Here is a 57,097-nt window from a genome sequence, read left to right on the forward strand (position 1 = left end):
GCGTGCTGGCGGTGCAGCCGCGAGACCGACCAGACGTCTTTCGGGTTATAGCCCATCTCCAGCCACTTGCTGCCTTCGAACAGCTTGCGCGACCGCGCTTTCTTCGTGACCGCGTCGTAGGGGATGCGTACGGGATCGAGATCGAAGTAATAATCCTTCGATACCGCGAAATAGCCGATGTTATCGTGTACTGACGTAAATTTACGCGTCGTTCCGCCCATACTCGGCACGCGACGATCCCAGACGATCTCGTTGATCATCAGCAGGCGGCGCTTGAGGAACACGAACAGTTCCGGCGAATATTGCCAGGTGCAAAAGATATACAGCGAGCCGCTCGGCTTGAGCTTCGGAATGGCGAGATCGAGCCAGCCATACGTCCAGTCGAGGAAGGCCTCGCCCGAAAGCATGTCGGAGTCGTTTCCGTAATTCTTGCCCAGCCCATAAGGCGGATCGGCCACGATCAAATCGATCGAACCGTCCGGAATGGTCGCTGCATCGGCGAGAAAATCGCGGTTGCGCAAGTCGATACCGGGCCGCACAGCGGCCTCGGTCTCGGTCAGGATCAACTTGTCGAACGCGTCGCGCATCGTCCGCGGGCTCAGAACTGAATGCCCGATCGCTCGGCGACCGTATGCATGTCCTTGTCGCCGCGACCCGAGAGGTTCACGAGCAGCACCTTGTCTTTCGGCAGCGTCTGCGCGAGCTTCGCGCCGTACGCGAGCGCGTGACTCGATTCGAGCGCAGGAATGATCCCCTCGATCCGGCAGCAATCGTGGAACGCCTTGAGCGCTTCTTCGTCGGTGATACCGACATATTCCGCGCGGCCCGCGTCCTTGAGCCAGGCGTGCTCGGGACCGACGCCCGGATAATCGAGGCCCGCCGAAACCGAATGCGTCTCGATGATCTGCCCGTTCTCGTCCTGCAGCAGATACGTGCGGTTACCGTGCAGCACGCCCGGACTGCCGCCAATCAGCGAGGCCGCATGACGCCCGGTCTCGATGCCGTCACCCGCCGCTTCCACGCCGATCAGTCGGACCTCTTTATCTTCGATATACGGGTAAAAGATGCCCATCGCATTCGATCCGCCGCCAACGCACGCGATCACCGCATCGGGTTGACGCCCGGTCATTTCCGGCATCTGAACGCGGCATTCATCGCCGATCACGCGCTGAAAGTCGCGCACCATCATCGGGTAAGGATGCGGGCCGGCAACCGTGCCGATGATGTAGAACGTGTCTTCGACGTTCGTAACCCAGTCGCGCATCGCTTCATTCAACGCGTCTTTCAGCGTTTTCGAGCCGGATTCGACCGGCACGACCGTCGCGCCAAGTAACTTCATGCGATAAACGTTCGCCGCCTGACGACGCACGTCCTCGGAACCCATATAAACCACGCATTCCATGCCGAAACGCGCGGCGATTGTCGCCGTTGCCACGCCGTGCTGCCCGGCGCCGGTTTCCGCGATCACGCGCGGCTTGCCCATCTTGCGCGCAAGCAGCGCCTGGCCGATCACGTTGTTGACCTTGTGAGCACCGGTGTGATTCAGGTCTTCGCGCTTGAGATAAATCTGCGCGCCGCCGAGCATCTGGCTCCAGCGTTTAGCGTGATAAATCGGCGACGGCCGACCGACGTAATGTTTCAGTTCGTACCCGTATTCCGCGATGAACTCGGGATCCTGTCGCGCTACATCGTAGGCTTCGCGCAATTCGTCGAGCGCGTGGATCAGCGTTTCGGAGACGAACACGCCGCCAAATTGGCCGAAATGGCCTTTATCGTCTGGTAAGTTGTACATGTGTCACTCTCTCGGTGTCGCGGCAGCAGGCGCTGCCGCGTTCCATTCATCCAGCATCCGCTTCGCGCACCGCGCGCACGAACGCCGACATCCGGGCGTGATCTTTCACGCCCTTTGCACCCGCTACTTCGATGCCGCTAGAGACATCGACCGCGTAGGGGCGCACGCGATGGATTGCGTCAAGGACGTTTTGAGCGTTCAACCCACCACTCAAAACGGCCCGATGCCCGAGATCTGTTGGAATAAGTGACCAATCGAATACCTTCCCGCCGCCGCCGTAGCCGTCGACAAGTGCGTCGAGCAAGAGGCCATTGGCTGCCGAATAATTTAGAGATGATTCTACCAAATCGGCCGCTCGCGTATCAGCCCCCACGCGCAGCGCGCGCCAGTAAGGCACACGGGCCTCGGACGCGAGCGCCGCGCAATCGGCGGGCGATTCGTCGCCGTGGAACTGAAGCAGCGAGAGCCGCACGGCTGACGTGACTTCGCGAATCCATTCCGGTGTTGCGTTGACGAATAAACCGACCGCCGACACGAGCGGCGGCACATGACGCATCAATTCGACCGCTTGCTCGACGCTGACCGCACGCGGGCTCGGCGGATAGAACACAAAACCGACCGCGTCCGCGCCCAGTTCGACCGCGTGCTGCACGTCCTCGGGCCGCGAGAGCCCGCACAGCTTGATGCGCGTGCGGTGATTATTTGCCATGTCTTTGCGTCATTTCGAGTCTGCCCAGACCGCGCTCCACGGCGAACTGCCGAGCTGCGGCGCGGGAACCGCGAAGTTTTCAGGATAGCCGACATCGGCGAGATAAAGCCCGTCCGGCATGAATGTAGGTGCAGCGATCCGCCGATCCCGCGCGGCCAGCACGTCGGCCATCCACGACGAAGGATGGCGATGCCGCCCGATCGCGACGAAACATCCCATCAGATTGCGGACCATGTGGTGCAGAAACGCGTTGCCGCGAAACCTGAAGTGGACGAAATTGCCCTGCTCGCGCACATCGATCTGGTACAGATGTTTGATCGGCGTTTTGGACTGGCAACCGGCCGCGCGAAACGACGAAAAGTCGTGTTCTCCGATCAACACGCTAGTAGCGTCGCGCATCGCGTCGACATCGAGCGGCGTATGAACCCATCCGGCGCGGCCGGTGGTCATCGGCGAACGCACGGGATTGACGTAGAGCGCGTAGTGATAGGTGCGCTCGAACGCGCTGAAACGAGCGTGGAAATCGTCGGGCATCGGCTTCGCCCATTGCACCGAGATAGTCGCCGGCAGGAACGCGTTCGTGCCGCGAATCCACGAAAAATCGGTGCGATCGAGGTCGGTATCGAAATGGACGACCTGCCCGAGCGCATGCACGCCGGTGTCCGTGCGCCCGGCGACGACCGTCTGCAGGCGCGTCTGGCCGAATTCGGCCAGCGCGCGTTCCAGTTCGTCCTGCACCGTCTTGCCGTGCAACTGCGTTTGCCAGCCGCAAAACGCCGATCCGTCGTACTGAATGCCTAACGCGATCCGCATGTCAGGACAGCGGCGCGAGCGTCGAAAGCAACGCGGCGGCTTGCTGGCGCGTCGCGGTATCGTTCGAATCGATCACTTCCTGCAGCAGTGTGCGCGCGCCGAAGTGATCCCCGAGTTCGATGTATTCCGAGGCCAGTTCGAGCTTGTTCCGCGCGATGGTCGCGAGTTGCTCGGGCGTGAACGCGGGCAGAGGCTCGGATTGGCTCGGCAGGTTGAGATCGAAGTCGAGGCTCAGCGGGGCGAAACGCGATGCGCCCAAGCCCGCCACTGACGCCGGCCCGGCCGTTCCGTGCTCGATTTCACCGCCGACGCTTGTGGGTTCATCGGCGTGCTGCGGCTCGGACTGGCGCTTGAGCACGTCCATCTCCGCGACGGGCTGCGGCCTGACGGGTTCGGGCGCGAGGGGCAGCGGATCGTAGCTGGCGCGCACCTCGCCGTACTCGGCGGGCACCACACGCGAACCGGGATGATGCGTCGGGCCGTAGTCCGGTCCGCCATTCGACAAGCCGACCTGCGCTGGCGCGCCGATTCCGGTGTCGTCGTGACGCGGCGGCAAGCCGAGATTGAGCGTGCCAAGCGCGTCGATTGCGTCTTGCGGGAACGTGGGCTGCGGGAAATTCGGCGCGGGTGAAGGGCCGTCGCCGTGCGTGTCGTGGAATTCGTAGGATTGGAGATTTGGATCGGCGTAGACGGCGGTTCGGGATGCTGCTTCGCGTTCGGCTTGCTCCGCTGCGGCGCGTTCTGCTGCTTCGCGTTCGGCTTGTTCGGCTGCGGCGCGTTCTGCTGCTTCGCGTTCGGCTTGTTCGGCTGCGGCGCGTTCTGCTGCTTCGCGTTCGGCTTGTTCCGCTGCGGCGCGCTCTGCCGCTTCGCGTTCGGCTTGTTCGGCTGCGGCGCGTTCTGCTGCTTCGCGTTCGGCTTGTTCCGCTGCGGCGCGCTCTGCCGCTTCGCGTTCGGCTTGTTCGGCTGCGGCGCGTTCTGCTGCTTCGCGTTCGGCTTGTTCGGCTGCTTCGCGTTCGGCTTGTTCGGCTGCGGCGCGTTCTGCTGCTTCGCGTTCGGCTTGCTCCGCTGCGGCGCGCTCTGCCGCTTCGCGTTCGGCTTGTTCGGCTGCGGCGCGCTCTGCCGCTTCTCGTTCCGCTTGTTCCGCTGCCTCGCGTTCCGCAGCTTCCCGTGCCGCCTGCTCCGCCGCCTCGCGTTCCGCCGCTTCGCGTGCCTCGCGCTCCGCGCGCTCAGCCGCCTCCCGCGCCGCCTGCTCCGCGGCTTCACGTTCCGCCGTCTCTCTCGCCACGCGCTCGGCTTCCTCACGCGCGATACGCTCAGCCTCGTCCCGCGCCTCGCGCTCAGCCTTCTCCTGCGCCTCACGCGCGGCGGCTTCGCGCGCCGCCTGCTCGGCAGCGGCCCGTTCCGCCGCTTCCCGTGCCTCCCGCTCAGCCGCTTCACGCGCAGCGATCTCGCGAGCTTCCGCCTCGCGTTCCGCGGCCTCGCGCGCAGCGGCTTCGGCGGCCAGCGCGCTCGTCGGCGGCATGAAATTCAGATGGCGAGCCGCAGGCGCCTGCGGCTCGAACACCGGCGCACGCTTGCGCTCCGGTTCGCGCACACCAGCCGGCGCGACGGCTGCCGGTTCGGCCACCGTCGCTGTCGCGGTCGTCGTATCGTCGCGACCAAGCGGCGGCTCGAAATTGGGCTCAATACGCGCTTCGTCGATCGACCCGCGAGCACGGGCGGCTTCATCGGATTCGGGGAACGTTTCGTCGTCACTCGAGGACGCGAACGACTGCGCGGCGTCGTAGCTCTCGATACTCGCCGCCACCGCGTTCAACTCGCCCTGCTCGCGCCCGACCGACGCTGCGTCGAGATCGGCGGCGCCCGTCGCGCCCGCCGCCGGAGCCGCTGGCATGACGGGCATCTCGAACGGTCGCGTTTGCCGAGCAGCCGCAGCAACAGCAGCGGCCCGGCGATTCCGGCGAGCGCGCGCGACGAACAGCAGCAGCAGAACGACGATAGCGGCCAACACGGCCAGCAGCGCGAAGCGATCGACCGGAAACGCGCCCGGAACCGGCGTGCGGGCTGGTGCGGCGGCGCTTGCAGCCGGCGTCACCGGTGCGGGCGCCGCCGATGCCGCGACCGATGCGGGCTCGGATGCCGCCTGCGGCTGAACGGCGTCAGCCGCGCTGGATGCGGCGGCTGCCAGCGCGCCCGTCACGCTCGACGCAGCATTCGCACCCGCGCTCGCCGGCCCGCCAGGCGCTGACGCGGCGTTCGCCACAGGCGTCGCTGGATTCACAGGCGTCGCTGGATTAGCTGAATTAGCTGAACTCGCGATGGCGTTAGCACCGGCCGAAGCCGCAGGCGCAACCGCCGCAGGCTCGCTCGCCGCCGATGCCGCCGGACCCGCGCCGAAATCTACCGCCGGCACGTTCAGCACGGCGCCGAGTCGCATCTTGCTCGGATCGCCTTTCATGAACGCATTCGGATTGGCGTCGAACAGCGCGCGGGACATCTTTTCCCGCACGGCCCGGTCGCGCGACCCGGTAATGTCGATGGCGACGTCGCTCAGCGACTGGCCCGGCTTCACCGTGTATTGCGTGCCGCCCGCCACCGACGGCGTCGCAGCGGTCGCCGCCGCGTTGGTTTGTGCGCCGGCTTGAGCTTGGGCGTCGACCGCGTTCGCCCCGAAAGCAAGCCAGGCGACGCTCGCCGCGACCAGCGCCGCGCGCCGCAGACGGGCCGCGTTGCCTGACAGTTGAACGAGTGGCCGGCGGGATCGAACGGTCATTGAGGCTCCGGTGCGTCAGTAATTATGTCGTTGAGACTAGCAATTAAAACCAGCTTTTGCGGAATTTTGCTTCCGGCCGCGCAAACAAAAAAGCGCCGCGAAAAACGCGACGCTTCTTTTGACTCCGCGCGTCTTAGGCGCGTAGTTTACTTTACTTGTCCAACAGAATGCGAAGCATACGGCGCAACGGTTCCGCCGCGCCCCACAGCAGCTGGTCGCCGACCGTGAACGCCGACAGATATTCGCCGCCCATCGCGAGCTTGCGCAGACGGCCGACCGGCACCGTCAGCGTGCCCGTGACGACTGCCGGCGACAAATCGCGCATCGACGCTTCGCGCTCGTTCGGCACGACCTTCACCCAGTCGTTCGCCGAGGCGAGAATGCCGTGGACTTCGTCGAGCGGGACGTCGCGACGCAGCTTGATGGTCAGCGCCTGCGAGTGGCAGCGCATCGCGCCGATCCGCACGCAGAGGCCGTCCACCGGCACCGAGCCGGGTTCGCCCATCGCCGGTTTACCGAGAATCTTGTTGGTTTCGGCGCCGCCCTTCCACTCTTCCTTCGACATCCCGTTGCCGAGATCCTTGTCGATCCACGGAATCAGCGAGCCGGCGAGCGGCACGCCGAAGTTGGCGGTGGGCATTGCGTCGCTGTTCATCGTGGCGAGCACGCGGCGGTCGATATCGAGAATCGCCGACGACGGATTCGCGAGTTCGTCCTTCACTGCGCCGTGCAGCGCGCCCATCTGGTTCAGCAGTTCGCGCATGTTCTGCGCGCCCGCGCCCGATGCGGCCTGATAGGTCATGGCGGTTGTCCATTCGACGAGATCCTCGCGGAACAGGCCGCCCAGCGCCATCAGCATCAGGCTCACCGTGCAATTCCCGCCGATGAAGTTCTTGCCGCCCTTGACCAGCGAATCCTTGATGACGTTCAGGTTGACCGGATCGAGGATGATGACCGCGTCGTCCTTCATGCGCAGCGACGAAGCCGCGTCGATCCAGTAGCCGTTCCAGCCGGCCGCGCGCAGTTTCGGGTACACGTCGTTCGTGTAGTCGCCGCCCTGGCACGTGATGATGGCGTCGCACTTTTTCAGGTCGTCGATGCTTGTCGCATCTTTCAGCTTGGTCTCGTTTTTCGCGAACGACGGCGCATTGCCGCCCGCATTGCTGGTGCTGAAAAACACCGGTTCGATCAGGTCGAAATCGCCTTCCTGCTGCATGCGTTGCATCAGGACGCTGCCGACCATACCGCGCCAACCAACGAGACCTACGTTCATGACTAACCTTTGAAGTGGACGCTTCCCCGCATCTTTACCCGGCGTGGCCGCGCGGGGAAGATGGGCGGACACGACGGACGATCAGCGAATCGTGATCGTTTTGTGGGAGATTTTCGTAACGATTTCGGCAAAGCGCGCGGACACGCTAATGCTCGTGGCGAGACTCGTCGCGCGGGCCGTTTCGCCGCGTGAGATGGAGTCCAAAGAGATTTGAGAGATCTGCGCCATAACAATAGAGTCTACACGATAACCCGCTGTTTCCGCCGCGCCCGCGTCGCGTTTAAACCAATTTGACGCGGATCGTGCGCGATAAGCGAGGAAAAGAGATGAAACCGCGCGATCGACGATATCCTGAAAAAGACGCCAATCGCGCTTTACTGCTTAAAGCGCCGCTAGAACCGCTTCGCCCATTTCCTTCGTGCCGACGACCTTGCCATCCTGCGTCGCGATATCGCCCGTGCGATAACCCTGTTCGAGCACTTTCTTGACCGCCGTTTCGATACGGTCGGCCTGTTCCGCCTTGCCGAGCGAGTAGCGCAGCATCATCGCGGCGGAGAGGATGGTGGCGAGCGGGTTGGCGACGCCCTTGCCCGCGATATCCGGCGCCGAACCGTGCGACGGCTCGTACAGGCCCTTGTTGTTTTTGTCGAGCGATGCCGACGGAAGCATGCCGATGGAACCGGTCAGCATCGCGGCTTCGTCGGAGAGAATGTCGCCGAACATGTTGCCGGTCACCACCACGTCGAACGCTTTCGGCGCCTTCACCAACTGCATCGCCGCGTTATCGACGTACATGTGCGACAACTCGACGTCCGCATATTCCTTCGACACATCGATCATCACGTCGCGCCAGAACTGCGATGTTTCCAGCACGTTGGCTTTGTCGACGCTCGTCAGCTTCTTCTGGCGCTTTTGCGCCGCCTGGAACGCGACATGCGCGATCCGGCGCACTTCCGGCTCCGAATAACGCATGGTGTCGAAGCCTTCCTTCGCGCCCTCGAACAAGCCATCCGGCGACGAACGCACGCCGCGCGGCTGGCCGAAATAGATATCGCCGTTCAGTTCGCGCACGATCAGGATATCGAGACCCGACACGATTTCCGGCTTCAGCGACGACGCACCCGTCAATTGCGGATAGCAGATCGCCGGGCGGAAGTTCGCGAACAACTGCAAGTGCTTGCGCAGTCCCAGAATGGCCTGCTCCGGACGCAGCGCGCGTTCGAGCGAATCGTACTTCCAGTCGCCGACCGCGCCGAACAGGATCGCGTCAGATTCCTTCGCCAGCGCGAGCGTCGAATCCGGCAACGGATGACCTTTCGCCTCGTAACCCGCACCGCCAACCGGCGCTTCTTCCATCTCGAACTTTTCGCCGAGCGCGTTCAGCACCTTGACCGCTTCCTTGATGATTTCCGGGCCGATGCCGTCGCCGGGCAGCACTGCGATTTTCATGTTGTGTCCCAATTTCGAGTCAGTGAGATTTAGCCGACGAGGCGGTTGTTCAGCCACGGCTGTTTCGCGAGCCGCTCGGCTTCGAACTGGCGGATTTTATCGGCGTGACGCAGCGTGAGGCCGATGTCGTCGAAACCGTTCAGCAGGCAGAATTTGCGGAAGCCCGGCACGTCGAACGCGTATTCCGTGCCGTCGCCGGTGCGGACCACTTGCCGTTCGAGATCGACGGTCAGTTCGTAGCCGACGAACGCGTAGGTTTCGTTGAACAGCTTGTCGACGTCCTGCTCCGAGAGGGGAATCGGCAGCAGGCCGTTCTTGAAGCAGTTGTTGTAGAAAATATCCGCGAAACTCGGCGCGATGATCGCGCGAAAGCCGTATTGATCCAGCGCCCACGGCGCGTGCTCGCGCGAACTGCCGCAGCCGAAATTCTTGCGCGTGAGCAGGATGGACGCGCCCTGATAGCGCGCCTGGTTCAGCACGAAATCCGGATTCAGCGGGCGCTTCGAATTGTCTTCGCCGGGCTGGCCGACATCGAGATAACGCCACTCGTCGAACGCGTTCGGGCCGAAGCCGGTGCGTTTGATCGACTTGAGGAACTGCTTCGGAATGATCGCGTCGGTATCGACGTTTTCGCGATCGAGCGGCGCCACGAGCCCGCTATGAACAATGAATTTTTCCATGATGCCTGACCGATGTTTGAGCCGTTGTTGAGCCCTTTCGAGGGCTGCGAACTGACCTATTTCGCCGCTTTGTCGCTGATCGAGCCGCCGAGATGCTGGAGATCCTCGCCGAAGCCGTGGACCGTATTGCAGCCGGCGATCAGGAAGAGCGATGCGAAGAGAATTGCGATGCGCTTCATGTCGGAATAAGTTGGTTCGGAGTTAAGCGAGCTTGCGGATATCGACGAAGTGGCCTTCGATGGCCGCCGCCGCCGCCATCGCCGGGCTGACCAGATGCGTACGGCCGCCCGCGCCCTGCCGTCCTTCGAAGTTGCGGTTCGACGTGGATGCGCAACGCTCGCCCGGATCGAGCCGGTCGGCGTTCATCGCGAGGCACATCGAGCAACCCGGCTCGCGCCACTGGAAACCGGCGTCCGTGAACACTTTGTCGAGCCCTTCGCGTTCTGCCTGCGCCTTCACGAGGCCCGAACCCGGCACGACCATCGCGAGCCGGATGTTCGGCGCGACGCGGCGGCCGAGCGTCTTCACGACATAGGCAGCGGCGCGCAGGTCTTCGATTCGCGCGTTCGTACACGAGCCGATGAAAACCTTGTCCGGCTTGATGGATTCGATCGGCGTATTCGGCGTGAGCGCCATGTAGTGGAGCGCGCGCTCCATAGCATCGCGCTTGACCGGATCTTTCTCGCGTTCCGGGTCCGGCACGCGGCCGTCGATTGAGGTCACCATTTCCGGCGACGTGCCCCACGTCACCTGCGGCACGATTTCAGCCGCGTTCAACTCGACCACGCGATCGAACTGCGCGCCCGCGTCGGACGTGAACGTGCGCCAGTACTGCGCGGCCTGCTGAAATTCGACGCCTTGCGGCGAATACGGACGGTCTTTCAGATAATTGATGGTGGTGTCGTCCACCGCGACCATACCGGCGCGCGCGCCCGCTTCGATCGCCATGTTGCAGACCGTCATGCGGCCTTCCATCGACAACGCACGGATGGTCGAGCCGCCGAACTCGATGGCGTAGCCCGTGCCGCCCGCCGTGCCGATCTTGCCGATGATCGCGAGCACGATATCTTTCGCCGTGCAGCCGCGCGGCAATGCGCCTTCCACCTTCACCAGCATGTTCTTGCTCTTCTTCTGCAAGAGCGTTTGCGTTGCCAGCACGTGCTCCACTTCCGACGTGCCGATACCATGCGCCAGCGCGCCGAACGCGCCGTGCGTGGACGTGTGCGAGTCGCCGCAGACGATGGTCATGCCCGGCAGCGTCGCGCCCTGCTCCGGCCCGATGATATGCACGATGCCCTGACGCAGATCGTTCATCTTGAACTGCGTGATGCCGAACGCATCGCAGTTCGCGTCGAGCGTATCCACCTGCAGCTTCGAAACGGGGTCGGCGATGCCGTGCGAACGGTCGGTGGTCGGCACGTTATGGTCGGACACCGCCAGATTCGCGCTGATGCGCCACACCGGGCGCTGGCCGAGCTTCAGTCCTTCGAACGCCTGCGGACTGGTCACTTCGTGCAGCAAATGACGGTCGATATAGAGGATGGACGTGCCATCTTCTTCCGTGTGGACAACGTGCGAATTCCACAGTTTGTCGTAGAGAGTCTGTGACATGGTTTGCGGTGTAGTTGTGACTGCGGGGGCGGTACTGTGTGTCGGTCGATTATGACACGCCGCGTTCTCGTCTGCGTTCCGCTTCGGGATAAAAACCGATAAAAAACAGGGAGTTGGGTGGTAGTTACGCTACCTGTATCGGGGCTACCCGGATGGCGCCCAGGCGTGGCCGTGAAGAGCGTTCGCCCATGAAAAAACCCCGGCGATTACGCGCCGGGGTTTGGAGAAAATTGCGACTATTGGCGTTTTAACGCTGATCGATCGGCTTTGCCTTGCGCGGCGTATCGCCGACGAACAACTGACGCGGACGGCCGATCTTCTGTTCCGGATCCGCGATCATTTCGTTCCACTGCGCGATCCAGCCGACCGTACGCGCCATCGCGAAGATGCAGGTGAACATCGAGGTCGGGATGCCCAGCGCGCGCTGAACGATACCCGAGTAGAAATCGACGTTCGGGTAGAGCTTGCGCGACACGAAATATTCGTCTTCCAGCGCGATTTTTTCGAGTTCCATCGCGAGCTTAAAGAGCGGATCGTCGTGCAGACCGAGTTCTTCGAGCACTTCGTGGCACGTTTCGCGCATCAGCTTCGCACGCGGGTCGTAGTTCTTGTACACGCGGTGACCGAAGCCCATCAGCTTCACGCCCGAATTCTTGTCCTTCACCTGCTTGATGAATTCGCCGATGTTGTCGACCGAGCCGATCTCTTCCAGCATGTTCAGCGCCGCTTCGTTCGCGCCGCCGTGCGCCGGGCCCCACAGGCAGGCGATACCGGCCGCGATACACGCGAACGGGTTCGCGCCCGAGGAACCGGCGAGGCGCACGGTGGAGGTCGACGCGTTCTGCTCGTGATCGGCGTGCAGGATCAGGATGCGGTCGAGCGCGCGCACCAGCACGTCGTTGACCTTGTACTCTTCGCACGGGTTCGAGAACATCATGTGCATGAAGTTCGCGCTGTACGACAGGTCGTTCTTCGGATAAACGAACGGCTGGCCGATGCTGAACTTGTACGCCATTGCGACCAGCGTCGGCAGCTTCGCGATCATGCGAATAGCGGACACTTCGCGGTGACGCGGGTCGTTGATGTTCAGCGAGTCGTGATAGAACGCCGACAACGCGCCGACCGCTGCGACCAGCACCGCCATCGGATGCGCGTCGCGACGGAAGCCACGGAAGAAGAAGTGCATTTGCTCGTGCACCATCGTGTGCTTCGTCACCGTCTCGGCGAATTCGGTCTGTTGCGCGGCCGTGGGCAGTTCGCCCTTCAGCAGCAGGTAACAGGTTTCGAGGAAGTCGGCGTTCACCGCCAGATCTTCAATCGGGTAACCGCGGTACAGCAGCTCGCCCTTGTCGCCATCGATGTAGGTAATGGCGGAATTACACGCCGCCGTCGACATGAAGCCCGGGTCATACGTGAACTTGCCGGTCTGACCGTACAACTTGCGGATGTCGATTACGTCAGGACCCAGAGTGCCCTTGTAAATCGGCATTTCGACGCTCGGCGAGTTGTCGCTGAACGATAGCGTGGCTTTAACATCTGACGGGGTCATAGCACATCCTCAATCGAAGTTTGGAAAACAGGTTTTCGATAATTGCACGACGAGCGGATTTACGCTTAAACGGAGCGAAGCAGTTCCAGTACGCGGGTCATGTCCGGCGAGGCCAGATCGCCTTCCGGTTCCTTGCGCGCGAGCAGCAAGTCCATCAGGTCGTTATCGCTCAGCTCGAGCAGGCGGGTCAGTACTCCGACATCCGCGTCGCTGAGGTCATGCTCATATCGGCTGAAGAAACGCTCGAAGATCAGGTCGTTTTCCAGCAGGCCGCGCCGTGCTCGCCAGCGAAGGCGCGCACGGCGTAGAGGGTCGGACTGATGCGGTATGTCACCCATTGCACAAGTCCATCTCAGACAGCACGGCGCACCATCAATTCCTTGATCTTGCCGATCGCCTTTGTCGGATTGAGGCCCTTCGGGCACACATCGACGCAGTTCATGATCGTATGGCAACGGAACAGACGGTACGGATCTTCCAGGTTGTCGAGGCGTTCGCCCGTCGCTTCGTCGCGGCTGTCCGCGATGAAACGATAAGCTTGCAACAGACCCGCCGGGCCGACGAACTTGTCCGGGTTCCACCAGAAACTCGGGCACGACGTCGAGCAGCTCGCGCACAAAATGCACTCGTAAAGGCCGTCCAGCTCGTCGCGTTCTTCCGGCGACTGCAGGCGTTCCTTTTCCGGCGGCGGCGTATCGTTGATCAGGTACGGCTTGATCGAATGATACTGGTTAAAAAATTGCGTGAAGTCGCAGATCAGGTCGCGCACGACCGGCAGGCCCGGCAGCGGGCGCAGCACGATTTTCTGCGGCAGATCGTTCATGTTCTGCAGGCACGCCAGGCCATTCTTGCCGTTGATGTTCATTGCGTCCGAACCGCACACGCCTTCACGGCACGAACGGCGGAACGACAGCGTTTCGTCGACCGATTTCAGCTTCAGCAGTGCATCCAGCAACATGCGCTCGTGCGAGTCGATTTCGATCTCGTAGGTTTGCATGCGCGGTGCTGCATCGCGGTCCGGATCGTAGCGGTAGATTTCAAAAGTACGCTTTGCCATTTCGATTCCCTTGCCCTTAGAAGGTACGCGCCTTGGGCGGCACCGATTCGACCGTCAGCGGCTGCATCTTCACCGGCTTGTAGTCGAGGCGATCGCCTTCGCTGAACCACAGCGAATGGCGCATCCAGTTTTCGTCGTCACGATGTTCGTAGTCGCTGTGCGCATGCGCGCCGCGACTTTCCTTGCGCGCTTCGGCCGAGACCATCGTGGCGCGCGCCACTTCGATCAAATTCGCCAGTTCGAGCGCTTCGACCTTCGCCGTGTTGAACACCTTCGACTTGTCTTTCAGATGCACATGCTTCGCGCGCTCGGTCAGTTCGGCGATCTTGCCGACGCCTTCCTCGAGCAGCTTCGACGTGCGGAACACGCCGGCGTGCGCCTGCATGGCCGAGCGGATATCGCCCGCGATGGCTTGCGTGTACTCGCCCGACGACGAGTTTTCCAGCACCGCGAGGCGTTCCAGCGCGAAGTCGGCGGCATCGGCCGGCAGCGGCTTGTGCTCCTTCATTTCCTTCGCGTGCTTGATGATGTGGTTGCCCGCGGCGCGGCCGAACACCACCAGGTCGAGCAGCGAGTTCGTGCCGAGACGGTTCGCACCATGCACCGACACGCACGAGCATTCGCCCACGGCATAAAAGCCGTTGACCGGATCGTCGTAGCCCTTGGCCGTTCCGACCACCTGGCCGTGAATGTTCGTCGGAATGCCGCCCATCTGGTAATGGATGGTCGGCACGACCGGGATCGGCTCCTTAATGCAATCCACGTTCGCGAATTTCAGCGCGATTTCGCGGATGGACGGCAGACGCTTGAGAATGGTTTCCGCGCCGATGTGCGACAGGTCAAGCAGCACGTGGTCCTTGTTCGGACCCACGCCGCGGCCTTCCTTGATTTCCTGGTCCATCGAACGCGAAACGAAGTCGCGCGGCGCCAGATCCTTCAAAGTAGGCGCGTAGCGTTCCATAAAACGCTCGCCGTTCGAGTTACGCAGAATGCCGCCTTCGCCGCGCACGCCTTCGGTAATCAGCACGCCCGCGCCGGCCACGCCAGTCGGGTGGAATTGCCAGAATTCCATGTCCTGCAACGCGATACCCGAACGCGCCGCCATGCCGAGGCCGTCGCCGGTATTGATGAACGCGTTGGTCGATGCCGCGAAGATCCGGCCCGCGCCGCCCGTGGCGAACAGCGTGGTCTTGCCTTCGAGAATGTGGATGTCGCCCGTTTCCATTTCGAGCGCGGTCACGCCGAGCACGTCGCCGTCGGCGTCGCGGATCAGATCCAGCGCCATCCATTCGACGAAGAAGTGCGTCTTGGCTGCGACGTTCTGCTGATACAGCGTGTGCAGCAGCGCGTGACCGGTACGGTCCGCCGCCGCGCAGGCGCGCTGCACCGGCTTCTCGCCGTAGTTCGCCGTGTGGCCGCCGAACGGGCGCTGGTAGATCGTGCCGTCCGCGTTACGGTCGAACGGCATGCCCATGTGTTCGAGTTCGTACACCGCATTCGGCGCTTCACGGCACATGAATTCGATCGCGTCCTGGTCGCCGAGCCAGTCGGAGCCCTTGATCGTGTCGTAGAAGTGGTAGTGCCAGTTGTCTTCGCTCATGTTGCCGAGCGACGCGCCGATCCCGCCTTGCGCGGCGACCGTGTGCGAGCGGGTCGGGAACACCTTCGACAGCACCGCGACCGACAGACCCGCGCGAGCGAGTTGCAGCGAGGCGCGCATGCCGGAGCCGCCCGCGCCGACGATAACCACGTCGAACCGGCGACGCGGCAGGGAAGTCTTGATTGCAGCCATTCTTTAAACTCTCCAGAGAATCTGTGCAGCGTAGCTGGCGCATCCGACCAGCCAGAGGATGGTCAACACCTGCAGGAACAGGCGCAGCCCGACCGGCTTGACGTAGTCCATCCAGATGTCGCGAATACCGACCCACGCGTGATAGAAGAGCGAAAGCAAGGCGACAAACGTGGCGAGCTTCATCCACTGGAGGGCGAAAATCGATGCCCAGCCTTCGTAGGAGAAGTCGCGAGCAACGAAGAACCAGAACAGCAGGATGAGCGTGTAGGCAGCCATGACGACAGCCGTGATGCGCTGGGCAAGCCAGTCGCGCAGACCGTAATGAGCGCCGACGACAAGGCGCTTCGGGCCGACTCTGTTATTGACTGCCATTTTTAGAAGGCTCCGAAAAGTTTGAGCGCGACCGCGATCGTGAGCAGCGACGACACGACGAGCACCACGATGGAGGTCTGCTTGCCGCCTTCCTTGCTCACCATGCGGTGGGTGTCGAGGAGCAAAAAGCGCACGCCCGCGCAAAAATGGAACATGTACGCCCACGAAAGCACGAGGACGATAAGTTTGACGAGGGGATTGGCGAGAAAGCCCTTGAAGGCGTCGAAACTGATTTCCGACGTCAGGCTCTGGTCCAGCAGGTAAAGAATGAACGGCAGCGAAACGAATAGCAGCAGACCGCTGATGCGATGCAGGATGGAGACCTTCCCTGCTAGCGGCAGTCGATACTTCGAGATTTGACCGATTCCGATGTTCCGGTACTCAGGCCTTGGTTTTTTTACAGCTTCAGCCATGCTAGACCCCAACTTTGTTATCACACTAATCCGCGATTTTAGCGCCTTTTTATATCGCGCTGCAGCGAAAAGCCTCTCAAGAAACTATTGCGGCGCGCGTAAAACAGGCGTTAAGAACCCGCTCGCGAGCCGTGTGTGGGCTGCTCGTCGAGCGTTCGTCCATTCAATTCAACTCAAATCGTTTTGATAGTAATAGCCGGTTGTGACATACCATCCGCGCCGCACTTCGACGGGACGATCTCCATAGGTATAGGACACACGTTCGACGGAAAGCAGCGGAAAACCGGGGCTGACGTGAAGCAATTCGGCCACGGCGGGTTCGGCCGCGACCGCCCGAATCTTCTCCGACGCACGAATCATGCGCGTACCGAACTCCGTCTCGAACATCGCATAAAGCGGGCCTTTGTAATCGGCGAGACGCTCGGCCGTCAGGCCGCGAAATACCGCGCCGGGCAGCCAGATTTCGTCGAATACGGTGGTCTCGCCATCAAACTGCAACAGGCGCCTGATAAGAACGACAGGGTCGGCGGGTTTGAGGTCGAGCTGGCGGGCGATCTCGGCGGGCGCGCGCAGGCGCTTGCAGTCGAGAAGGCGGCTGACGTGGGGATGTGCGTCGCCATCGTCGGGAAGCAGGCGCAGGAAACGGAATTGCACGCGGTCTTCGTTGTGCGTTGCAACAAACGTACCCTTGCCTTGACGGCGGACGAGGAGATTGTCTGCGGCGAGTTCGTCGATGGCCTTGCGCACCGTGCCCTGGCTAACTTTGTAGCGGGCGGCCAGTTCGACTTCGCTGGGAATGATTTCGCCGGGCTTCCATTCGCCGGTTTCGAGCCCTTGCGTGATGAGGGCCTTGATTTGCTGATACAGCGGGCTGAACGTCGGCGAGGAAGCAGGCGCAACTTCGGTCGCGCCAGCGCCGCCGGTCGGGTTCGTCGTGCTCGCTGGGTTCGAATTCATCCGCGCATTTCATCATAAAGCGCGGCGGCGAGTCCAGCGCTTTTCCATCGATTCCTATGTCTTATATAAGACATAAGATACTGTTGACTTTATCATGGACGAATCCTACACTCCTTGTCGAGCAAGGGTTTGCGGGTTTTTGCCGCGACTTTCGCACCAGCCGATCAGGCGCTTGGGCGCTGTCTCTCGCGCATGACGGACGGTTTGAGCGGAAGGGTCGAGGTCGGATATCATCAGCGCCCTCGCCGCTTGCCGTCTCACGCCGAACGGCTTCGATCCGCCCGCCGCTGCCTGTGTTTTACCTTGCAACGTCCGCGCCGCCTCGAAACTTTAGCGCGCGACGGTCTCGCGGCTTTCGCGCCGTTCCGGTCACTCCCTCGCTCGAAGAAAGATTCACAGCATGGCGGCCGCGTCTCGGCGCTTTCCGCCGCTGGAATGCACCGGCGCCCGCGCTTGATTCCCGGGCGGCGCGGCGGTCGTTTCGGCGGTGTGGAACGCGGCTTGGCTGACATGCTTCATCAACGCTTCGCGTAACGCGCATAAAATGGCGTTTTCCCTAGCGTCTCACGCACCGTCCAGGAGATTTCTCAATGGCTAAGTCCGCAAAGCGCGTTGCCGTCACCGGCGCCGCAGGTCAAATCGGTTACTCGCTGCTGTTCCGTATCGCCAATGGCGATCTGCTCGGCAAGGATCAACCGGTCATCCTTCAACTGCTCGACCTGCCGCAAGCGCAAGGCGCCGTGAAAGGCGTCGTCATGGAACTGGAAGACTGCGCGTTTCCGCTTCTGGCCGGCGTCGTCGTGACCGACGACCCGAAGGTCGCGTTCAAGGACGCCGACGTCGCGCTGCTGGTCGGTGCGCGTCCGCGCTCGAAGGGCATGGAGCGTAAGGATCTGCTGTCGGCCAACGCCGAAATCTTCACGGTTCAGGGCAAAGCGCTGAACGAAGTCGCGAGCCGCGACGTGAAGGTGCTGGTGGTCGGCAATCCGGCCAACACCAACGCATACATCGCGATGAAGTCGGCGCCGGATCTGCCGAAAAAGAACTTTACCGCTATGCTGCGCCTCGACCACAACCGCGCGCTGTCGCAACTGGCCGCCAAGTCGGGCAAGCCGGTCGCGTCGATCGAAAAGCTCGCCGTGTGGGGCAATCACTCGCCGACGATGTACCCGGACTTCCGTTTCGCGACCGTCGATGGCGAGTCGCTCACGAAGCTCATCAGCGACGACGAATGGAACCGCAACACGTTCATTCCGACGGTCGGCAAGCGCGGCGCGGCGATCATCGAAGCGCGCGGTTTGTCGTCGGCGGCATCGGCGGCGAACGCGGCAATCGACCACGTGCGTGACTGGGTGCTGGGCACGAACGGCAAGTGGGTCACGATGGGCATTCCGTCGGACGGCTCGTACGGCATTCCCGAAGACATCCTCTACGGCGTGCCGGTCACGTGCGAAAACGGCGAGTACAAGCGCGTCGAAGGTCTGGAAATCGACGCGTTCTCGCGCGAGAAGATGGACGGCACGCTGAACGAACTGCTCGAAGAGCGTGACGGCGTCGCGCATCTGCTGGGCAAGTAATTCGCCTCGCGCCGCGCCCGTGCGAACGGGCGCGGCGACCTGCGAGCGCTCACGCGAGCGCAGCAGATTCATGCGCGCTTGAACGCTGGCCGTCCGAGCGCGCACGAATCCGCTCTTTCCATATCAACTACTCTTCAAAACCGAACCGACGCCGACGATGCGCGCTCTCACCCCCGCCGAAGTGTTGTTTGATGGCGACGTGCAACCCGCCATCCTGCCGCCGTGCGATCACTACGCGGGCAGCGAAAAGCTGATCCGCAAATCGCTCGCGCTGCAGGCGCAACTCGGCCCGGTGTTCGACATCACGCTCGATTGCGAAGACGGCGCCGAAGTCGGCCGCGAAGCCGCGCACGCGGAAATGGTCGCGTCGTTCCTTGGTTCCGCCGACAACCAGTTCGGCCGCGTCGGCATCCGTATCCACGATTTCCAGAATCGCGCCTGGCGCGATGACGTGCGCATCATCCTGCGCGCGTCGGCGAAAGCGCCCGCGTACATCACGCTGCCGAAAATTCGCAGCGTGTTCGACGCGGCGGAAATGCTCGCGTTCGTCGAGGCGACGCGCTGCGAACTCGGCATCGCGCAGGCGATTCCCTGCCATGTGCTGATCGAAACGCACAGCGCGCTCGCCGATGTTTTCGAACTCGCGGCGCTCCCGGGCGTCGAATCGTTGAGTTTCGGGTTGATGGACTTCGTGTCCGCCCACAACGGCGCGATTCCCGACACCGCCATGCGCTCGCCGGGCCAGTTCGATCACCCGCTCGTACGCCGCGCGAAGCTCGAAATCGCGGCCGCGTGTCATGCGCACGGCAAGGTGCCGTCGCATAACGTGTCCACAGAAGTGCGCGACATGAACGTGGTGTCGAACGACGCGGCGCGCGCCCGCAACGAATTCGGCTACACGCGGATGTGGAGCATCCATCCCGCGCAGATCGAGCCGGTAGTCGCCGCGTTTTCGCCGCGCGCCGATGAAATCGCGGTCGCCGCCGAGATTTTGCTGGCCGCGCAGGACGCGCAGTGGGGCCCGACGCGCCACGGCGACACGCTGCACGATCGCGCGAGTTATCGCTATTACTGGTCCGTGCTGCGCCGCGCTCGCGCCGCGCAGCAGGCATTGCCCGAAGGCGCCGAGGCGCTGTTCGGTTCCGACGAAATTGCCGAAGGAAGCCGCACATGACCACTCAAAGCGCAGGAGCCCTTTTCCGCGCCGCTGTCGCCACCGAGAAGCCGTTGCAACTCGTCGGCGCGATCAACGCGAATCACGCGCTGCTGGCGCGCCATGCGGGCTTCAAGGCCATCTACCTGTCCGGCGGCGGCGTCGCGGCCGGATCGCTCGGCTTGCCCGATCTTGGCATCTCCACGCTCGACGACGTGTTGACCGACGTGCGCCGCATCACGGACGTCTGCGATCTGCCGCTGCTCGTCGATGTCGATACCGGCTTCGGGCCGAGCGCGTTCAACATTGCGCGCACGGTCAAGTCGCTCATCAAGGCGGGCGCGGGCGCGATGCATATCGAAGACCAGGTCGGCGCGAAGCGCTGCGGGCATCGGCCGGGCAAGGCAATCGTCACGCAGCAGGAAATGGTCGATCGCGTGAAGGCGGCTGTGGACGCGCGCACCGACGAGAATTTCGTGGTCATGGCGCGCACCGACGCGCTCGCGGTTGAGGGTCTGCAATCGGCCATCGAGCGCGCGCAGGCGTGCGTCGAGGCGGGCGCGGACATGATTTTCCCCGAGGCGATGACCGAACTCGGCATGTACAAACAGTTCGTCGATGCCGTGAAGGTGCCGGTGCTCGCGAACATCACCGAATTCGGATCGACACCGCTATTCACCGTCGAGGAATTGCGTGGCGTGGATGTGTCGATCGTGCTGTACCCGTTGTCCGCGTTTCGCGCGATGAACAAGGCGGCTGAGAACGTCTATCGCACGATCCGCCAGGACGGCACGCAGAAAGCGGTCGTCGATACGATGCAGACGCGCAATGAACTTTACGCGAGCATCGGCTATCACGACTACGAGCAAAAGCTCGACGCGCTGTTCAACCAGAACAAGTAACGCATTTCAAAGCAATGGAGACTTGTGGCGATGAGCGATACCGTGGCAACTGAAACGCCGGCCGTTCCGGGCGGCTTCAAACCCAAGAAATCCGTCGCGCTTTCGGGCGTGACGGCGGGCAACACCGCGCTTTGCACCGTCGGCAAGACGGGCAACGACCTGCACTATCGCGGCTACGACATTCTCGATCTCGCGGGACACGCCGAGTTCGAGGAGATCGCGTATCTGCTCGTGCATGGCAAGCTGCCGTCGCCCGCCGAGCTGAAGGCGTACAAGGCCAAGCTGAAGGCGTTGCGCGGATTGCCGGCGAACCTGAAGGCGGCGCTCGAATGGATTCCGGCGTCGGCGCATCCGATGGACGTGATGCGCACCGGCGTGTCCGTGCTCGGCACTTTGCTGCCCGAGAAAGACGACCATAACCAGCCGGGCGCGAAGGATATCGCCGACCGGCTGATGGCGTCGCTCGGCTCGATGCTGCTGTACTGGTATCACTATTCGCACAACGGCAAGCGGATCGAAGTGGAAACCGACGACGATTCGATCGGCGGCCATTTCCTGCATCTGCTGCATGGCGTCGAGCCGCCGAAGTCGTGGGTCGAGGCGATGCACACGTCGCTCAATCTGTACGCCGAGCACGAATTCAACGCGTCCACGTTCACGGGCCGCGTGATCGCCGGCACGGGCTCGGATATCTATTCCGCGCTCACCGGCGCGATCGGCGCGCTGCGCGGCCCGAAACACGGCGGCGCGAACGAGGTCGCGTTCGAAATCCAGTCGCGCTACCAGAACCCCGACGAAGCCGAAGCGGATATTCGCCGTCGCGTGGAAAACAAGGAAGTCGTGATCGGCTTCGGGCATCCGGTCTATACGATTTCGGATCCGCGCAACAAGGTCATTAAAGACGTCGCGCGAAAACTCGCGAAGGAAGCGGGCGACACCAAGCTTTTCGACATCGCGGAACGGCTTGAATCGACGATGTGGGACGCGAAGAAAATGTTCCCGAATCTCGACTGGTTCAGCGCCGTCTCGTATCACCTGATGGGCGTGCCGACCGCGATGTTCACGCCGCTCTTCGTGATCGCGCGAACGTCGGGCTGGAGCGCGCACATCATCGAGCAACGCATCGACAACAAGATCATCCGGCCGAGCGCGAATTACACCGGTCCCGAGAATTTGAAGTTCGCGCCGCTAAATAAGCGAAAATAGCGTGCTGCGCGTTCGTTCCGTCGAAAACGGAACAACCGCGCACCCAGCGTCCGCTTACATCACCACGAAATTTGAAAGGCTTTTTGATGAATAAATTTTTGATCGCTGCAGTCGTCGGCGCTATGGCAACCTCCAGCCTGATCGTCTCGACCGGCGCATTCGCAGCAACGACCGAAGCCAAGACCGCAACGGCCAAGGCTCAACGTCCGGCACCGAAGAACCGCCTGATCAAGCGCAAGCCGGCCGCACTGGCCGCCGCCGCCGCCAAAACCGATCCGATCCCGGAAGGCGCCGAGAAATGGTCGTGCAACGAAGGTCTCGCGTTTTACATGAAGGGCGACATGAAGCGTGACGCCGTCATCACCGTGAACTGGGCGAAGAAAGACTACAAGCTGCCGCGTCAGGACACGACGACCGGCGCGGACCGTTTCCACGACGCCGCAACGGGCATGGATCTGGTCGTGATTCCGACGAAGGCAATGCTGTTCTCCGACAAGGACGAATCGCGTCTCGCCGACGAATGCAAGACGGCTCAAATGGCCGCGACCGGCGCACCGGCGCCGACGCAGTCGAACGAGCTGATCAAGGACGCCAAGTAAGCATCGCGCCGGAAGCGCGGCGCGTGGCGCTTAGCGCGTGGCGCGTCGCGCAACGTTTTACCCAGCAAGGTATTCAGGCTCGTTTTTAACCAGGAACCTCTCGATGTCCGCAGCGATTTCTAACGTCCGGCCCGATCCGGACGGCGTCCTCGTCGATATAGTCGATTACGTTCTCGACTATTCGATCGACGGCGCGCTTGCGCTCGATACGGCACGAAATTGCCTGATCGACACGCTCGGCTGCGGACTCGAAGCGCTGTCGTACCCTGCCTGCACCAAGCTGATGGGACCGATCGTGCCCGGCACGATCGTCCCCAACGGCGCGAAGGTGCCGGGCACCCCATTCCAACTCGACCCGGTTCAGGCGGCGTTCAACATCGGCGCAATGATCCGCTGGCTCGACTTCAACGACACCTGGCTCGCCGCCGAATGGGGCCATCCGTCGGACAATCTCGGCGGCATTCTCGCGACCGCCGACTGGCTCTCGCGCAACGCCGTCGCGGCAGGCAAAAGGCCGCTGACGATGAAAGACGTCCTGATCGGCATGATCAAGGCGCACGAAATTCAGGGCTGCATCGCGCTCGAAAACTCGTTCAACAAGGTGGGGCTCGATCACGTTCTGCTCGTGAAACTGGCCTCGACCGCGGTAGTCGGCCAGATGATCGGCCTCACGCGCGACGAACTCATCAATGCGGTGTCGCTCGCGCTCGTCGATGGACAGGCGCTCCGCACCTATCGGCACGCGCCGAATACCGGCTCGCGCAAGTCGTGGGCCGCGGGCGATGCGACCTCGCGCGCCGTGCGTCTCGCGTTGATCGCGAAGACCGGCGAAATGGGTTATCCGTCCGTTTTGAGCGCTAAAACGTGGGGCTTTTACGACGTGCTCTTCAAGGGCGAACCGTTCCGGTTTCAGCGTCCGTATGGCTCGTATGTGATGGAAAACGTGCTCTTCAAGATCTCGTTCCCGGCTGAATTCCACGCGCAAACGGCGGTGGAAGCGGCCATGACGCTGCACGCGCAACTCGCGAAGGCGGGCAAAAACGTCGAGGACATCCGCAAGATCACGATCCGCACGCACGAAGCGGCGATTCGCATCATCGATAAAAAAGGTCCGCTCGATAACCCGGCCGACCGCGATCACTGCATTCAGTACATGGTCGCCGTGCCGCTCGTTTTCGGCCGCCTGACCGCGCCCGATTACGAAGACAACGTGGCGAAAGACGCGCGCATCGACCCGTTGCGCGCAAAGATGGAATGCGTGGAAGACCCGCAATTCACGAAGGATTATTTCGATCCGGAGAAGCGCTCGATTGCGAACGCGCTCACGGTCGAATTCAACGACGGCTCGACATTCGATGAAGTGGTGGTCGAATATCCGATCGGACACAAACGTCGTCGCGAGGACGGCATTCCGCTTCTGGTCGAGAAATTCAAGACCAATCTCGCGCGCCGTTACCCGCAAAAGCAGCAACAGGCGATCCTCGCGGTATCGCTCGATCAGGCGCGGCTCGAAGCCGTGCCGGTCAATGAATACGTCGATCTGTACGTGATTTAGTCGCATCAGGAAACGTTGCATCTAAGCTGTTTCCCCGTTTAATACCCACGGAAAAAAACATGGCCCACAATCTCCACAAAACGCTCAAGGAATTCGAAAGCGGTTCCGGCAAAGGCAAGTTCTACTCGCTGCCCGCGCTCGGCAAAGCACTCAACGTCAAGATCGAGCGCCTGCCGGTGTCGATCCGAATCGTGCTGGAATCCGTGCTGCGCAACTACGACGGCAAGAAGATCGCCGAAGAACACATCGAACAGCTCGCGAACTGGAAGCCGGTGGCGTCCCGTACCGACGAAATCCCGTTCGTCGTGTCGCGCGTCGTGCTGCAGGACTTTACCGGCGTGCCGCTGCTCGCCGATATCGCCGCGATGCGTGGCGTCGCCGAGCGCGCGGGCAAGGACCCGAAAGCGATCGAGCCGCTCGTGCCGGTCGATCTCGTGGTCGATCACTCGGTGCAGATCGACCATTTCCGCGAGCCGAACGCGCTCGACCTGAACATGAAACTGGAATTCCAGCGCAATAACGAGCGCTACCAGTTCATGAAGTGGGGCATGCAGGCATTCGACACGTTCAAGGTCGTGCCGCCTGGCGTCGGCATCGTCCACCAGGTGAACCTGGAATATCTGGCGCGCGGCGTCCACAAGAAAGCCGACGGCAGCGACACCGTGTACTACCCGGACACGCTCGTCGGCACGGACAGCCACACGACGATGATCAACGGTATCGGCGTGGTGGGCTGGGGTGTCGGCGGTATCGAGGCGGAAGCGGGCATGCTCGGCCAACCGGTGTACTTCCTCACGCCGGACGTCGTGGGCGTCGAACTGAAGGGCAAGCTGCGCGAAGGCGTGACGGCAACGGACCTCGTGCTGACGGTCACCGAACTGCTGCGCAAGGAGAAGGTCGTCGGCAAGTTCGTCGAGTTCTTCGGCGAAGGCACGGCGTCGCTGTCGCTGCCGGACCGCGCGACCATCGGCAACATGGCGCCGGAATACGGCGCGACCATGGGCTTCTTCCCGGTCGATGAAAAAACCATCGACTACTTCAAGGGCACGGGCCGCACGGACGCTGAAATCTCGGCGTTCGAGAACTACTTCAAGGCGCAGAACCTGTTCGGCATTCCGAAGGCAGGCGACATCGACTTCACGAAGACGCTGACGCTCGACCTCGCCACGGTTGCACCGTCGCTGGCCGGTCCGAAGCGCCCGCAAGACCGTATCGAAATCGGCAACGTGAAGTCGAACTTCACCGACCTGTTCTCGAAGCCGGTCGGCGAAAACGGCTTTGCGAAGAAGCCGGCCGACCTGAACGCGCAATACACGACCACCAATGGCGTGAACGTGAAGAACGGCGACATCCTGATCGCCGCGATCACGTCGTGCACGAACACGTCGAACCCGAGCGTGCTGCTCGCGGCTGGCCTGCTCGCGAAGAAGGCGGTCGAAGCGGGTCTGAACGTCGCGCCGCACATCAAGACGTCGCTCGCGCCGGGATCGCGCATGGTGACCGAGTATTTGACGAAGACGGGCCTCCTGCCCTACCTCGACAAACTCGGCTTCACGCTCGCCGCTTACGGCTGCACGACGTGTATCGGCAATGCGGGCGACCTGACGCCGGAACTGAACGACGCGATCGTGAAGAACGATATCGTCGCGGCCGCCGTGCTGTCGGGCAACCGCAACTTCGAAGCGCGTATTCACCCGAACATCCGCGCGAACTTCCTGGCTTCGCCGCCGCTGGTCGTGGCTTACGCGATCGCGGGCAACATCACGCGCGACCTGATGACCGAACCGGTCGGCCAGGGCAAGGACGGCAAGGATATCTACCTCGGCGATATCTGGCCGACGAGCGAAGAAGTGCACGCGCTCCTCAAGTTCGCGCTCGACGCCGATGCGTTCCGCAAGAACTACGCGGAACTCACGAAGAAGGGCGACCTGTGGAGCAAGATCGCGGGCGAAAGCGGTCAAGTGTACGACTGGCCGAAATCGACCTACATCGCAGAGCCGCCGTTCTTCGGCAAGGACTTCTCGATGACGCCGGCCGACAGCATTCCGGCTGTGAAGAACGCGCGTCCGCTGGGTATTTTCGGTGACTCGGTCACGACCGACCACATCAGCCCGGCTGGCTCGATCAAGGAAAGCTCGCCGGCAGGCGTGTGGCTGAAGGCAAACGGCGTGCAGAAAGCCGACTTCAACAGCTACGGCTCGCGCCGCGGCAACCACGACGTCATGATGCGCGGCACGTTCGCCAACGTCCGGATCAAGAACTTGATGATCCCGGCGAAGGAAGACGGCACGCGAGTCGAAGGCGGCCTGACGATTCACCAGCCGAGCGGCGAACAAATGTCGATTTACGACGCGGCGATGAAGTACATCGACGCGGGTACGCCGACCATGGTGTTCGCGGGCGAGGAATACGGCACGGGTTCGTCGCGCGACTGGGCGGCGAAGGGTACGCAATTGCTGGGCGTGAAGGCTGTGATCGCGCGCAGCTTCGAGCGGATTCACCGTTCGAACCTGGTCGGTATGGGCGTGTTGCCGCTGCAGTTCAAGGGTACGGACAGCGTGCAGTCGCTGGGTATCACGAGCGACGACACTTTCGATATTGAAGGCCTGACGGACGACATCAAGCCGCAGCAGGAAGTGACGCTGGTGATCCGCGGCAAGGATGGCCAGGAGAAGCGCGTGGCGGTGCTGCTGCGTATCGATACGCCGATCGAAGTGGATTACTACAAGCACGGCGGGATTCTGCCGTTCGTGTTGCGCTCGCTGCTCGCAGCGTAAGCGGGATTGCTTTGCAGGTGACCGCGCCCTTGGGTGCGGGAACATTGGACCCGGCTTCGGCCGGGTTTTTTTTCGTCTGCGCGGAGGGGTTTGGTTTGCTGGCGCTCTGCTTTTGTTTGCGTGCGTGGGTCTGGGAACTTGTTTTCGTGTGCGTTTATTAGCTTTGCTAATAAACGCACACGAGAGCAAGTTCCCGGAAAGCACGGGCAACCAAAAGCAGAAGCGCCAGCAAACCAAAACCTGTGCAGGTTCCCAAGAAGCGCGCGCCCACAACCCAGGGCGCCAGCAAAACCCCACCTCCGCTTAGGCCGTCGTCGCGCCCCGCTCACCCATCACCCGCCGCACACACCCCACAAGCCCGCCAAAAGCGAAGCGCACTGCGCTCATGTGCGACCCCCCGATCAGCTTAAACTCCCCTTCCGCCTCCGACGCACCGACCCAGATCGTCGCGCCGCGTTGCAGTTGCATGACGTCGCCGGGGCGCAGCCAGAAGTCGGCGTTGTCGCCCTCGACGGTCAGCCAGAGTTCGCCGCGAATCACTTTCAGGGTCTGCGGACGGTCGATATACCAGCCGGTCGGAACATCACGCTGGTCAAGTTCGAAAGTACGGATTTCACGCATGGTCCTGCTCCCGGGTAACGCGTCGAAACCAGCGCTCGGCCAGTTCGTCACAATGAAGTCCTGATTGAAACCGCTGATCGGCGGTGACACGGCCTGCGAGATCCGTGCGACGCTCGATAAGCAGTGAATTCATTGTGCGAGAAGCGACCGTCGACTTGAATACACACTTGCGAACAGTTGAACCAAACTGTCTCGTGGTATTGGACGAACACTTGGCCGCGCCGTCTATTGCGAAGCGTTCTTCGCATTCGGGTACTGACGCGCGAGGCTGACCTTTTCCTGCGGCAGAAAAAGCTCGGTGCCGTCAAAATCGAAGTGCCGGACGACACTCGCGTTCGCCGAAACTCGATTCGATGCAGCCGTGGTTCGCCGGGCCGCGCTGGACTCGACGGTGACGTCCACGCAGGCGAAGGCTTCGAACTGATCCTCGTTCGCCGAAGCGTGCCGAATCGCGACGGTCGCGGTTGTCGCGCCGGCTGGCACGCGCGACTCGAACGCGCGGCGTTTTTCAGGATCGGCCAGGACGGCGTTTAATCGCTTCGCGTCCGCTAAAACCTTGCTGGAAAGCGCCGGCCAATAAACGCCTTCCTGCACGACGACGCCCTCCGAATCGACTCGCGCCCACGCAAAGGAATCGGGGACGGACGCATCGCCCGCCGCCCGATCCAGCACGGAGTAATACGCGGTGACGCGCGGAATCGTTCGGCTGGATTCGTCCGAGCGGCCCGCGGCTTCGAGCAAGGTCATCGCGTGAACGCGTTTGATCTGCGCGGCGGGCAATCCCAGCCCAACGAAATAAGCCTGCACGAAGCGATCGTGGTCCTGCGGCGACGCGCCGTACGGCGGCAATTTCAAACTGTCCGCGTGCGCGTTCGGCACGGCGAAGACGCTTCCGTTGGTTTGCCGGATCGCGAGCGTGCCCTGTCCGCCCGTCTGCTTGATGTAGCCGTTCGAAAGCGTCCGCGTCGCCTGATCGCCGACCATGAACTTCGATACCCCCACGCCGCCATGCTGATATCCGACAGCGCCTCCGGCGTCCGCGGCAATCGGCCCGGCTTGCGGCGCGGGCGGCACATCGATGGCCCGGCACGCACCGAGTGCAATCGTGACAGCGATAGCGAGTACGGCAACGAGCGGCAGAAGCGTTCGACGGGGTTTCATATCGACACCCTCACTTCAATTCGAAAATAGAGCTATCGGTGATGGTCGATGGCCAGTTGCAAAGCCATCGCGCGGCGTAAAACTGACTGCCCTTGGCATCGAGGCTGTCGTTCTGCAAGTCGGTCCAGTTCTCGGTCAGATGTCGCGCGGCGCCGTCCGGCGTGTTGTCGTAGGCGATCACGAAGTTGCAGCCGCCGCCGTTGATCCCGCTGCCGGGTATCGAATTCATCGTGGTGAGCCACGCGGTCGAGACGGCGCCGTCCGGGTTCTGCGCCCAGCCGCCGCCGAACAGGCCGCCGCGATCCGCGACCATCGCGGTATCGCCGGTCACCGGCATAATGGTCGCGAGCATGTGCGCGCCGGCCATCGCCTGCACGGTTTGCCGGACCCAGAAGGTCGGCAGGACGCCGAGGCTCGCGTCGAGGATCACCAGATTGGTGCCGCCGTCCGTTCCCGCATTGCGCCAGCCGCCCGACGACGAGCTCTCGCCCCACGCCACGGCGCCCGCGCTGTAGTTCACCGCGCCGTTCGCCTGATCGTTGTCGCCGTTCACCGCCAGAATGCGATCCGAGTAATACACGCAGCGCGGCAAGTCACCCGGAGCGAAATTCGCCCCGCCCGCCGCCTTGCAGACGCCGGGCAGCGACGCACCCGAAGGCGGATTCGTGCACTGGCTCGAACTCGTGCAGCGATGGACCGGGACTTCGTCGTAGGGCGTCGAAAATCCGTGGCCGGTGTAGTAGGAGATCGCGGCGCCGGGTTTGTCGAAGTTGTGCGAATCCCACGTGGGTCCGTCGAGAAAGTCGGTGTCCCACACGGCGCCGTCCGTGAAGCGATAGATGACGTGCCATGCGCTGCCCGGCGGGGTCATCGCGCGGATGAAGCCGTCGCCGTTCGCGATTGGATTACCCAGGTCGGAGCCGGGGCCGTATCGGCTGCTGTAGGCGTTGACGCTCTCGACGACGAGACCCGTGCTCTGGCAACCCGCGAGCCACGCGCCCGGCAACAACAGGCCGATGCGCCAGATTTGCCGCACCCAACGCTGCGCATAGTGGTGCATCCGCGACTCCCTCGATTGGATTAGGCGAATCGTCCGCCGACACGAAAAGGACGCAGATGTGGGCGGCATTTTGAAAGATCGATAGGGTCGGGACGCGAACGCTGGGCGTTCGGTATAGTAAAAACATCAACGTTTCCACTCCCAATGCCCAAGGATTCAACGCCGATGCCATCGACCGTCCGCAATTCGCTCGTCTGGATCTTCGAGGCGTTCGAGCGCGATCCGAGTTTTATCCAAAAGCGCATGTTCGGCTGCGACGCGGCGTATATCGACGGCTTGCTGTGTCTCGTCGCCGCCGATCGCGACGCGCCGTGGAATGGCCTGCTGGTGTGTACGTCGCGAGACCGGCACGCTGCGCTGGTCGAAGAAATGCCTGAACTGATGCCGCATCCGGTGCTGGGGAAATGGCTGTACGTGGAGCAGGACGATCCCGCTTTCGAGGCCATCGCGGAACGGATGAGCGCGCTCGTGATGGCGCGGGATCCGCGTATCGGCGTAGAGCCGAAGCCGCGCCGGCGCGGCAAGAAGGCGTAAAAAAAGCGGGGCGGTGTGTGTCGCACACCGCCCCGCGTTAATGGCAATTTTCCGCGGTTACACAGCTTGACCTGCACCCAGGTCGGCGCCGGTCTTGGGGTCGGACGTAACGTCCGATGCCGTGCGGGCCGCCATGGCCTGCAAGACTTCGATATCCGCACCGCTCACGCCCACGGTCGCCAGGCCGTCGCCGCCGTCCACGGCGGGTTCCGGATCATTGATGAATTCCCAGTCACCGCCTTCGTTCCAGGGCCCGCGCGTCTCGCCTTCGCCCTTCGACATGTTGTAGTACACGCTGGTAAAGGCGGGCACGCCGGGCAGCTTGCCCTGCGGGAAGTTCGGCTGGATCGCGTGCAGTGCCTTCTCGAATGACTTCTGGTGAGCGATTTCACGTGTCATCAGGAAGCCGAGTGTGTCGCGAATACCGGCGTCGTCGGTGACATTGATCAGCCGTTCGTACACGATCTTGGCGCGCGCTTCGGCTGCGATGTTCGAACGAAGATCCGCGGTCGGTTCGCCGATCGTATCGACGCAGGCCGCCGTGAACGGAATGCCCGCCGAATTCGTGAGCGCCGGTCCGCCGCCGTATAACAGCGAGGTGGTGTGCGAGTCGTTGCCGCCGCCGGTCATCGCTCGATAAAGCTCTGCCTCGCTTTCGACGGCCTCAGCCAGTTGGCCCTTCGCGCCCTTGTTAAGCATGGCGACGATCGATCCGATAATTTCCAGATGGCTCAGTTCTTCGGTCGCGATATCGAACAGCAAATCCTTGCGGCCCGCGTCGTCTTCACCCACCGCCTGGGTGAAATACCGGCACGCCGCGCCGAGTTCGCCTTGCGGACCGCCGAACTGCTCGAGCAGCAGATTAGCGAGGCCCGGATTCGGGGCGGCAACGCGGACGGTGTATTGGAGGCGCTTGTTGTGAATGAACATCGAGTTCTCCTTGAACAGATGAGCGGCGGATCGGGCGCAAATGCGCGCATCCGTCGAAACTGCACCGGGCGGCATTTCGCCTGACATGGGCGAAACGCTCCTCCAAGGGGAGGCGCTCGGTTCTCAAAGCGGGAATTAACTTTGGCGGGCAAACGTTGGACTTACCCCTCTTTGCGCATGTGCTGTGCCCGCCCCGGCGCAAGTGCGCCGAATGACCGCGTCCGGACGAATTCGCATTGACGCCAATATTGGGATAGGTTCGAATAGGCGGGATGCACAGTCCCGAACAGTTGATCCAGACTGTTCAGTGATTTATCGCTGACACTTGACCGACACCGCATGCATCTCAACATCGACGCCAGTACCGGCGTGCCGCTGACCGAACAACTCGTGAGCCAGATCGAGACGCAGATTCGCGCGCGCCGTGTGCTCGCGGGCGCGAAACTACCGTCGATCCGCCAGCTTGCCGCCGACCAGCACATCAGCCGCTTCCCCGTGATCGAAGCGTATGACCGGCTGGCTTCGCTCGGCCTGATCCAGCCGAAACACGGCTCGGGCTTCTACGTCGCCGGCCACGTCGATGAAGCGGGACGCGCGCCAGGCGCATCCGATCCGCGTCTGGCCGAGGAAGAATCGAGCCAGATCCTGCAGCAATTCAACTATCCGGGCGAGACGCTCAAACTGTCGGGCGGGTTTATCCCCGAGACGTGGCGCGATGTGGACGGCATCACGCAGGCCATCCGGCAGGCGTCGCGCGTGGACACGAAGAGCGTGATCGACTACGCGGTGCCGCACGGCGATCCGGCGCTGCGCCATCAGATTCAGTTGCGGCTCAACATGCTCGGGATCGGCGCGGATCTGCAGAACGTGCTGGTCACGACCGGCGCGAGCCAGGCGCTCGATCTCGTCGTGCGCTTCATGCTGAAACCCGGCGACACGGTGTTTGTCGAGGATCCCGGCTATTACAACCTGTTCGGATTGCTCAAGCTGCAAGGCGTGAAGCTGGTGGGTATTCCCCGGCTCGCAACCGGTCCGGACGTGGACGTAGCCGCCGAACTGCTGAAGCACGTGCAACCGAAGCTGTTCTTCGTCAACACTGTGTTCCAGAATCCGACCGCGACCAACGTCGCGCCGCAAGTCGCGTTTCGTCTGTTGCAACTCGCGCAGCAGTACGGCTTCACGCTTGTCGAAGACGATATCTATGCCGATTTCCAGAGCGTGCCGACGCAGCGGCTTGCGTCGCTCGATCAACTGGATCGCGTGATTTATGTAGGCGGATTGTCGAAGACGCTGTCGTCGTCGCTCAGGATCGGCTATCTGGCGGCTAACCGGGATCTGGTGAAACAGTTAGCCGACGTTAAAGTACTGACGAGCCTAGGCGGCACGCGATTCGCGGAGAGCGTCGCCGCGACGCTGCTCGAACGCGGCACTTACCGGAAATATCTGGAGCGGCTGCGCCGTCGCGTGCGCGATGCGTTGTCGGATGCCGTGCAGCGATTGGAGACGTCGGGCTGGGAGGTTTTTGAAGAGCCGAGCGGCGGGTATTTCGTGTGGGCACGCGTGCCGGGTATCGACGATTCAGCGCTGCTGGTCGACGAGGCGCTCAAGTTCGGCGTGACGCTCGCGCCGGGGAATTATTATCGGCCGGGCGGGGAGACGAGCGCGTACGTGCGGATTAATTCGGCTCATACCGATGACCCGCGGGCAGTGCGGTTTTTTGAGCATATGGGGGCACGGGCTGCGCGTTGAGGACGGGGTTCTCGCGCTTGCGCTCGTTGTTCGCTCTTTTGCGCTTGCGGTTTCTGGAAGCGCGCTTTCGTGTCGGTCTATTAGCTCGCCGCTATGCGCGGCAGCAGTTACTTTCTTTGGCTAGCTGCAAAGAAAGTAACCAAAGAAAGAAAGCAGCACGGGGATTGGCGCCGTGGGCGGCTTACAGGGTGGGCGGGTTACACCGTCTGATGCTCGAGCGCTTCTTGGGAACTTGATTTCGTGTAGGTCTATTAGCTCGCCGCTATGCGCGGCAGCAGTCACTTTCTTTGCTGCTGCAAAGAAAGTAACCAAAGAAAGCAGCTTATCCGTCTAAGTGTCCACCACACATAACTAGCCGGATAGGCGCGCAGGCTGATCAGGTTAGCGTACGCATTGCCGGTATTGGCACAGCATCTGTTAGTTCCGACCTCGCTGCGCTCGGACGTTGGGAACTTCTAAAACCTTCGGTCGGTTTGATTTTGCTCGTTCGGTTATGCCTTTCCGACAGGCACTTCGTGCCTGTCGGGATGGATGAGCGGCTCCACTCTGATTTGTGGTGCGATGGCCGAATCAGCTTGCGTACCACTCCGGGTTACGGTTCGTGGTGGACACTTAGACGGTCACGCTGCTTTCTTTGCTTACTTTCTTTGCAGCAGCAAAGAAAGTAAGTCCCGCCCCGGACAGGGGCATCGCTAATAAACGCACACGAAAACAGGTTCACAAGAAGCGCTAACCGACAAAAGCAAAAGCGCTAGCAAACCCAACTGTCCGCCCCGATAGGGGCATCGCTTATAAACCTACGCGAAAGCAGGTTGCCAAAAAAGCGCAGGCAAACAAAAGCCCAAGCGCCCCCCTCACCGATGCTCGCTGACGAACTTCGTCACAAGATACGCGTCCATCGCCTCGGTCCCACCTTCCGACCCATAACCGGAATCCTTCACCCCGCCGAACGGCGTCTCCGGCAACGCAAGCCCGTGGTGATTGATCGACACCATGCCGCTTTCCAGATCGTTAGCAACCGCCGCCGACGTTGCCCCCGAACGCGTATACGCGTAAGCGGCAAGCCCATAAGGCAGACGATTCGCCTCGGCGATCGCTTCGTCGTATGAGTTGAACGCGGACACCGGCGCGATCGGACCGAACGGTTCCTCGGTCATGATGCGCGCCGTGAGCGGCACATTCGCGAGCACGGTCGGCGCGAAGAAAAAGCCCTCACGTCCCACGCGCTGACCGCCGGTCAGAACCTTCGCGCCATGCTCGACCGCATCGGCGACAAGACGCTCCATCGCCTCCAGACGACGCCCGTTCGCGAGCGCACCCATCTGCACGCCGTCGTCGAGACCGTTGCCGACCTTCACCGCACTCGCCGTCGCGACGAAATGCTCGATGAATTCATCGTAAGCAGATGCCTCGACCAAAAAGCGCGTCGGCGAAATGCACACTTGTCCCGCGTTGCGGAACTTGGCCGTCGCGAGCATCTTCGCGGCGCGCGGCACGTCGCTGTCGGCGAAGACGAGCGCGGGCGCGTGGCCCCCGAGTTCCATCGTCGCGCGCTTCATGTGCTCGCCCGCGAGCGATGCCAGCAACTTGCCGACCGGAGTGGAACCCGTGAACGAAATCTTGCGGATCGCGGGATGCGCGATCAGATATTTCGACACATCGGCTGGCACGCCGAACACGAGGTTAAGCACGCCGGCCGGCAATCCCGCATCGACGTAGGCCTGCACGAGCGCGGCGCAACTCGCGGGCGTCTCTTCCGGTCCCTTGAGCACGACCGAACAGCCTGCCGCGAGCGCAGCCGATACCTTGCGCACGGCCTGATTGATCGGGAAATTCCACGGCGTGAACGCGGCGACCGGACCGACCGGCTCGCGCGTGACGATCTGGCGAACAGCGTCGGCGCGCGACGGAATCACGCGTCCATACGTGCGGCGCGCCTCTTCCGCGAACCAGTCGATGATATCGGCGGCGCTTAGCGTTTCGACCCGCGCTTCGGCGAGCGGCTTGCCCTGCTCCATCGTCATGATTGCGGCGATGTCCTCGGCACGGTCGCGCAAGTTCTGCGCCGCGCGCCGCATCAGCTTGCTGCGATCGAACGCGGACACCTTGCGCCATGTGTCGAATCCGCGCGCGGCGGCCTCGGCGGCTTGCGACAGATCCGCCTCGCCGGCCATCGCGAGACGGCCGATCTCGGCTTCGTTGGCGGGATTGATGACGGCCGCGTCGCGCGAGCCCGCGCGCCATGCGCCGTCGATATAGAGCTTCGTGTCGGGATAAGCGGGAAACGTGCGTGTGCTGTTGTTGCTCATGCGAATAGCTCCTTGCAAATGCGGCCAAGACCGTGAACCTATGATGGTAACGCGATCACACATGGCTTGCCGAAGCCGCTCTCGCGGATAATCGAGCGCACCATCATCCTTTTCGCTGCTTACTTCCACGATGCGTCTACACGTACCTTATCTCGGCCCAGCCGAACTCCGCCGATGCGCCCGCACGCTCCTCGGCTGCCTGCTGAGCTACGGCGCGGCGAGACTCGCGTCGCTGCCCGAGTTGTACTGGGCCGTCATCACGACGCTCGTCGTCGTGACGCAGCCGAGCCTCAACCAGGCGCTGAGCGCGGCCCGCGACCAGATCATCGGCGCGGGGATTGGCGCGGTGGTCGGCGTGGCGGGAATCGTCGCGATGCTGCATGGCGCGCCACCGCTCGCGGTCTTCGCGATCGCACTCGTTCCACTTGCCGCGCTGACCGCGTATCGGCCGAGCTTGCGGCTTGCTTGCGTGACGCTCGTGATCGTCGTGCTGATTCCATCGACTGGCGGCCCCGCATTCGAACGCCCGATCGACCGCGTGCTCGAAATTCTGATCGGCGCGGGCGCGGCCTTTGTCGTGTCGTTCCTGCTGCCTAACCGCGCTGTGCGGATCGCGCACACACGCGCGGCCGAATTGCTCGGCCTGCTGCGCGAACTGCTCGAACTTTACTTGACGCATCCCGCCGATACCGCGCGCGGCGAACCGCTGAACCGCCGCGCAACGGACCTTGAACAAACGCTCGCCGATGCGATGATCGAAGCCGGCCGGGAACACATCATCGTGCCGGTGCGCCGCACGAAGGGCGATGTAATCGACCGCATGATTCCGCTGCTGCGTCGCCTCCATCGCGACACGCTGTTTCTCGGGCAGGCGCTGACGCATTCGCCTTCGCTCGCGGAACATCTGCGCGAGCGGCTTCGCTGGGACGACGTGTTGACGACCTACGAAACCATCGCCGCAGCAATGACAGCGAACACGCTCGATGAAATCGCAATGGAAGGTGCCGCGCGCGCATTGCACGATTTCGGCGCGCAGATCGCCGCGCTCCCAGGATCCGCCGACCAGAGCGCCGTGTTGCCATTCGTGCTCAAACTGATCGTGCAGGATCTCGATGAAATGCTCGTCACGCTGCAGCCCGAACGCGCCGCCGCCGAAAAACTAGTTGCATAGCGAATTACTTTTGACTAATATCGTTTCATGTTCGATCAATGCCTCTACTTCAACACTACAGCCCTCGCTCGCGTTCTGGAACGTGAGTGGACGAAGGCGTTTAAACCGTTTGGACTGACACCATCGCAAGGCTTCATGTTGCGCGCAATTCTCGGTAGCGCGGGCATGCTGCAAAGCGAACTGGCGGAAGGGTTGGCTATTTCGCGGCCTACCGCGACTCGCACGCTGGATGGACTGGAGAAGCTCGGGTTGATCGAACGGTGGTCCACGGAACGTGACGGTCGCGAGTCCGCCATTCATCCGTCGGATGCCGCCATCGCGATAAAGGACGCACTGAACGCGGCGAGCGGCGAGGTCACGCGGCGTCTGAAGAAGAAACTCGGCGCGGCGCACTTCGAGGACACCGTGTCGAAAGTTAAAAATATTCGGGCGGGTCTTAGCTGAATTTTTTTTGTTCTTATAGTTGCATAGCTAACTAAATTGGAGAACCGATCATGCCTATTCTCAATGTCAAGGTCAGCGCCAGGAAGTCGCCGGAACTGACGCATGAGATTGCCGAAATGTTGCTCGACCTGACCACGCGCGTGCTCGGCAAGAAGCGCGAAGTAACGGCCATCGCTATCGAATTCGTGGATCACGATGCCTGGGTAGTCGGTGGACACTTGCTGAGCGAGCAGAACAAAAACAGCTTCTACTTCGACATCAAGATCACCGACGAAACCAATACCAAAGACGAGAAGGCGCGCTACATAAAAGAAGCCTTCGAGGGCTTCGAGCACATCCTCGGCAACTTGCACGAGGAGAGCTACATCTATGTTCAGGACGTGCGCGCCGCGTCGTATGGATACGGCGGCCTCACGCAGGAATTCCGCTACCACCATTGACATGGAAAGCTTTTAGAAAGCATTTGCGTAATGTTTTCCAGCTGCTATTCGCCTCGTCCGAGCACATCGCAAATCGGCCTGAATCGGGCCGATTTCGCGTCAAAATCTTCTGCGACCGCACATCCGCATCGTTTTCTGATCCCGCGCAAACACTTTGTGGATAAGCCTCTGCGGCGAATCAGCGCAGCTTTCAAAAATGTTGCGCTGCAAAACATTTTCACTCGGTTTATCCTCGTTAACCCCGAGACAGGGGTAGAGGCAATATGGGGCGGTCTGGTTTGCTTACAGCGACGCCAAATCCAGGCAAGACAGCCCGATACAACCGCCTTAGTCTGACACTTCGCTTTCATTTCCAAGCTTCGCGCCGTGCCGCATACCGGGTCTTTTCAAGGTCTCCAAGGTCTCTTTACGCAATGCATTCCGTTCCGCTTCTCAGTCTGGCAATCTGGATTCCCATTCTTTTCGGCGTCGCGATCCTGCGGGTCGGCAGCGACCGCAATCCCGAACCCGCGCGATGGCTCGCGCTGGCCGGCGCGGTCGTCGGTTTGCTGTTGACGCTTCCGCTCGTCAGCGGGTTCGACCAGCACACCGCCGCGATGCAGTTCGTCGAACGCGTCGAGTGGCTGCCGTCGTTCGATATCTCGTACCACCTCGGTATCGACGGGATTTCGATGTGGCTCACGGTCCTCACCGCGTTCACAACGCTGATCGTGGTCGTGGCCTCGTGGAACGCGATCACCGAGCGCGTCGCGCAATATCTCGCTTCGTTCATGTTCCTGTCCGGACTGATGATCGGCGCGTTTGCCTCGCTCGACGGCATGCTGTTCTTCGTGTTCTTCGAAGCCACGCTGATCCCGATGTACCTGCTGATCGGCGCATGGGGCGGCACGAACCGCGTGCACGCCGCGTTGCGCTTCTTCTTCATCTCGCTGTTCGGCTCGCTGTTGATGCTGCTCGCGCTGCTGTATCTCTATCAGCAGTCGCACACGTTCGACATGGCCGCATGGCAGGCGCTGCCGCTCGGGTTCGTGCCGCAAGTCATGATCTTTCTCGCGTTTTTCGCGGCGTTTGCGGTGAAGGTGCCGATGTGGCCGATTCATACGTGGCTGCCTGAAGTCCACCTCGAAGCGCCAACGGGCGCATCCGTCGTGCTCGGCATGCTGAAACTCGGCGCGTACGGTTTCGTGCGCTTCTCGCTGCCCATCACGCCCGACGCCAGCCACTTCTTCGCGCCGGTCATCATCGTGTTGTCGTTGATCGCCGTGATCTACGCGAGCCTCGTGGCGCTCGCGCAGACCGACATGAGCCGCGTGCTCGCGTACTCGTCGATCGCGCATATGGGGCTCGTCACGCTCGGCCTGTTCCTCTTCAACCAGATCGGACTGGAAGGCGCGATCGTCCAGATGATCTCTTACGGCTTCGTCTCGGGCGCGATGTTCCTCTGCATCGGCATGCTGTACGAACGCATGCACACGCGCGCGATCGACGCCTACGGCGGCGTCGCCAACACGATGCCGAAGTTCGCCGTCTTCACCATGCTCTTTTCGATGGCGAACGTCGGCCTGCCGGGCACGTCGGGCTTTGTCGGCGAGTTCATGGTGATCATGGGCGCGGTGCGCTTTAACTTCTGGATCGGCGGACTGGCCGGCCTCACGCTGATTCTCAGCGCGTCGTACACGCTCTGGATGTACAAGCGCGCCATTTACGGTCCGGTTGGCAACGAGCGCGTCAGCATGCTCGCCGATCTAGGCCGCCGCGAATTCGCCATGCTTGGTGCGCTTGCGGCGCTCGTGCTGGTCGTTGGTGTCTATCCGAAGCCGCTCACGGACGCGATCGAAGCGTCGGCCGTACACCTGTTGCAACAGGCCGACGCCACGAAGGAACCCGCCGACGACGACGCACCCACGCAGACGCTGCATGTACGCGGCGTTGACGCGACGCCAAGCGCGCACGAACCCACCTGATAGCGCCTGACAGCAACGAAAAACGCCCGCCGGTCGAACGACCGGCGGGCGTTTTCGTTTGCGGCGAGCCGTCCTTACATCGGCGGCGCGACACCGTCCTTCTCGACCACGACACGCAGCGCCGAATACGCGCCGCCGTTCGCCGCGTTCGCCACGACGAACACCTTCTTGCCCGCCGCGAGGTCCGCGCGCGAAGCCGGCGCGAAGGTGACGACCGGCACGTTCTCCGGGACCGTCACGGAATTGCTGCCGCCCTTGTACGAGAGCTTGAGGTCGCGGCCACTCGTGCCGTCAACGACGGTATCGACGTTGGCATTGGTCATCGTGCTGTTCGGGCCGAGGTCCCACGCGTAGTGGCCTTCGCCCGTGCCGCGCGCGGTTTCGGGGAACACGACGACTTCGGTCGCGGTCAGTTTGCCGTCCGTGCCGGTGGTCGCCGCCGTGCCGACGAACGAGCCGGGCTTGATCTCCGAGAGCTTGATGTTCTTGACGGCCGAGACCGGCACGTCCTGCTTGACGTTGATCGTCACGGTGTCGCCGCTGCGCCGATGCACGGTCATCGTATCGCCCGACAGCGAGACGATTTCGCCGCGAATGCGCGACGGTTTAGCTGCGGGCGTCTGTGCAAAAGCCGACGATGCGAGCGCCAGCGCAATGACGGATGCACCGAGTTTCAGTTGAAATGACATAGCGTCTCCAGAAGAAAATGATGGATAAAACGGGCCAACTCGCGGGCGATTTCAAGCTCCGCCGAACCAGTTGTAGCCCTGGTTTTCCCAGTAACCGCCGGGATAATCGTTCGTCACGGTCATCGCGACGATGTGCTTCGGGTTCTTGTAACCGAGCTTGGTCGGCATGCGCAGTTTCATGGGGAAGCCGTACTTCGGCGGCAGGACTTGTCCGTCGTAAGTCAGCGTCAGGAGCGTTTGCGCGTGCAGCGCGGTCGGCATGTCGATACTCGTCGAATAGTTGTCGGCGCAGTGAAACGCCACATATTTCGCGATCGTATCGGCGCCGGAGCGCTTGAGAAAATCCGCGAAACGCACACCGCCCCACTTGCCGATCGCGCTCCAGCCTTCGATGCAGATATGCCGCGTCACCTGGCTTTCCTGCGGCAGCGCGCGCAGTTCCTCGAGCGTCCACACACGCTTGCCGCGCGCCAGTCCGCCGACTTGCAGACGGTAAGTGCCGGGGTCCACTTCGGGCACATCGTCGATGTCGTAGAACGCGTTGAACGGAAACGGCCGCGTAATCATCGAGTCGGGATACGTGGGCGCGAGTTTGTTCGGATCGAAGAGAAACGCCTGGACGTCGTCGTTGAACGACGACATCTTGCGCAGCATCGCGTTGACGGATTTGTCGTTGGTCAGATCGCAGCCTGACAGCATGGCGAGGCCGCCGAGCGTGAGAATGCGTTTGCCGAACAGGCGGCGGGCGGGCGCTTGCAGTTCGCGCCGTGCATCCTTGATGATATTTTCCGCATCCATTCCAGTTACGCCCGAGAAAATCTTTCGAATCGACATCGTTCAGCGTCCCCGGATCATCAGAAGCAGCGAGCGCGGCACGAGCGCGACCATCACGACGTGCAGCACGAAAAAGGCGACGAGAAAGCTCATCGCGAAGAAATGCACGACGCGGGCGTTGTCGTAGCCGCCCATCACATCGCGCAGCAGCGGAAGCTGCACCGACTTCCAGACGGCAAGGCCCGACAAGATCACGATCACGATATCCACGATCACCGCGAGATACGCGAGTTTCTGCACGCCGTTGTAATGCGAGAGATCGTCGTGGGCGAGTTTGCCGCGCAACGCCGCGACGAGATCGCGCACGACGCTCGCCGCGCTCTCCGGCCACAGCTTGCGGCGAAAGCGTCCCGACGTCAGATTGAGCGACACGTACACGATAAAGTTCGCGACCAGCACCCACATCGCCGCGAAATGCCAGAGCAGCGCGCCGCCGAGCCAGCCGCCCAGCGTGATCGCGGGCGGAAATCTGAACCCGCTGAAGATGGGCGACGCGTTGTACACCGCCCAGCCGCTCGTCACCATCACCAGCACGGCGAGCGCGTTGACCCAGTGCGTGACGCGGACCCATGCGGGCTGAACTGTGCGTTGATTCATCGAATCCTCATGAAAGAGAACGAATACGAGCGGCACGCGATTCCGCCATGCCGTCTCGAACCATGACGTGGATCTTAGAGTCGCGGCAGTGTTAGGCACATGACCCGACGATGACTTTTTTGTCATTTTCGCGGTGGACGTCACGCCGCTCGATAGAATGCGCTCATTGAAGCGAGTTGAGCTGAGTGATACGAGCATGACCATCCTGGTGATCGAAGACGACCGCAAGACCGGCGACTATCTGAAGAAAGGCCTGACCGAATCGGGCTATCAGGTCGATCTCGCCCGCAATGGCACGGATGGCCTGCATCAGGCGCTCGCGCATCCTTACGAACTCATCGTGCTCGACGTGATGCTGCCCGGGCTCGACGGCTGGCAAATCATGTCGGCGCTGCGCGCGAAGCGTGACCTTCCTGTCATTTTTCTGACCGCGCGCGATCACGTGAGCGACCGCATTCACGGACTCGAACTCGGCGCGGACGATTACCTCGTAAAGCCGTTCTCGTTCACCGAACTCGTGTTGCGCATCCGCATGCTGCTGCGGCGCGGCGTCGTGCGCGAATCGGATACGTTTCAAATCGCCGATCTGCATGTCGATGTCCTGCGCCGCAAGGTGACGCGTCAGGGCGCGGATATCGCGCTGACCAACAAGGAGTTCGCGCTGCTGCATCTGTTCTGCAAACGGCAGGGCGAAGCGCTGTCGCGCACGCTGATTGCATCCGAAGTGTGGGACATGAATTTCGATAGCGACACGAACGTCGTGGACGTCGCGATCAAGCGACTGCGCGCGAAACTCGATCAACCATTCGACATCAAGCTGATCCACACGGTGCGAAGTATCGGCTATTCGTTCGGGGAAAATCCTTGAGCGAGGCATGGCGTTCGACGTCGCTGGTGACGCGCGTCACCGTGCTTTTCGCGCTGATGGTGTGCGCGGTGGTGAGCATGGTCGGCGCGTCGCTGTATCACGCAACCAGCGCCGCGCTCGCGACGCGCGCCGACTATCAGTTGATTGCGCGCGTCGAACATTTCCGCTCGCTGCTGCACGATCTCTACACGGTCAACGAAATCGAAACGCGTCCGCGTCTCTTTGAAACGATGCTCGGCGACCGCGAGGACGTCATCATTTTCCGCAAGGCAGGCTCGGCGCCCTTCATCAACGTGAATCCCGAGCAGATGCCGGTGCCATCCGCGCAACCGGTGCCCGTGTCGCGTCGGGTCACGCTCGATGCGCTGTACGAAGGCAAGCGAAAAGATGGCGTACGGATGCGCTGGATCGTCGCTCAGGCCCGCGTGGGCGAGACCGGCGACGTGGTGGAGATTATCGCCGCGCACGTGATGACGCAGGAGGCTAACGTGTTGTCGGCGTATCTGGAGCGCGTGTGGATCACGGTGATCGCGGCCGTGCTGCTCACGGCGCTGCTCGCCTACTCGGTATCGAGCCGCGCGCTCAAGCCGCTGCGCGACATGGCCGAGCGGGCCGCCGAGATCACGCCGGACAGAATTTCCACGCGTCTCGACGCCGCTCACGTACCCGCGGAATTGCGCAGTCTCGCGGAGTCGTTCAACGCGATGCTCGATCGGCTCGCAACGGGCTATCAGCGGCTCGTCCAGTTCTCCGCCGATCTCGCGCACGAAGTCCGCACGCCGATCGGCGTGTTGATCGGCCAGACGCAGGTGACGCTGGCGCAGGCGCGCAGCGCGCCCGAGTATCGGAACGTGATGGAGTCGAACCTGGAGGAACTGGAGCGGCTCGGGCGGATTGCGCAAAACATCCTGTTCCTGGCGCAAGCCGATCACGACCGGCATCCGATCGAACGCGCGCCGCTCGACCTTCGCACGGAACTGGAAACGATTGCCACGTATTTCGAAGGCATAGCGGATGAGCGGCAGATCGGTTTCGAAGTCGATGCCCGAGGCGAGATAGTTGCACATGCAATCATGTGCCGGCGTGCGATCAGCAATGTAGTCGTGAACGCCGTCCGATACGCGACGCCCGGCACGATCGTGCGTCTGTCCGGTCATGCGGATGCCGAGGGCGCGACGGTCGTGATCGGCAATCAGGGGAAGCCGGTCGCGGCAGACGAACTGCAGCGCCTGTTCGACCGCTTCTATCGCGGCGACACCGCGCGCAGCGAATTTACGGAATCGAGCGGTCTCGGACTTTCGATCGTGCAGGCGATCATGCGGCTGCACGGCGGCACGGTATCGGTCGTGTGTTCGCCGGACGGGTGGATCGCGTTCACACTGCGCTTCGGCAATCCGCGTTGAGCGTAGATGCGGCATTTTGTCGCATGTGAATTTGCAAATGCCATAAAACCCAGCGGCAATTTACAAATACCTTGCCTCGTCGGCGTTGCGTCCTTAGAATGCGAATCATTCCTATTGACAAAGCTCGTTTCACGTCCGGCGCAGATGAAAAGCGCCGCCGTGGCCTGAGTGCTCGACCTGACGTTTTATGAGACCACTGCTTGTGCGGCTGCATCGCTGGTTCGGACTGGCGATCGCGCTGTTTTTGTTTGTCGCCGGATCGACGGGCGCGGTGATCGCGTGGGATCACGAACTCGACGGCGCGCTGAACCCGGCTTTCTTCCAGGCGCGCACGAACGGTCCCGCGCTGCCGCCGCTCGAAATCGCTCGCCGCCTCGAAGCGAGCGAACCGCGTCTCGAAGTCACTTATCTGCCGCTCGGGACTGAACCCGGCCACACGCTGCAAGTGTTCGTGCAAGGCCGCACCAATCCGGCGACGCAACTTCCCTACGACCTTGGCTATAACCAGATCGCGCTCGATCCGGCGACCGGTGAAATCCAGTCGCGCCGCCAGTGGGGCGCGGTGTCGCTCGCGCCGCTCAATCTGATTCCGTTCCTTTACAAGCTCCACTACACGCTGCATCTGCCGATGACGGGCGCGATAGATATCGGCACGTGGCTGATGGGAATCGTGGGGATCGTGTGGTTTTTCGACTGTTTCATCGCGCTCGTGCTGTCGTTTCCGAGCCGGCGCGCGTGGCGCAAGTCGTTCAGTTTTCGCGTGCAGCGCGGCGGCTATCCGCTGACCTTCGACCTGCACCGCTCGGGCGGCGTCTGGGTCTGGGCGCTGCTGCTGATGATCGCGGTGACGTCGGTGTCGATGAACCTGCGCGACCCGGTAATGAATCCGATCGTCAACGCGTTCTCGACGCTGACGCCGACGCCGTTCACCCATCCCGAACTGCTCGCCATGCCGAAGCCCGGCGATACGGACCTCGGCCGCGAGCGCATCGTTACGCTCGCAACCGACGCCGCGCGCCGTGACGGTATCGAAGCGCCGGCCGGCGCGCTGTTTTATTCGTCGATGCTCAAGCGCTACGGCGTGGGATTTTTCGAAGCGGGCCACGATCACGGCGATACCGGCCTCGGCAACGCGTGGACCTACTGGAACGGCGTGACCGGCAAGCAGGAAGGTGCGCAGATTCCGGGCAAAGGCAGCGCGGGCGACATCTTCATGCAGGCGCAATTTCCGCTGCATTCCGGGCGGATCGTCGGTTTGCCGGGGCGCATCTTGATGAGCGCGATGGGCGTGATCGTCGCGATGCTGAGCGTGACTGGCCTGATGATCTGGCTGAAGAAAGCGCACGCGCGCCGCCGTTCGACCAGCGACGCGCGCGCCGTGGCGGGCCGCGCCTGAATCACGCGTAATCCACGCGGCGTTTAGCGCACCACGTCCACCGCGAGTTCCTGCCGCGCGGCGAGCACGCCGTGAATCTGCGCGACGACCGCCGCACCTTCGCCGACCGCCGCCGCAACGCGTTTCGTCGATGCCGAGCGCACGTCGCCGATCGCGAACACGCCCGGCACGCTCGTTTCCAGCGCGGGCGCGCGGTCCGTATAACCTTCGTGGGCTTCCGGCCCCGTCAGCACGAAGCCTTTGGAATCGGTGTTCACGTTGCAGCCTTGCAGCCATGTGGTGTTCGGATCGGCGCCGGTGAACAGGAACAGATGCCGCGTCGCGAGGTTTAACGCCGCGCCGTCGCTGGTCTTGCAATGCACGCCTGTCAGGCTGCGGTCGTCGCCGGACAGCGACGTGATTTCGGTGTGCGTGTGCAGCGTCACGTTCGGCAGCGACGCGATCCGGTCCACCAGATACCGCGACATGCTCGCCGCCAGCCCCGCGCCGCGCACGAGCAGATGGACGTGCGCCGCGTGCGAGGCGAGATAAACGACCGCCTGCCCCGCCGAATTGCCGCCACCGACGAGCACGACCTCCGCATCCTTGCAAAGCTTCGCCTCGACCGGCGACGCCCAATAAAACGTGCCGCGCCCGTCGAACCGCTCCAGCCCGTCGATCGCGGGCCGCCGATATGCCGCGCCCGTCGCGATCACGATCGTGTGCGACGCCACGCGCTTGCCGTTATTGAGCTCGATCTCGATCGGCGTGCGATCGCAATGGAGCGCCGTGATTTTGGTCGGAATGGCGATATGCGCGCCGAATTTCTGCGCCTGCACGAACGCGCGCCCGGCGAGCGCTTGGCCCGAAATGCCGGTCGGAAAGCCGAGATAATTTTCGATCCGCGAACTCGCGCCCGCCTGCCCGCCCGGCGCGCGGCAATCGAACACCGCGACCGACAAGCCTTCCGACGCCGCGTAAACCGCCGTCGCGAGCCCGGCCGGACCCGCGCCGACCACCGCGACATCGTAGACATGCGCGGGATCGAAGTCGGGCAGCCAGCCCAGTTGCGACGCCACCTTGTTTTCGTCCGGCGCGCGCAAGACGGTGCCGTCCGGACAGATCACCAGCGGAAAATCCGCCTTCGACGCCGAAATGCGTTCGAGCAGCGCGATCGCGTCCGGGTCCGTACACGCATCGACCACGGTATGCGGATAGCCGTTGCGCCGCAGAAAATTTTGCAGCGCGACGAGCTTGCCGTCGCTCGACTGGCCGAGCAGCACCGGACCGCTGCCCTTTTCGATCAACCCGACACGCCGCAAAATCAGCGCGCGCATGATGCGTTCGCCGAGTTCCGCTTCGGCCACGAGCAGTGCGCGCAGCCGGTCCGGCGGGATCACGATGGCTTCGACGTCTTCCAGCGCGTCGCCATCGACAAGACACGGCTTGCCCGATAGCTGCGCGACCTCGGCCAGAAAGTGGCCCGGCGTCTGGTCGATAATCAAATGCACGTGGCCGATGCCGTCGCGCCGCGTCACGCGCACGCGCCCGCTCAAGAGGACGACCATGCCGCGTCCCACGTCGCCGACCTTGAACATCGACGCGCCCGCTTTCCAGCGCTCGACCGTGCCGAACGCGCGCATCCGCTCGATTTCCGGCGCGGTCAAACGCGGAAACATTTGATGCCCGCGCATTTCGAGCGGCGAGAACGGCGCTTCCTCGGTCGGCGCAACGCCCGCGCCGCCGGACACCACGTTTGGATCGTCGTGCGGCACCGGCTCGGACGTCTCCGCGGTCCACACCTGCGCGGCCGCCCTGGCCGCGTCGCTCTCGAGGCCCATGTTGAAACCCGTACTCATGCGCGATCTCCGTGTGAGAAACCAGCTTGCTGCATCGACGCGCCGTGTCCGGCCGCCTTCACGGGCCACGGGCACATGGCCGCCATTTCGTCGAAATCGGGGGGCAGCTCGTCGCCCAGATCCGTCAGGGGTTCGAGCTTGAGACCCGCCAGACGCCACGCGTCGAGGCCGCCGGTGAGCGGCACGACGTCCTTGAAACCGGCGTTGCGCAGCGTCTTGGCCATCCACGCCGCCGACACCTCGTTCGGGCACGAGCAATAAATAACTATTTTTTGTGACGGCGCGTAGTTCTGGATGATCTTCTGCAATTCGCGTTCGTCGGCGAAAGCGGCGCCCGGGATGACGAACGGATCGAGCAGGCGCTTTTCGGCGGAACGGATGTCGAACACGACCGGCATCGGCTGGTCGTTCATGAGCGCATACAGTTCGTCCACGCTGATCCGCGCCTTTTCGAGCGTCGCCATCAATGCGCGCCGACGCCACCAGCGGTAAGCGACATAACCCGCGAGCGCAATGGCGACCACGAGCACGGCTTCGCGCCCGAGTTGCGAAATCATCGCGAAGAGCATTTCCAGTTGCGCCGCGAACACGACGCCGAGCGTGAGCCCGACCGAGGCCCACAGCGCGATGCCCGCGCCGTCGTGGAGCATGAACGCGCGCACTTTCACGCCCATCGCGCCCGCGAGCGGCACGGAAACCAGCGACAAACCGGGGATGAATTTAGCGACTAGCAGCACGCGCACGCCCCAGCGGCCGAAAAAGCGCTCGGTCTTTTTCACGCAGGTATCGCGCGACAGCGACAGTTTGCAGAGCGTCTTCAGCGTGCGGTCGCCGTAGCGGCGGCCGCCCTGAAACCACACGAGGTCGCCGAGCACGCCGCCCGCGACCGCCATGCACAGAACGCCTAGCAACTGTGGCCAGTGTCCATGCGCGCCCACCGCCATCATCTGGATCGACGCGCCGACCACGATCAGTGTCGGCATGGCGGGCACGGGTAGCCCGAGAGCCGCGCCCATAGTATTCACGAAGACGATCGCCGGGCCGTACCGATCGACGAGGTCATGCAGCAGCATCGAAATCTCCCGCACGCGCAGCGGCGTTTCTGGAGGTTGGACAAGGGGAATACGCGAAACGCTTAATTCGCCAGCGGCGACGGGTGACGCGGGAGCGTCAAATGTGCGCGGCGCGACGCGTCGAAAGTTGAGTGTAGCGCGGATTCGCCAGATCATCGCGGCACACGCGAGAACGCCCGCGCAGCAAGGCTCGCGGGCGTCGGGGGAGAATAAAAAGCGCGCTTGCGGCGTTATTCGGCCGGGCGCGACTCCGCGATAAACGCGCGGATCACGGCGGCGAAATCCGCGTCGCCGGTCAGGCCGAGTTGCGTCGCGCGCGCGGTGTCCCACGCGCCCGGCCAGCTTCCGACAATGCGCTCGATGCGCGCGTCCGGCTGCCAGTCGATCAGCGCCGCGACGTCCTCGCCCGCCACGTCGCGCAACGCGTCGGCCATTTCGCGCACGCTCACCGACAAGCCCGGCAAATTGATGACCGGCCGGCCGTTCAGCGCCGCGCGGTCCAGTTCGCAGCCCGCGATCAGCGATTCCACCGCGCGTCCCGGCGACGAAAGCCAGACGCGCGTGGCGGGATCGACCGGACACACCGCGCGTTCGCCGTTCAGCGGCTCGCGAATCATGCCGCTCGCGAACGACGACGCCGCCGCGTTCGGCCGCCCAGGCCGCACGCTGATGGTCGGAAGGCGCAGCACGCGGCCATCGACGAAACCGCGCCGCGTGTAGTCGCACAAAAGCAGTTCCGCGATGGCTTTTTGCGTGCCGTAGGACGATTGGGGATCGAGCGCGGTGTCGTCGCGGACGACGTCCGGCATCGTGCCGCCGTACACCGCAACCGAACTCGTGAACAGCACGCGCGGCGCGTGGCCGCGCGCGCGGCAGACGTCGAGCAAGAGACGCGAGGCGTCGAGATTGATCTTCATGCCGAGATCGAAATCCGCCTCCGCCTGACCGCTCACGATGGCCGCGAGGTGGAATATCGCCGACGTCTCCGTGTCGATCACGCGTTCGAGCAGCGCCCGGTCCGCGATATCGCCGGTTTCCACGCGCACACGCTTATCGCCGAAATCGGCGGCGGGCACGACATCGAGCAGCACGAGTTCGGTGATCGGCGCGCCGTTCAGCGTGCCGCGTTCGAGGAGCCGGCGCGCAACGCGCTGGCCGATGAATCCGGCGCCGCCGGTGATGAGAATTTTCATGGTGAATGCGCCTTAAACGGTTTGCAGATAGGGTTTGAGCCAGCCGAGGCCGTCGGACGTCGCGCCGCGCGGCCGGTATTCGCAGCCGATCCAGCCGTCGTAGCCGAGCGTATCGATCAGTTCGAACAGGTACGGATAGTTCAGTTCGCCGAGGTCCGGCTCGTGGCGGTCGGGCACGCCCGCGATCTGAATATGGCCGATCCCCGCGTTTGGACGCCGCATGTCGCGCTTCAGCTTCACGGCGAGATCGCCTTCGACGATCTGACAGTGATAGCAGTCGAACTGCACTTGCAGGTTCGGCGCGCCGATTTCATCGCAGATGGCTTGCGCATCGTCCTGGCGATTGAGGAAAAAGCCGGGGATATCGCGCGTGTTGATCGGCTCGATCACGACGGTCACGCCCGCCGATTGCGCCTTGCTTGAGGCCGCGGCGAGATTCTTCAGATACACCGCACGATGCTTTTCGCGCGACTGCTCAGGCGCGATCAGGCCTGCCATCACATGCAGCTTCTTGTTGCCGATCGCGGCCGTGTATTCGAGCGCTTGATCGAGCGTGCGGCGGAATTCGTCCTCACGGTTTGGCAGCGATGCGATGCCGCGTTCGCCCGCTGCCCAGTTGCCGGGGGGCGCGTTGAAGAGCGCTTGTACGAGGCCGTTATCGTCGAGGCGCTGGCGAATGTCGGCTGCCGGAAAATCGTAGGGGAAAAGATACTCCACGGCCTTGAAACCGTCCTTCGCCGCGGCGGCGAAGCGGTCGAGGAACGCGTGCTCGGTGTACATCATTGATAGGTTGGCGGCGAAGCGCGGCATGGGGTTGGCTCCCTTAGCAGGGGTTGGAGGATTTCGGGTTGCTGGCGCCCGGTGGAAGTGTTCTGGAATCTTGGGCGTCTTCTGGGAACTTGTTCTCTCTTTGGTCCATTAGTGACGCCCCTGTCCAGGGCGGCGAGGTTGGTTTTGCTGGCGCCGCTTGCTTTTGTGTGTGCTTAGGCTTTCTGTGAACTTGCTTTCATGTAGGTCTATTAGCACGCCGCTATGCGCGGCAGCAGTCACTTTCTTTGCTGCTGCAAAGAAAGTAACCAAAGAAAGCAGCTTGTCCGCCTAAGTGTCCACCACGAATAACCTAGCAGATAGGCGCGCAGGCTGACTCGGCTAACTCGCGTTCGTTCGCTTTGGCACAGCTCCGGTCAGCTCCATCCTCGCTACGCGAGGACGACGGGCACATCAAAAACCGTCGGTCTTTGGTTTGCCTTGCTCGCCTCGAACTCGGCTTCAGCTTTAGCTTTAGCTTCGGCTTCGGCTTCGGCATTGCCGTTGTCATTGGCGCTGACTTTTCAGTTATGCCGTTCCGGCAGGCACTTTGTGCCTGCGGGGGTGGATGAGCGGCTCCACTTTGTAGTGTGGTGCGATGGCCGAATCAGCTTGCGCACCACTCCCGGTTACGGTTCGTGGTGGACACTTAGACGGTCACGCTGCTTTCTTTGGTTACTTTCTTTGCAGCAGCAAAGAAAGTGACTGCTGCCGCGCATAGCGGCGTGCTAATAAACCTACGCGAATGCAAGTTCCCAGAAAGCGCCTGAACATCAGACGGTTTACCCCGCCAACCCTGAAGCCGCCCAACGGCGCCAAATCCCATGCTGCTTTCTTTGGTTACTTTCTTTGCAGCTAGCCAAAGAAAGTGACTGCTGCCGCGCAGAGCGGCGTGCTAATAAACCTACATGAATGCAAGTTCCCAGAAGGCATCCAAGAAACCAAAGCAAAGAGCGTCAGCAAACCAACCCCTGCAAGCGTCAGCGGTTAACAAGCCCCTTGGGCGTGAGCCAAACCGCAATCGCCCCAATCACGAGCATGGCGGCAAGCACATACATCCCCGTCGCGGTGCTATGCGTCAAATCCTTGAGATACCCAATCATGTAAGGACTAGCGAACCCCGCAAGATTCCCGACGGAATTAATAATCGCGATCCCAGCGGCCGCCGCCGCACCCGACATGAAAGCAGTCGGCAACGACCAGAACAGCGGCGCACATGTCAGCACACCCGCAGCCGCGAGCGAAAGCGCAACAATCGACACCACCGTGTTCCCAGCGAACGAAGCCGCAATCGAAAAACCAATCGCTGCAGCCAGCGCCGGCACGATCAAATGCCATCGACGTTCACGCCGTTTATCGGCGCTATGACCGAGCACGTTCATCACCACAATCGCGACGAGAAACGGAATCGCGCTCAACAGTCCGATGTTGAATGCCCCGCTCACGCCGGTCGATTTGATGAAGGTCGGCATCCAGAACGTGAGGCCGTATTGCCCGGTCACGAACGCGAAGTAGATCAGCGACATCCACCACATGCGCGGATCGCGGAACACGGCGCCGAGCGAATGGCGCTTCCCGTCGCCGGCAAGATGCGACTGCGCGGCGATTTCATCTTCCAGCAAGCGCTTTTCGCGCTCGCTGAGCCACTTGGCGCTGCGGATATTGTTGTCGAGATAAAGGATCGTCGCGATGCCGATCAGCACCGCCGGCACCGCTTCGATCAGGAACATCCACTGCCAGCCCGCGAAGCCCTTGTGACCCTGAAAGGTCTGCATGATCCAGCCGGAAAGCGGGTTGCCGAAAATGGCCGACACCGGAATCGCCGACATGAACACGGCGATAATCTTCGCGCGCCGGTGCGACGGAAACCAGTACGTCAGATACAAAATCACGCCCGGATAAAAACCGGCTTCCGCGAGGCCGAGCAGAAAGCGCAGCGCGTAGAACTGCGTCGGCGTGGTGACGAATACGAACGCGGCCGATAAAAGGCCCCACGTAATCATGATCCGCGCAATCCAGATGCGCGCGCCGAGCTTGTGCATCAGCAAGTTGCTCGGCAATTCGAACAGGAAATAGCCGAGAAAGAAGATACCCGCACCAAGGCCGAACACGGTCTCGCTAAATTCGAGATCCTGCGACATCTGCAGCTTGGCAAAGCCGACGTTCACGCGGTCGAGATACGCGACCACGTAGCAGAGCATCAGAAACGGGACGATCCGCCAGAACACCTTGGCATACGTACGCGTAGTTTCCGCCGCGTCGTATCCGGGCGAAGCGGGTATGCGCGTGCCGCCCGGCACCGCTTGATCGAGGCTCATGCTTTGTCTCCTGAAGGTTTTTTTGACTGCGTTTTTTCTGCGTTCGGTGCTACCAGCGCGCGTTGAATCGCTGGCGCAATTCGTCGATCGCCGCTTCTCCGAGCGGCTCGGGACGCGGCGTGGACATGAGCCACAGACGCGCGGTTTCTTCCAGTTCTTCGAGCGCATAGGAGGCATGGCTGACCGAACGCTCCCAGACGACCGGACCCAGCCGTTCGAGCAGCACGCCGCGCACGGACGACGCGAGCGCCGCCACTTCCTCGGCGACGGCCGGATCGCCCGGAGGCCGGTAGCGCACGAGCGGAACGTGGCCGACTTTCATCACGTAGTACGGCGTGATCGGCGGTAGCACATCTTCATCGCGCCAGACGCCCGCGAGCGTGAGCGCGACGAGGTGCGTCGAGTGCGTGTGGACCACGCCGCGCGCGTCGCTGTTGTTCTCGTAGATCTTCCGGTGCAGCGCGAGCGTCTTCGACGGCTTGCCGCCCGATACATGATTGCCCTCTGTATCGACCTTGGCGATATCGGCGGGATCGAGGCGGCCAAGGCACGCGTCGGTCGGCGTGATGAGCCAGCCATCGGCCAGCCGCGCGCTGATGTTGCCCGCGCTGCCGACGGTGTATCCGCGCTGATACAGCGCCGCGCCCGTCACGCAGATTTCTTCGCGAATCCGCGATTCATCGTGGTTCATGGCTACGCCGCTCCGTCGAGAGACTTCAGCGCTTTATCGAAGAAATCGGTCGTGCCGAAATTGCCCGATTTCAGCGCGAGGCCGAGCGGGTTTTCGTCGGTCGATTGCGTCGCCGGCACGCCCGGATCGATCTGCGGTCCGATACGCAGCGCGCGCACGCCGAGCGCCTGCACGACCGCGCCCGACGTCTCGCCGCCCGCGACCACGAACTTGCGCACGCCAAGCGCGGCGAGACCGCGCGCGATCGACGCCAGCGCCTGTTCGACCAGATGCCCCGCCGCCTCGACGCCGAGTTGCTGCTGCACGGCCTTCACTTCATCGGGCGTGGACGTCGCGTAGATCAACACGGGTTCGTCGCCGTGCTCGCGCGCGAACGCAATCGCCTGATCGACGACCGGCTCGCCGCGCGACAACGCCATCGGCTCGACGCGAAAAGCGGGCCGGCTCGCGCGCCAGTGCGCGACCTGCGCGTTGGTCGCCTTCGACGCACTGCCCGCGAGCACCGCCGAACGACCTTCGATACGCGGCAGATCGCCTGCGTCGCCGGTCGCGTCGAGCTTCTCAGCAGCGCGGAAATTATCCGGAAGTCCGAGCGCGACACCCGAGCCGCCTGTGATGAGCTTGAGTGTCGAACACGCCGCGCCGAGCGTGTGCAGATCGGCGTCGGAGATGGCATCCGCGATCGCGAGCCGAACGCCTTCTGCACGCAACGCCGCGATTTTTTCACGCACCGCATCCGCGCCTTTCGCGATGACGTCGTAGCGGATCAACCCCACTTTCGACTGCGTCTGACACTGTAAAACGCGCACGAGATTGGCGTCGCGCATCGGCGTGAGCGGATGATTCTCCATGCCGGATTCATTCAGCAACATATCGCCGACAAACAGATTGCCGCGAAAAATCGTCCGGCCGTTTTCGGGAAACGCGGGACAGGCGATGCTGAAATCGTCGTTCAGCGCGGCGAGCAGCGCATCCGCGACCGGGCCGATATTGCCCTGATCGGTTGAATCGAAAGTCGAGCAGTATTTGAAGAAGAACTGCTCGCAGCCTTGCGCGCGCAGCCATTCGAGCGCGGCGAGCGATTGCGCGACCGCGTCGGCGGCAGGGATCGTGCGCGATTTCAGCGCGACCACGAGCGCGTCCGCCTCGACGGGCGCGTCCGACGACGGCACGCCGATGGTCTGTACCGTGCGCATCCCGCCGCGCACGAGCATGTTCGCGAGATCGGTCGCGCCCGTGAAGTCGTCGGCGATACAGCCGAGCAGCGCGCGGCCCGTCATTGCGCGCCCTCCGGCAACTCGATGCCCGGGAAAATCTTGATCACGGCGGAATCGTCCTCGCCGCCGTGGCCCGCACTCGACGCCATCATGAACATCTGGTGCGCCGCCGCCGACAACGGCAGCGGAAATTTCGACGCGCGCGCCGTATCGAGCACGAGGCCGAGATCCTTCACGAAAATATCGACGGCGGACAGCGGCGTGTAATCGGCAGCGAGAATGTGCGGCACACGGTTCTCGAACATCCACGAATTGCCTGCGCTGTGCGTAATGACGTCGTAGAGCGCATCGGGATCGACACCCTCGCGCAGACCCAGCGCCACGGCTTCGGCGGCGGCGGCGATATGCACGCCCGCGAGCAACTGATTGATGATCTTCACCTTCGATCCCACGCCGTGCGCGTCGCCGAGCCGGTACACCTTGCCCGCCATCGCGGCCAGCACGTCCTCGCACGCGGCGTAAGCGGCGGCGGGGCCGGAGGTCATCATCGTCATGTCGCCCGACGCCGCCTTCGCCGCGCCGCCCGATACCGGCGCGTCGATCATCTGCAGACCCGCCGCCTCGACGCGGCGACCCAATTCGACCGCGAACGCGGGCGATACCGTCGCGCATGCGAGCACCACGCCGCCCGCTGGCATCGCCGATACCGCGCCGGGTTTCTCCTCCGTGCCGAACAACACGGTTTCGGTTTGCGCCGCATTCACGACCAGCGTCACGACCACGTCGCACGCGAGGCCCAACTCGGCCGGCGACGCGCACGCCACGCCGCCTTCGGACGCGAACGCATCGAGCACGGGCGCGCGGACATCGCACGCATGCACGTTGAAACCCGCGCGGAGCAGCGAGCGCGCGACGCCGAGGCCCATTGCGCCCAGGCCGATGACTCCCACGTTTCTGGACATATCGTTTCTCTTGTTGAGCGAGCGTTAGCAGATGCCGGCTTCCGCCAGGCGGCGCGCGGCGTTGTAGAGATGCGTCTGGGCGGCGTTCCGCGCGGCCGTCGGATCGCCCGCGCGGATCGCGGCGGCGATCGCCGCGTGCTCTTCCCTGACCTGACGCGAAAAGTCCTCGCGCAGCGCTTCGTTTTTGCGCGTGACGATCGTGCCGGCTTCGAGATACTGGTTCAGAAAGGTGAGCGTTTTCAGGAAGTACGGATTGCCCGTCGCGTTTGCGATGGCCCGATGAAACGCGACATCTTCGGCCACGCCGTCCTCGCCATCCGCGACCGCCGTGTCGATCTTGGCGAGCGCGGCGTCGATGGCGGCCATGTGCGTGTCGGTGCGGCGCATGGCGGCTTCGGACGCCACTTCGGCCTCGATCGCCCGGCGCAGCGCAAGGATGTGCAACACGGACTGCGGCTCGACGGCCTGCGCATAGTCGATGCGTAGCGGGCGAATGCCCGCGCGCTCGACGACGAACACGCCGCTGCCCTGACGCGGCTCGACCATGCCTTCGTTTTTCAGACGCGAGATCGCCTCGCGGATCACGGTGCGGCTGACGCCGAACTCCTGCGCGAGCACGGCTTCGGTCGGCAGCTTGCCGCTCTTGGCGAAGCTGCCCTTTTCGATCTGCTTTTGCAGTTGCTGAGCGACCGTGTCGCTTAACGCCCGTGCCGGGATTTTCTCGAACATGTGCCGCGCCGCCGTTCCTGAAGTGATAAGGTCATCATACAAGTTTGAGCAGAAGCGGATGTATCGGCGATTACCCTTAACGCGGATATCAGCGTGGAAGCGGTTCGTCGATGAGCGCGAGCGCGTCGCGGACTTCGGACGCGTCGCCCGGACGAACGAGGCGCGCCACTTCGCGGCCGTCGAGCATGAAGACGAGCGTCGGCCAGAGCTTGACGCGAAAGGAGCGGCCGAGCGGCCGGTCGCTGCCATCCTCGATTTTCAGATGGCGCACGTCGGGATGATTCTGGAATGCCTGCGCGATCAGCGGCTGCGCCGCGCGGCAGAAACCGCACCAGTTGGTGCCGAATTCGACAACGGTCGGACCGGCAAGGCTGTCGAGGTCGGCGCGCGACGGCTCGGAGGGCGTGTAGTGGGTGGTCATAGCCATGGCGAGTGTCCTTCGAACGGGTCTCGCCGGCCATTACAGCAGAAATCCTGCCCGCTCACCGGGCAAGCCGGTGAGCGGAAGACGCATCAGAAGGCGAAGAACGGCCCCGGCTGCGCGTTTGCGGTCGAGCCGCTCATGACCATGAAAACGCTACGACCAAAGAAGAACGGCAAGCCCCAGTCGAAAACGCCGGACGAATACGCACCGATATTGCTGAACGCAGCGTTGCCGTTCTGGAGCAACGTAAGCGCGTTGCCGATCGAAAACGACACGGGAATCGTATTGCTGCCCGTCGAAGCGATCGATGCGGTCAATGTCAACGGTGTCGTAGGCGCGTACCACGAGCTGTACTGCGTGATCGTCGAGTCCGGGAAGAAGATGCCGTTCGAGCCGGTGTCGATGAAGCTGTTCGGGTAGCGCGTCGTGCCGTAGGTCGTCGTCAGCCGCGCGACGGACGAAAGCGGCGCGATGTTCGCCCCGGACGCAAGCGCGTTGTTCGCTCGCGTGCCGACGCCAAAGATGAGCTGACCCGTGACGTTCGACGATCCGCCCGCATCGATCGCCGGCAACTGGATGACAATGCCGTTGTTGTCGGTGGCGAAAGCGGAGACGGGATTCGTCACCTGCTTGGTAAGCGACACGCTCGCATTCACGCATCCCGAC

The 57,097-nt window shown here is 62.6% G+C and carries 52 protein-coding genes (2 of these 52 only partly in view); 16 read left to right on the forward strand and 36 right to left on the reverse strand.

Annotated features, from left to right (window positions below):
• From AC3D25_RS29765 to AC3D25_RS29845, 17 genes are all read right to left on the reverse strand, one after another.
• Window positions 1–587: the 5' portion of a DNA-methyltransferase gene (locus AC3D25_RS29765; protein ID WP_488892063.1), read on the reverse strand. Its footprint begins 298 nt before the window's first position; the window shows 587 of its 885 coding nt (coding positions 1–587); the start codon lies at window positions 585–587; its stop codon lies off the left edge, out of view.
• An 11-nt stretch (window positions 588–598) separates the two neighbouring features.
• Window positions 599–1,792 (reverse strand): tryptophan synthase subunit beta, encoded by a 1,194-nt coding sequence (trpB, locus tag AC3D25_RS29770; protein ID WP_488892064.1) that lies wholly within the window; start codon window positions 1,790–1,792, stop codon window positions 599–601.
• A 46-nt stretch (window positions 1,793–1,838) separates the two neighbouring features.
• The gene (locus AC3D25_RS29775; protein WP_488892065.1) at window positions 1,839–2,501 is read right to left on the reverse strand and encodes a phosphoribosylanthranilate isomerase; all 663 of its coding nucleotides are present in this window, start codon (window positions 2,499–2,501) and stop codon (window positions 1,839–1,841) included.
• A gap of 9 nt (window positions 2,502–2,510) precedes the next feature.
• Complete coding sequence (truA, locus tag AC3D25_RS29780; protein ID WP_488892066.1) at window positions 2,511–3,314, reverse strand: tRNA pseudouridine(38-40) synthase TruA; 804 nt, start codon at window positions 3,312–3,314, stop codon at window positions 2,511–2,513.
• 1 nt (window position 3,315) lies between these two features.
• Window positions 3,316–6,087, reverse strand: coding sequence for a motility hub landmark protein FimV (locus tag AC3D25_RS29785; RefSeq protein ID WP_488892067.1), 2,772 nt, complete (start codon window positions 6,085–6,087; stop codon window positions 3,316–3,318).
• Window positions 6,088–6,238: 151 nt separating this feature from the next.
• Window positions 6,239–7,360 carry an aspartate-semialdehyde dehydrogenase gene (gene asd, locus AC3D25_RS29790; protein WP_488892068.1) on the reverse strand — a complete coding sequence of 374 codons (1,122 nt, stop codon included), beginning with the start codon at window positions 7,358–7,360 and terminating at the stop codon, window positions 6,239–6,241.
• Window positions 7,361–7,741: 381 nt separating this feature from the next.
• Window positions 7,742–8,809, reverse strand: coding sequence for a 3-isopropylmalate dehydrogenase (gene leuB / locus AC3D25_RS29795; protein ID WP_488892069.1), 1,068 nt, complete (start codon window positions 8,807–8,809; stop codon window positions 7,742–7,744).
• Between the two features lie 29 nt (window positions 8,810–8,838).
• Complete coding sequence (gene leuD / locus AC3D25_RS29800) at window positions 8,839–9,489, reverse strand: 3-isopropylmalate dehydratase small subunit (RefSeq protein ID WP_488892070.1); 651 nt, start codon at window positions 9,487–9,489, stop codon at window positions 8,839–8,841.
• 56 nt (window positions 9,490–9,545) lie between these two features.
• Window positions 9,546–9,668: an entericidin A/B family lipoprotein gene (locus tag AC3D25_RS29805; protein ID WP_488892071.1), complete on the reverse strand. Its 123-nt coding sequence runs from the start codon at window positions 9,666–9,668 to the stop codon at window positions 9,546–9,548.
• A 22-nt stretch (window positions 9,669–9,690) separates the two neighbouring features.
• Window positions 9,691–11,100, reverse strand: coding sequence for a 3-isopropylmalate dehydratase large subunit (gene leuC / locus AC3D25_RS29810; RefSeq protein WP_488892072.1), 1,410 nt, complete (start codon window positions 11,098–11,100; stop codon window positions 9,691–9,693).
• A gap of 247 nt (window positions 11,101–11,347) precedes the next feature.
• Complete coding sequence (gene gltA, locus AC3D25_RS29815) at window positions 11,348–12,649, reverse strand: citrate synthase (RefSeq protein ID WP_488892073.1); 1,302 nt, start codon at window positions 12,647–12,649, stop codon at window positions 11,348–11,350.
• Window positions 12,650–12,714: 65 nt separating this feature from the next.
• Window positions 12,715–12,987: an FAD assembly factor SdhE gene (locus AC3D25_RS29820; protein ID WP_488892074.1), complete on the reverse strand. Its 273-nt coding sequence runs from the start codon at window positions 12,985–12,987 to the stop codon at window positions 12,715–12,717.
• Between the two features lie 14 nt (window positions 12,988–13,001).
• Entirely contained in the window at window positions 13,002–13,706 is a 705-nt protein-coding gene (locus AC3D25_RS29825) for a succinate dehydrogenase iron-sulfur subunit (RefSeq protein ID WP_488892075.1), read from the reverse strand.
• A gap of 16 nt (window positions 13,707–13,722) precedes the next feature.
• Window positions 13,723–15,498 (reverse strand): succinate dehydrogenase flavoprotein subunit, encoded by a 1,776-nt coding sequence (sdhA, locus tag AC3D25_RS29830; protein WP_488892076.1) that lies wholly within the window; start codon window positions 15,496–15,498, stop codon window positions 13,723–13,725.
• Between the two features lie 3 nt (window positions 15,499–15,501).
• Window positions 15,502–15,870 (reverse strand): succinate dehydrogenase, hydrophobic membrane anchor protein, encoded by a 369-nt coding sequence (sdhD, locus tag AC3D25_RS29835; protein WP_488892077.1) that lies wholly within the window; start codon window positions 15,868–15,870, stop codon window positions 15,502–15,504.
• A 2-nt stretch (window positions 15,871–15,872) separates the two neighbouring features.
• Entirely contained in the window at window positions 15,873–16,283 is a 411-nt protein-coding gene (gene sdhC / locus AC3D25_RS29840) for a succinate dehydrogenase, cytochrome b556 subunit (RefSeq protein ID WP_488892078.1), read from the reverse strand.
• Window positions 16,284–16,451: 168 nt separating this feature from the next.
• The gene (locus AC3D25_RS29845; RefSeq protein ID WP_488892079.1) at window positions 16,452–17,240 is read right to left on the reverse strand and encodes a GntR family transcriptional regulator; all 789 of its coding nucleotides are present in this window, start codon (window positions 17,238–17,240) and stop codon (window positions 16,452–16,454) included.
• Between the two features lie 590 nt (window positions 17,241–17,830).
• Here AC3D25_RS29845 and AC3D25_RS29850 point away from each other — a divergent pair.
• The 7 genes from AC3D25_RS29850 (at window position 17,831) to acnA (ending at window position 27,009) form a co-directional block, all read left to right on the forward strand.
• Window positions 17,831–18,817 carry a malate dehydrogenase gene (locus AC3D25_RS29850; protein WP_488892080.1) on the forward strand — a complete coding sequence of 329 codons (987 nt, stop codon included), beginning with the start codon at window positions 17,831–17,833 and terminating at the stop codon, window positions 18,815–18,817.
• Window positions 18,818–18,974: 157 nt separating this feature from the next.
• Entirely contained in the window at window positions 18,975–19,991 is a 1,017-nt protein-coding gene (locus AC3D25_RS29855; RefSeq protein ID WP_488892081.1) for an HpcH/HpaI aldolase/citrate lyase family protein, read from the forward strand.
• On the forward strand, window positions 19,988–20,872 hold the full coding sequence (gene prpB, locus AC3D25_RS29860; RefSeq protein WP_488892082.1) for a methylisocitrate lyase: 885 nt from the start codon (window positions 19,988–19,990) through the stop codon (window positions 20,870–20,872). The genes AC3D25_RS29855 and prpB overlap by 4 nt, the downstream gene beginning before the upstream one ends.
• 30 nt (window positions 20,873–20,902) lie before the next feature.
• Window positions 20,903–22,078 carry a bifunctional 2-methylcitrate synthase/citrate synthase gene (gene prpC / locus AC3D25_RS29865; protein WP_488892083.1) on the forward strand — a complete coding sequence of 392 codons (1,176 nt, stop codon included), beginning with the start codon at window positions 20,903–20,905 and terminating at the stop codon, window positions 22,076–22,078.
• An 86-nt stretch (window positions 22,079–22,164) separates the two neighbouring features.
• Complete coding sequence (locus AC3D25_RS29870; RefSeq protein ID WP_488892084.1) at window positions 22,165–22,677, forward strand: hypothetical protein; 513 nt, start codon at window positions 22,165–22,167, stop codon at window positions 22,675–22,677.
• A 103-nt stretch (window positions 22,678–22,780) separates the two neighbouring features.
• Window positions 22,781–24,232 (forward strand): bifunctional 2-methylcitrate dehydratase/aconitate hydratase, encoded by a 1,452-nt coding sequence (locus AC3D25_RS29875; protein ID WP_488892085.1) that lies wholly within the window; start codon window positions 22,781–22,783, stop codon window positions 24,230–24,232.
• A gap of 59 nt (window positions 24,233–24,291) precedes the next feature.
• A complete protein-coding gene (acnA, locus tag AC3D25_RS29880; protein WP_488892086.1) occupies window positions 24,292–27,009 on the forward strand; it encodes an aconitate hydratase AcnA in 2,718 nt (905 codons plus the stop codon).
• Between the two features lie 303 nt (window positions 27,010–27,312).
• Here the strand turns inward: acnA and AC3D25_RS29885 are convergent, their stop codons facing one another.
• The 3 genes from AC3D25_RS29885 to AC3D25_RS29895 form a co-directional block, all read right to left on the reverse strand.
• Window positions 27,313–27,720: a DUF2917 domain-containing protein gene (locus AC3D25_RS29885; RefSeq protein ID WP_488892087.1), complete on the reverse strand. Its 408-nt coding sequence runs from the start codon at window positions 27,718–27,720 to the stop codon at window positions 27,313–27,315.
• Between the two features lie 135 nt (window positions 27,721–27,855).
• Window positions 27,856–28,791 carry a hypothetical protein gene (locus tag AC3D25_RS29890; protein ID WP_488892088.1) on the reverse strand — a complete coding sequence of 312 codons (936 nt, stop codon included), beginning with the start codon at window positions 28,789–28,791 and terminating at the stop codon, window positions 27,856–27,858.
• Between the two features lie 10 nt (window positions 28,792–28,801).
• Window positions 28,802–29,851 carry a hypothetical protein gene (locus tag AC3D25_RS29895; RefSeq protein WP_488892089.1) on the reverse strand — a complete coding sequence of 350 codons (1,050 nt, stop codon included), beginning with the start codon at window positions 29,849–29,851 and terminating at the stop codon, window positions 28,802–28,804.
• Window positions 29,852–30,016: 165 nt separating this feature from the next.
• On the opposite strand from AC3D25_RS29895, the gene AC3D25_RS29900 reads away from it, so the two are divergent.
• Entirely contained in the window at window positions 30,017–30,385 is a 369-nt protein-coding gene (locus AC3D25_RS29900) for a hypothetical protein (RefSeq protein WP_488892090.1), read from the forward strand.
• Window positions 30,386–30,442: 57 nt separating this feature from the next.
• Here the strand turns inward: AC3D25_RS29900 and AC3D25_RS29905 are convergent, their stop codons facing one another.
• A complete protein-coding gene (locus AC3D25_RS29905; protein ID WP_488892091.1) occupies window positions 30,443–31,315 on the reverse strand; it encodes a manganese catalase family protein in 873 nt (290 codons plus the stop codon).
• Window positions 31,316–31,654: 339 nt separating this feature from the next.
• On the opposite strand from AC3D25_RS29905, the gene AC3D25_RS29910 reads away from it, so the two are divergent.
• Entirely contained in the window at window positions 31,655–33,064 is a 1,410-nt protein-coding gene (locus AC3D25_RS29910) for an aminotransferase-like domain-containing protein (protein ID WP_488892092.1), read from the forward strand.
• An 854-nt stretch (window positions 33,065–33,918) separates the two neighbouring features.
• On the opposite strand, the gene AC3D25_RS29915 is transcribed toward AC3D25_RS29910, so the two are convergent.
• Complete coding sequence (locus tag AC3D25_RS29915; protein ID WP_488892093.1) at window positions 33,919–35,373, reverse strand: NAD-dependent succinate-semialdehyde dehydrogenase; 1,455 nt, start codon at window positions 35,371–35,373, stop codon at window positions 33,919–33,921.
• Window positions 35,374–35,503: 130 nt separating this feature from the next.
• Here AC3D25_RS29915 and AC3D25_RS29920 point away from each other — a divergent pair, with 130 nt between their 5' ends.
• From AC3D25_RS29920 to AC3D25_RS29935, 4 genes are all read left to right on the forward strand, one after another.
• On the forward strand, window positions 35,504–36,544 hold the full coding sequence (locus AC3D25_RS29920) for an FUSC family protein (RefSeq protein WP_488892094.1): 1,041 nt from the start codon (window positions 35,504–35,506) through the stop codon (window positions 36,542–36,544).
• A 27-nt stretch (window positions 36,545–36,571) separates the two neighbouring features.
• Window positions 36,572–36,988: a MarR family winged helix-turn-helix transcriptional regulator gene (locus AC3D25_RS29925; protein ID WP_488892095.1), complete on the forward strand. Its 417-nt coding sequence runs from the start codon at window positions 36,572–36,574 to the stop codon at window positions 36,986–36,988.
• 50 nt (window positions 36,989–37,038) lie between these two features.
• Window positions 37,039–37,428, forward strand: coding sequence for a tautomerase family protein (locus AC3D25_RS29930; RefSeq protein WP_488892096.1), 390 nt, complete (start codon window positions 37,039–37,041; stop codon window positions 37,426–37,428).
• A 413-nt stretch (window positions 37,429–37,841) separates the two neighbouring features.
• Entirely contained in the window at window positions 37,842–39,392 is a 1,551-nt protein-coding gene (locus AC3D25_RS29935) for an NADH-quinone oxidoreductase subunit M (protein ID WP_488892097.1), read from the forward strand.
• Window positions 39,393–39,466: 74 nt separating this feature from the next.
• On the opposite strand, the gene AC3D25_RS29940 is transcribed toward AC3D25_RS29935, so the two are convergent.
• Genes AC3D25_RS29940 through AC3D25_RS29950 form a run of 3 tightly spaced genes read right to left on the reverse strand, consistent with a single transcriptional unit; the run spans window position 39,467 to window position 41,512 of the window.
• Window positions 39,467–40,081: a hypothetical protein gene (locus AC3D25_RS29940; protein ID WP_488892098.1), complete on the reverse strand. Its 615-nt coding sequence runs from the start codon at window positions 40,079–40,081 to the stop codon at window positions 39,467–39,469.
• A gap of 51 nt (window positions 40,082–40,132) precedes the next feature.
• Window positions 40,133–40,915 (reverse strand): molybdopterin-dependent oxidoreductase, encoded by a 783-nt coding sequence (locus AC3D25_RS29945; protein ID WP_488892099.1) that lies wholly within the window; start codon window positions 40,913–40,915, stop codon window positions 40,133–40,135.
• 3 nt (window positions 40,916–40,918) lie between these two features.
• Complete coding sequence (locus AC3D25_RS29950) at window positions 40,919–41,512, reverse strand: cytochrome b/b6 domain-containing protein (protein ID WP_488892100.1); 594 nt, start codon at window positions 41,510–41,512, stop codon at window positions 40,919–40,921.
• A gap of 196 nt (window positions 41,513–41,708) precedes the next feature.
• On the opposite strand from AC3D25_RS29950, the gene AC3D25_RS29955 reads away from it, so the two are divergent.
• The 3 genes from AC3D25_RS29955 to AC3D25_RS29965 all read left to right on the forward strand — a co-directional run bounded on the left by AC3D25_RS29955 (window position 41,709) and on the right by AC3D25_RS29965 (window position 45,179).
• Window positions 41,709–42,380, forward strand: coding sequence for a heavy metal response regulator transcription factor (locus AC3D25_RS29955; protein ID WP_488892101.1), 672 nt, complete (start codon window positions 41,709–41,711; stop codon window positions 42,378–42,380).
• Window positions 42,377–43,783, forward strand: coding sequence for a heavy metal sensor histidine kinase (locus AC3D25_RS29960; RefSeq protein ID WP_488892102.1), 1,407 nt, complete (start codon window positions 42,377–42,379; stop codon window positions 43,781–43,783). The genes AC3D25_RS29955 and AC3D25_RS29960 overlap by 4 nt, the downstream gene beginning before the upstream one ends.
• A 187-nt stretch (window positions 43,784–43,970) precedes the next feature.
• Window positions 43,971–45,179 (forward strand): PepSY-associated TM helix domain-containing protein, encoded by a 1,209-nt coding sequence (locus tag AC3D25_RS29965; protein WP_488892103.1) that lies wholly within the window; start codon window positions 43,971–43,973, stop codon window positions 45,177–45,179.
• A 23-nt stretch (window positions 45,180–45,202) separates the two neighbouring features.
• Here the strand turns inward: AC3D25_RS29965 and AC3D25_RS29970 are convergent, their stop codons facing one another.
• The 11 genes from AC3D25_RS29970 to AC3D25_RS30020 form a co-directional block, all read right to left on the reverse strand.
• The gene (locus AC3D25_RS29970; protein WP_488892193.1) at window positions 45,203–46,999 is read right to left on the reverse strand and encodes an FAD-dependent oxidoreductase; all 1,797 of its coding nucleotides are present in this window, start codon (window positions 46,997–46,999) and stop codon (window positions 45,203–45,205) included.
• A 14-nt stretch (window positions 47,000–47,013) separates the two neighbouring features.
• The gene (locus AC3D25_RS29975; RefSeq protein ID WP_488892194.1) at window positions 47,014–48,087 is read right to left on the reverse strand and encodes a DedA family protein/thiosulfate sulfurtransferase GlpE; all 1,074 of its coding nucleotides are present in this window, start codon (window positions 48,085–48,087) and stop codon (window positions 47,014–47,016) included.
• Window positions 48,088–48,320: 233 nt separating this feature from the next.
• Window positions 48,321–49,283, reverse strand: a complete 963-nt coding sequence (denD, locus tag AC3D25_RS29980) for a D-erythronate dehydrogenase (protein WP_488892104.1) — start codon at window positions 49,281–49,283, stop codon at window positions 48,321–48,323.
• A gap of 12 nt (window positions 49,284–49,295) precedes the next feature.
• Window positions 49,296–50,093, reverse strand: a complete 798-nt coding sequence (otnI, locus tag AC3D25_RS29985) for a 2-oxo-tetronate isomerase (protein WP_488892105.1) — start codon at window positions 50,091–50,093, stop codon at window positions 49,296–49,298.
• Between the two features lie 977 nt (window positions 50,094–51,070).
• Window positions 51,071–52,408 (reverse strand): MFS transporter, encoded by a 1,338-nt coding sequence (locus tag AC3D25_RS29990; protein ID WP_488892106.1) that lies wholly within the window; start codon window positions 52,406–52,408, stop codon window positions 51,071–51,073.
• Window positions 52,409–52,457: 49 nt separating this feature from the next.
• Window positions 52,458–53,099 carry a 3-oxo-tetronate 4-phosphate decarboxylase gene (gene otnC / locus AC3D25_RS29995; protein WP_488892107.1) on the reverse strand — a complete coding sequence of 214 codons (642 nt, stop codon included), beginning with the start codon at window positions 53,097–53,099 and terminating at the stop codon, window positions 52,458–52,460.
• A 2-nt stretch (window positions 53,100–53,101) separates the two neighbouring features.
• Entirely contained in the window at window positions 53,102–54,379 is a 1,278-nt protein-coding gene (gene otnK / locus AC3D25_RS30000; RefSeq protein ID WP_488892108.1) for a 3-oxo-tetronate kinase, read from the reverse strand.
• Entirely contained in the window at window positions 54,376–55,278 is a 903-nt protein-coding gene (ltnD, locus tag AC3D25_RS30005; RefSeq protein WP_488892109.1) for an L-threonate dehydrogenase, read from the reverse strand. Before ltnD ends, otnK begins: the two co-directional genes overlap by 4 nt.
• Window positions 55,279–55,302: 24 nt before the next feature.
• A complete protein-coding gene (locus AC3D25_RS30010) occupies window positions 55,303–56,007 on the reverse strand; it encodes a FadR/GntR family transcriptional regulator (RefSeq protein ID WP_488892110.1) in 705 nt (234 codons plus the stop codon).
• 88 nt (window positions 56,008–56,095) lie between these two features.
• Entirely contained in the window at window positions 56,096–56,428 is a 333-nt protein-coding gene (locus AC3D25_RS30015; protein ID WP_488892195.1) for a thioredoxin family protein, read from the reverse strand.
• A gap of 92 nt (window positions 56,429–56,520) precedes the next feature.
• A protein-coding gene (locus AC3D25_RS30020; RefSeq protein WP_488892111.1) for a DUF3443 family protein crosses the window boundary here: on the reverse strand, window positions 56,521–57,097 show its final stretch. It continues 998 nt past the right edge of the window; only the last 577 of its 1,575 coding nucleotides appear in the window; the start codon falls outside the window, past its right edge — the gene reads right to left on this strand; it ends in the stop codon at window positions 56,521–56,523.

It is taken from the genome of Caballeronia sp. SL1002, assembly GCF_057814995.1.

What these genes read in the sequence shown, in the direction of transcription:
- trpB (WP_488892064.1), bottom strand. Translation starts at nt 1,792, where the DNA reads ATGTACAACTTACCAGACGATAAAGGCCATTTCGGCCAATTTGGCGGC.
- AC3D25_RS29775 (WP_488892065.1), bottom strand. Translation starts at nt 2,501, where the DNA reads ATGGCAAATAATCACCGCACGCGCATCAAGCTGTGCGGGCTCTCGCGG.
- truA (WP_488892066.1), bottom strand. Translation starts at nt 3,314, where the DNA reads ATGCGGATCGCGTTAGGCATTCAGTACGACGGATCGGCGTTTTGCGGC.
- AC3D25_RS29785 (WP_488892067.1), bottom strand. Translation starts at nt 6,087, where the DNA reads ATGACCGTTCGATCCCGCCGGCCACTCGTTCAACTGTCAGGCAACGCG.
- asd (WP_488892068.1), bottom strand. Translation starts at nt 7,360, where the DNA reads ATGAACGTAGGTCTCGTTGGTTGGCGCGGTATGGTCGGCAGCGTCCTG.
- leuB (WP_488892069.1), bottom strand. Translation starts at nt 8,809, where the DNA reads ATGAAAATCGCAGTGCTGCCCGGCGACGGCATCGGCCCGGAAATCATC.
- leuD (WP_488892070.1), bottom strand. Translation starts at nt 9,489, where the DNA reads ATGGAAAAATTCATTGTTCATAGCGGGCTCGTGGCGCCGCTCGATCGC.
- AC3D25_RS29805 (WP_488892071.1), bottom strand. Translation starts at nt 9,668, where the DNA reads ATGAAGCGCATCGCAATTCTCTTCGCATCGCTCTTCCTGATCGCCGGC.
- leuC (WP_488892072.1), bottom strand. Translation starts at nt 11,100, where the DNA reads ATGTCACAGACTCTCTACGACAAACTGTGGAATTCGCACGTTGTCCAC.
- gltA (WP_488892073.1), bottom strand. Translation starts at nt 12,649, where the DNA reads ATGACCCCGTCAGATGTTAAAGCCACGCTATCGTTCAGCGACAACTCG.
- AC3D25_RS29820 (WP_488892074.1), bottom strand. Translation starts at nt 12,987, where the DNA reads ATGGGTGACATACCGCATCAGTCCGACCCTCTACGCCGTGCGCGCCTT.
- AC3D25_RS29825 (WP_488892075.1), bottom strand. Translation starts at nt 13,706, where the DNA reads ATGGCAAAGCGTACTTTTGAAATCTACCGCTACGATCCGGACCGCGAT.
- sdhA (WP_488892076.1), bottom strand. Translation starts at nt 15,498, where the DNA reads ATGGCTGCAATCAAGACTTCCCTGCCGCGTCGCCGGTTCGACGTGGTT.
- sdhD (WP_488892077.1), bottom strand. Translation starts at nt 15,870, where the DNA reads ATGGCAGTCAATAACAGAGTCGGCCCGAAGCGCCTTGTCGTCGGCGCT.
- sdhC (WP_488892078.1), bottom strand. Translation starts at nt 16,283, where the DNA reads ATGGCTGAAGCTGTAAAAAAACCAAGGCCTGAGTACCGGAACATCGGA.
- AC3D25_RS29845 (WP_488892079.1), bottom strand. Translation starts at nt 17,240, where the DNA reads ATGAATTCGAACCCAGCGAGCACGACGAACCCGACCGGCGGCGCTGGC.
- AC3D25_RS29850 (WP_488892080.1), top strand. Translation starts at nt 17,831, where the DNA reads ATGGCTAAGTCCGCAAAGCGCGTTGCCGTCACCGGCGCCGCAGGTCAA.
- AC3D25_RS29855 (WP_488892081.1), top strand. Translation starts at nt 18,975, where the DNA reads ATGCGCGCTCTCACCCCCGCCGAAGTGTTGTTTGATGGCGACGTGCAA.
- prpB (WP_488892082.1), top strand. Translation starts at nt 19,988, where the DNA reads ATGACCACTCAAAGCGCAGGAGCCCTTTTCCGCGCCGCTGTCGCCACC.
- prpC (WP_488892083.1), top strand. Translation starts at nt 20,903, where the DNA reads ATGAGCGATACCGTGGCAACTGAAACGCCGGCCGTTCCGGGCGGCTTC.
- AC3D25_RS29870 (WP_488892084.1), top strand. Translation starts at nt 22,165, where the DNA reads ATGAATAAATTTTTGATCGCTGCAGTCGTCGGCGCTATGGCAACCTCC.
- AC3D25_RS29875 (WP_488892085.1), top strand. Translation starts at nt 22,781, where the DNA reads ATGTCCGCAGCGATTTCTAACGTCCGGCCCGATCCGGACGGCGTCCTC.
- acnA (WP_488892086.1), top strand. Translation starts at nt 24,292, where the DNA reads ATGGCCCACAATCTCCACAAAACGCTCAAGGAATTCGAAAGCGGTTCC.
- AC3D25_RS29890 (WP_488892088.1), bottom strand. Translation starts at nt 28,791, where the DNA reads ATGAAACCCCGTCGAACGCTTCTGCCGCTCGTTGCCGTACTCGCTATC.
- AC3D25_RS29895 (WP_488892089.1), bottom strand. Translation starts at nt 29,851, where the DNA reads ATGCACCACTATGCGCAGCGTTGGGTGCGGCAAATCTGGCGCATCGGC.
- AC3D25_RS29900 (WP_488892090.1), top strand. Translation starts at nt 30,017, where the DNA reads ATGCCATCGACCGTCCGCAATTCGCTCGTCTGGATCTTCGAGGCGTTC.
- AC3D25_RS29905 (WP_488892091.1), bottom strand. Translation starts at nt 31,315, where the DNA reads ATGTTCATTCACAACAAGCGCCTCCAATACACCGTCCGCGTTGCCGCC.
- AC3D25_RS29910 (WP_488892092.1), top strand. Translation starts at nt 31,655, where the DNA reads ATGCATCTCAACATCGACGCCAGTACCGGCGTGCCGCTGACCGAACAA.
- AC3D25_RS29915 (WP_488892093.1), bottom strand. Translation starts at nt 35,373, where the DNA reads ATGAGCAACAACAGCACACGCACGTTTCCCGCTTATCCCGACACGAAG.
- AC3D25_RS29920 (WP_488892094.1), top strand. Translation starts at nt 35,504, where the DNA reads ATGCGTCTACACGTACCTTATCTCGGCCCAGCCGAACTCCGCCGATGC.
- AC3D25_RS29925 (WP_488892095.1), top strand. Translation starts at nt 36,572, where the DNA reads ATGTTCGATCAATGCCTCTACTTCAACACTACAGCCCTCGCTCGCGTT.
- AC3D25_RS29930 (WP_488892096.1), top strand. Translation starts at nt 37,039, where the DNA reads ATGCCTATTCTCAATGTCAAGGTCAGCGCCAGGAAGTCGCCGGAACTG.
- AC3D25_RS29935 (WP_488892097.1), top strand. Translation starts at nt 37,842, where the DNA reads ATGCATTCCGTTCCGCTTCTCAGTCTGGCAATCTGGATTCCCATTCTT.
- AC3D25_RS29940 (WP_488892098.1), bottom strand. Translation starts at nt 40,081, where the DNA reads ATGTCATTTCAACTGAAACTCGGTGCATCCGTCATTGCGCTGGCGCTC.
- AC3D25_RS29945 (WP_488892099.1), bottom strand. Translation starts at nt 40,915, where the DNA reads ATGTCGATTCGAAAGATTTTCTCGGGCGTAACTGGAATGGATGCGGAA.
- AC3D25_RS29950 (WP_488892100.1), bottom strand. Translation starts at nt 41,512, where the DNA reads ATGAATCAACGCACAGTTCAGCCCGCATGGGTCCGCGTCACGCACTGG.
- AC3D25_RS29955 (WP_488892101.1), top strand. Translation starts at nt 41,709, where the DNA reads ATGACCATCCTGGTGATCGAAGACGACCGCAAGACCGGCGACTATCTG.
- AC3D25_RS29965 (WP_488892103.1), top strand. Translation starts at nt 43,971, where the DNA reads ATGAGACCACTGCTTGTGCGGCTGCATCGCTGGTTCGGACTGGCGATC.
- AC3D25_RS29970 (WP_488892193.1), bottom strand. Translation starts at nt 46,999, where the DNA reads ATGGGCCTCGAGAGCGACGCGGCCAGGGCGGCCGCGCAGGTGTGGACC.
- denD (WP_488892104.1), bottom strand. Translation starts at nt 49,283, where the DNA reads ATGAAAATTCTCATCACCGGCGGCGCCGGATTCATCGGCCAGCGCGTT.
- otnI (WP_488892105.1), bottom strand. Translation starts at nt 50,093, where the DNA reads ATGCCGCGCTTCGCCGCCAACCTATCAATGATGTACACCGAGCACGCG.
- AC3D25_RS29990 (WP_488892106.1), bottom strand. Translation starts at nt 52,408, where the DNA reads ATGAGCCTCGATCAAGCGGTGCCGGGCGGCACGCGCATACCCGCTTCG.
- otnC (WP_488892107.1), bottom strand. Translation starts at nt 53,099, where the DNA reads ATGAACCACGATGAATCGCGGATTCGCGAAGAAATCTGCGTGACGGGC.
- otnK (WP_488892108.1), bottom strand. Translation starts at nt 54,379, where the DNA reads ATGACGGGCCGCGCGCTGCTCGGCTGTATCGCCGACGACTTCACGGGC.
- ltnD (WP_488892109.1), bottom strand. Translation starts at nt 55,278, where the DNA reads ATGTCCAGAAACGTGGGAGTCATCGGCCTGGGCGCAATGGGCCTCGGC.
- AC3D25_RS30010 (WP_488892110.1), bottom strand. Translation starts at nt 56,007, where the DNA reads ATGTTCGAGAAAATCCCGGCACGGGCGTTAAGCGACACGGTCGCTCAG.
- AC3D25_RS30015 (WP_488892195.1), bottom strand. Translation starts at nt 56,428, where the DNA reads ATGACCACCCACTACACGCCCTCCGAGCCGTCGCGCGCCGACCTCGAC.